The organism is Pseudomonas sp. PDM31, from assembly GCF_019218965.1.
Taxonomy (GTDB): Bacteria; Pseudomonadota; Gammaproteobacteria; order Pseudomonadales; family Pseudomonadaceae; genus Aquipseudomonas.
This window is the reverse complement of record NZ_JAHUWS010000011.1, coordinates 56,229-112,764: the sequence shown is the minus strand read 5'-3', so window position 1 is coordinate 112,764 and position 56,536 is coordinate 56,229. Positions and strand designations below refer to the sequence as shown.

Genomic DNA, 56,536 nt, shown 5'->3' with positions numbered 1-56,536 from the left:
CGGGTATTCGATGCAGGTACTTGATGCGCAGCATGCCGTCATGTTCGATGGCGTAAATCTCGCCATCGATAATCTGGGTCAGCCCACGGTCGATTGCCAGGGTGGAGCCGTCTTCGATTTTCTCGGCCATGCTGTTGCCGATCATCTGCGCGCAGATGGCGTCGATGTGTTTGACTTCCAGGGAGTCGAGGTGGCTGCGGGGCAGGCGGATGGAGTGATCACGATCTTCGATGACGTGGGTTTTGTTGGAACCGGGGGCGGTGACGGCTTCTTTGTAGAAAGGCAATTCGACGTCGGTGGGTTCGACGACCGTGTAGACGCCGCGAATGGTCTGGGCATCGAAGGTATTGCCGCTATCGTCGAGCAGGCGCAGGTGCCGGGCGTCCTTGGGGCCTTCGCCGGTTTTCAGCCAAGCACTGTTGACGGACAGTTTTCTGGCGACTTCTTCCATGCAGTGGGCGGGCACGCCGCGGGTGTACCAGTTATGTACATTTTGCGGTGCCGTGTCCAGGAAGTCGGCAAATCCTGTGGTCGTGATGTTCGCTGCTTCAAGTAGCTCTTTAAAGCGAGGGCCGCTGGTGTTCTTTTTCATAAACACGAGTCTACTGGCGCGGGATAAGGCTTTGAATAAACGCTATGTTCAAAATCAGCGGGAAATTCGAGACCGGATGTAAGACGCTGTTGGGGAAAATTAAACAGGAAATATCGAGATAAGATCGAATTAAACGTGCTGTGTGGTTGGTGCTTTTTCGCGGCCAAAAAAAACCCCGGCTTAACCGGGGTTCTTCTTGTCGCTAGCAGCTAAAAGCTACTGGCTGCACTTAGCCTTTATAGGCCGCAACCGACTTGGTGATCGCTTCGCGGGCGGCGTCTGCGCCGGCCCAGCCTTCGATCTTCACCCATTTGCCTTTTTCGAGATCTTTGTAGTTCGCGAAGAAGTGCTCGATCTGCTGGATCAGCAGTGGCGGCAGGTCGGTGTATTCCTTCACGTCGACGTATAGCTGGGACAGCTTGTCGTGTGGAACTGCGATGACTTTGGCATCGCCGCCGCCGTCGTCGGTCATGTTCAGGATGCCGACCGGGCGAGCGCGGATTACCGAGCCTGGCGCAACCGGGTAAGGGGTCACGACCAGCACGTCGAGGGGGTCACCGTCGTCAGCCAGGGTGTTCGGGATGTAACCGTAGTTGGCCGGGTAGAACATTGGGGTGGCCATGAAACGGTCAACGAACAGGCAATCGCTGTCTTTGTCGATTTCGTATTTGATCGGCGCGTGGTTGGCCGGAATCTCGATCGCGACGTAGATGTCGTTCGGCAGGTCTTTGCCAGCCGGAATCTTGCTGTAGCTCATTGGGCGTTGCCCCCGTTAGTTGACCAGAAACACTTGGCCGGATTGACCAAAAAGTGGCGGCGATTATAGGCATATTCCTACGGCGACGCCATGTACCAGAGGTCGTGTAGACATCAGTGAGCCCGGTAGACCGGATCTTGCGCCAGAAGTTGCCGAAGCCGGCCCAGCGGGTCCTGTCGATAGAACAGTTGCAGCTGTTCATAGACCTGTGGATACGCTTCGTGGAGCAGATCCGGGGCGCTGAAGAAGTATTCGCTGGTGACGGCAAAGAACTCGGCAGGGTTTTCCGCGGCGTAGGGGTCGATGGCGGTTTCTGCGTCGGGGTTGCGCTCCAGTTGCCGGTCGAGGTCGTCGTAGGCCTCTTGCATGACCCTGGCCCAGTCGCTGACCCGCATGTCGGCGTGCAACGGCGGCAGGCCGTTGGCGTCGCCGTTGAGCATGTCGAGTTTGTGCGCCAGTTCGTGAATCACCAGGTTGTAGCCTTCCCAGCCGCCGCTGGCCATCACGCCGGGCCAGGCGAGGATGATCGGACCTTGCTGCCAGGCTTCGCCGCTGTGTTCGCCGTCCCACTCGTGCTCCACACCACTGGCGTCGCGATGACGCTGGGGGCTGAGAAAGTCGTCGGGGTAGAGAATGATCTCGTGGAAACCCTGATACCAGTTGAGGTCGCCCAGATGCAGCAGCGGCAGTTGCGCCTGGGCGGCGAGCAGCAGGCGTTGTTCCTGGTGCAGTTCGACACCGGGCAGGGCGGTCAGGTGTTTGTCTTCGAGAAACAGTACGCAGGCTTCGCGCAGCCAGCGGTCTTCGGCGGCGCTGATGCCATCGAGAAAGCTCAGGTGATGGCGCACCCGTTGCCACATGTCATCGGCAATCGGGTGCCTGGCCAGGATGCGCCGGCGACGCCAGGCGCTGAGGGACCACATGCTGTCAGCGTGATTCGGCTTTGGGATTGGAGCCGCCGAGACGGCTGCGCACGACGCTGATGATCATTGGCAACAGCGACAGCAGGATGATCCCGACCACCAGCAGCGACAGATTCTGCTTGATGAATGGCACGTTGCCGAAGAAGAAGCCGAGGGTCACCAGGCCGCCAACCCACAAGATGGTGCCGAGTACGCTGAAGGCGAAGAATCGTGGGTACGGCATCTTGCCGACGCCGGCGACGAACGGGGCGAAGGTGCGGATGATGGGCAGGAAACGCGCCAGGGTCACGGTTTTGCCGCCGTGCTTGTCATAGAAATCGTGGGTTTGTTGCAGGTAATCGCGGCGGAATATTTTCGAGTCCGGGTTGCTGAACAGCTTTTCCCCGGCTGTTCGTCCGACCAGGTAGTTGGTGCTGTCACCGAGAATCGCCGCCAGCATCAGCAGGCCGCCGAGCAATACCGGGTCCATGCCGCCACCCGCCGCAACGGCGCCGGCAATGAACAGCAGGGAGTCGCCCGGCAGGAAGGGCATGACCACAAGGCCGGTTTCACAGAAGATCACCATGAAAAGAATCGCGTAGATCCAGGTCCCGTAGTTGGTCACGAGCATGTCGAGGTAGACGTCGAGATGCAGGATGAGATCGATCGGGTTGAAATCCATGGAAAGCACCTATGGTGATGGCCCGGCTCAGCAGGCCTGTGCGGATGACTTCGCGTAAGACTACATGCATGCGTAGTTTATTCTTACAAGCCGGAAAAGGTCGGCATTATACGGGCCGTGAGATGAAAAGCGCGTCGAGATTGTAGCGGGGGATGTTTTCGGGGGACGGGCAGGGTGGTGCAAAGATCGTCCGAAGGCTCGGGCCGGTTCGGACGATCTCTTGCGAGGCTATTTACAGTTCGTCGCTGATCGGCAGCACGTAGTTCTTGAACTGGGTATCCACCTTGAATCCGATGGATTCATAGGTTTTCTGCGCGACTTCGTTGTTGCTGCTGGTGGAAACGCGCATGCGCACGGCATTGGTTTCCTTGGCCATTTTTTTTGCGGTGCGGATCAGATTGTCGGCGACCAACTGGCGGCGGGCGTCTTCGGCGACAAAGATGTCGTTGAGAATCCACACGCGTTTGAGCGAAAGCGAAGAAAAGCTGGGGTACAACTGACAGAAGCCCATCAGTTTGTTGTTGTCATCATCGGCCAGGGCCAGGTAGATCACCGATTCCTTGCGGCGCAGGCGTTTTTCGAGGAACGCCCGCGACGAGTCCGGGTACGGCAGGGAACCATAAAACTCGCGATATCTGACGAACAAGGGCACTAGCAGGTCCAGGTGTTCGAGGGTCGCTTGAATAATCCGCATCGTAGGTCTCGTCTTCAAGTGGCTGTCTAACGTCATTTGACGGCAACGGGAAACCTTGGCGGCCGCGGAACGATCGTGCCTGAAACCGCAATACAAACGCAATGTGGAACGGTTCAGGTTTGCGATGAGTCGAGTAGAAAGTTGCCTTTGAGCTCTGTGCCCGGGGCTGATTCCAGCGTTTGCAGTTGCGCTTCGTCCTTCAGATTGACCCCTGAAAGCTGTCGCCGACAGGCTTCGCGCATCAAATAAAGCAAACGATGTGCCGCCACGCCATAGCTCAGCCCTTCAAGCCGGACATTGGAGATGCAGTTGCGCCAGGCATCGGTCAGGCCGACTTTGGGATTGTAAGTGAAATATAATCCCAGGCTGTCTGGCGAGCTGAGGCCGGGGCGCTCGCCGATCAGGATCACGGTCATTTTTGCTCCCAGCAACTCGCCGATTTCGTCGGCGATTGCCACGCGCCCCTGTTCCACCAGCATGACCGGTGCCATGGTCCAGCCATCTGCGGCACTCTGTTCTTCAAGGCGCGCCAGAAACGGCAGGGTGTGGCGATGAACCGCCAATGCCGACAGGCCATCGGCGACCACGATCACCAGATCCACGCCGCCAGGATGGGCGCTAGCGTACTCGCGCAAGCGCTGCGCCGACGCATCGCTGAGTTTTCGCCCCAGATCGGGGCGTTGCAGGTAACTGTTGCGATCGATTGCCGCACTGTGCAACAGCAGGCTTTCGCGGCCCTGTTCGGCCAGCTGCGAGCTGAGGGTCGCATGGTCGAATGGCAGGTGCACGGCATCTCGCGCCTGGGCATGGGCGAACTGGAAGTCCAGCTGGGCGCGGGTTGGCAGGCTGGTACCGGTGCGGCCCAAGGCAATTCTTGCCGGGGTCAGGCGGCGCAATTCCAGCCAAGGGTTGTGCGGATCGTAGGGTGGTTTATCCATATCGGCAGTCATCCCAGTTGTGCCAGGGCCTGACGGAAGGCGGCTGGCAAGTTGCTGCCAAACCTGACCTTGCCGTCCGCCTGGGTGAAGATGCCCGTTTTCGCCAGCCATTGCTCGAACTCCGGCGCCGGCTTGAGGCCAAGGGTCTGGCGGGCGTACAGCGCGTCATGAAACGAGGTGGTCTGGTAGTTGAGCATGATGTCGTCAGAGCCGGGAATGCCCATGATGAAGTTGATCCCGGCCACGCCCAGCAGGGTCAACAGGGTGTCCATGTCATCCTGGTCGGCCTCGGCATGGTTGGTGTAGCAGATGTCACAACCCATGGGCACGCCGAGCAACTTGCCGCAGAAATGGTCTTCGAGGCCGGCGCGGATGATCTGTTTGCCGTTGTAGAGGTATTCCGGGCCGATGAAGCCGACTACGGTGTTGACCAGAAACGGTTTGAAATGCCGTGCCACGGCGTAGGCGCGGGTTTCGCAGGTCTGCTGATCGACACCATGATGGGCATTGGCCGACAGGGCGCTGCCCTGGCCGGTTTCGAAATACATCAGGTTTTGCCCCAGGGTGCCGCGATTGAGGCTCAGGCCGGCGTCATAACCTTCCTGCAACAGGTTCAGGTTGATACCGAAACTGGCGTTGGCCGCTTCAGTGCCGGCGATCGACTGGAACACCAGGTCCAGCGGTACACCGCGATTGACGGCTTCGATCGAGGTGGTGACGTGAGTCAGTACGCAGGCCTGGGTGGGAATTTCGTAGCGCTGGATAATCGCGTCGAGCATTTCCAGCATCGTGCAAATCGACGCGATGCTGTCGGTGGCGGGGTTGATGCCGATCATGGCATCGCCATTGCCGTGCAGCAGGCCATCGAGAATGCTGGCAGCGATCCCGGCCGGTTCGTCGGTGGGATGGTTGGGTTGCAGGCGCGTGGACAATCGGCCACGCAGGCCCAAGGTGCCGCGAAACTTTGTGACCACGCGGATTTTCTGGGCCACCAGCACCAGATCCTGTACGCGCATGATCTTCGACACAGCGGCGGCCATTTCCGGGGTCAGGCCGGGGGCCAGCGCGCGCAGGCTCTGTTCGTCGGCGGCGTCGCTGAGCAACCAGTCGCGGAAATCGCCGACGGTGAGGTGGCTGACGATGGCAAAGGCCTGCTTGTCATGGGTGTCGATGATCAACCGGGTAACTTCATCGTCCTCATAGGGAACCAGCGCTTCATGCAGGAAGTGACTCAGCGGGATGTCGGCCAGGGTCATTTGCGCGGCCACACGCTCGCCATCGTTGAGCGCGGCGACACCGGCCAGAAAGTCCCCGGAGCGTGCCGGGCTGGCTTTGGCCATGACGTCCTTGAGGTCGTCGAAGCGGTAGGTCTGGGCGCCCACGCTATGGGAAAAACTTGCCATTTCAGTCTCCGTTTCAAATGGGACAGTGCGCTGCCCGGGGCCGGCCGTGGCTGAGCATGCCACGCCCGGTGTGGGCAGCGCACTTCAATGCAGCGGACTCAGGCCGTTGCCTTGGTGCCGTCGGGGTGCAGGGTTTCCGGCAGTGGCAGGCCCAGGTACTCGCCCTTGGCAATGATCCCGGCGGCGCGGTCCTCGGCCTCCAGTTGCAAGGCCTTGGGTACCGACAGCCAATACGCCAGGCCCACGGCAATGAAACCTGCACTTATCTTGCCAATCAGCACCGGCACAATGATGGTGGGCTGGAAGTTGGCGGTGAAGGACAGGTGGTCGCCCAGCAGGAAGGCCGCGCACACGCCAAAGGCAATGTTGATCACTTTGTCTTTGGGCGGCATGAAGCGCACCAGGCGGAACATGGCCAGGATATTGGCGATGGTGGCCAGCATGCCGGCACTGCCAACGGCGCTCAGGCCGATCTTGCTGCCCAGGCTTTCCAGCGGTTTGCCAAGGTATTTGCGCAACAGGTAGACCATCGGGAAGGCGCCGGCCAGCATGATGCCGATATAGCCGGCGGTTTCCAGGGCGCGGGTCTGGTCCTCGGCGTCGGCGATGATCGGGTGGAACCCCCAGTTGCCGAACACCAGGGTGAACACGCCGGTGAAGTACTCGACGATGGAGAACACCAGCACCAGCTTGATCGCCGCGTCCAGGGTGCGGCCGAAAATGATGAAGCCTTTGATCATCAGGTCGGGCAAAAAGCGCAGGCCCAGGGCCAGGGCTACGACGAAGATCAGGATCGGCAACAGGTTGGCGAAGATGCTGCCCAGGCCCAGGGCCAATTGATAGGTGGCTTCGCCGTTGGTCGACACCAGTTCCCGGACCAGCGGGTTGCTGAACGCGAGGATGACACTGGCAATCAGCACGCCCAGGGGGATGGTCAGGATGCCCGACATGATGCCCAGGGCCATGTATTTATGGTCACGCTTGTCGAGCATTGCCAGGCCCATCGGGATCGAGAACACAATGGTTGCGCCGCCCATGAACCCGGTGATCAGCGCCATGACCAGGGCTTCTTTGCTGGCCGCCAGGGCCGAGGCCAGGTGATAGCCGCCCATGTCCGAGGCGATGATCATGGTCGCTGCCAGCGCCGGGTCTGCGCCCAGGGAGCTGAAGAACGGGCCGAAGGCTTTTTCGATGACCACGGTCAGGTAGGGGATGGACGCCATGATCCCCGCCGCCGGCACGAAGATGTGCCCTGTGGCGTGGATGCCTTCCATGAATTCTTTACCAAGTCCTTCGTCGCTGTTGTAGATCGCCGCGAAGGCGCCGAGTACGGCGCAGAACATGATGAGATAGAGCACGTAGTTGCCGATCTGATCCAATGCGGACTCCTTTCTTATTGTTGTTTGCAAGCGCGGACGCTGTGTTCACCAAGGGCGCGCGGGCCTTTGCGTTTTTTTGCGTGCAGCCGTGCATCCGGCCGCCGACGGGGGCCGAATGCATTGGACAAAAAATGGGTCTTGCCGGAACAAGCCCCTCCCGGCGACCGAAGTCGCCGGGAGGCTCGATCAGAAGAAGCCCAGCGGATTGATGTCGTAGCTCACCAGCAGGTTTTTGGTCTGCTGATAGTGATCGAGCATCATCTTGTGGGTTTCACGACCGACGCCGGACTTCTTGTAACCGCCGAACGCAGCGTGGGCCGGGTACAGGTGGTAGCAGTTGGTCCACACACGACCGGCCTTGATGGCGCGGCCCATGCGGTAGGCGCGGTTGATGTCGCGGGTCCAGAGACCGGCACCCAGGCCGAACTCGGTGTCGTTGGCGATGGCCAGGGCTTCGGCTTCGTCCTTGAAGGTGGTGATGCTCACTACCGGGCCAAAGATTTCTTCCTGGAACACACGCATTTTGTTGGTGCCCTTGAGCAGGGTCGGCTGGATGTAATACCCGGTCGCCAGGCTGCCCTCGAGTTTTTCCACTTTGCCGCCGGTCAGCAGCTCGGCGCCTTCGCCCTTGGCGATTTCCAGGTACGAAAGGATTTTGTCGAATTGCTGTTCGGACGCCTGGGCGCCGACCATGGTGTCGGTGTCCAGCGGGTCGCCACGTTTGATCGACAGGACTTTTTTCATCACCTCTTTCATGAAGTCGTCGTAGATCGACTCTTGCACCAGGGCGCGAGACGGACAGGTGCAAACTTCGCCCTGGTTGAAGAACGCCAGCACCAGGCCTTCAGCGGCTTTTTCGATGAAGGACGGTTCGGCCTTCATGATGTCTTCGAAGAAGATGTTCGGCGATTTGCCACCCAGCTCCACGGTGGACGGAATGATGTTTTCGGCGGCGCATTTCATGATGTGCGAGCCGACCGGGGTCGAACCGGTGAAGGCGATCTTGGCGATGCGCTTGCTGGTGGCCAGGGCTTCGCCGGCTTCTTTGCCGAAGCCTTGGACGATGTTCAGAACGCCGGGTGGCAGCAGGTCGCCGATCAGTTCGACCAGCACGGTAATGCCCAGCGGGGTCTGCTCGGCAGGCTTGAGTACCACGCAGTTGCCGGCAGCCAGCGCCGGGGCGAGTTTCCAGGCGGCCATCAGGATCGGGAAGTTCCACGGAATGATCTGCCCAACCACGCCCAGTGGCTCATGGATGTGATAGGCCACGGTGTTGCCGTCGATCTCGGCAGCGCTGCCTTCCTGGGCGCGGATGCAGCCGGCGAAGTAGCGGAAGTGGTCGGCAGCCAGCGGAATGTCGGCGTTGAGGGTTTCACGCACAGCCTTGCCGTTGTCCCAGGATTCGGTGATTGCCAGCAGTTCCAGGTTCTGTTCGATGCGGTCGGCGATTTTCAGCAGCACCAGCGAGCGCGCCTGGGCGGACGTGGCGCCCCAGGCATCGGCAGCGGCGTGGGCAGCGTCCAGGGCCTTGTCGATGTCTTCGGCCGTGGAGCGTGGGAATTCGGCAATGGGTTGGCCATTCACTGGCGAGGTATTGGTGAAGTACTGACCTTTGACAGGCGCGACGAACTCGCCGCCGATGTAGTTACCGTATTTGCTCTTGAACGAAACGATAGCGCCTTCAGTACCGGGGTGAGCGTAACGCATGATGACTCTCTCCTTGCTTTTGTGCTTATAGGGAGGTGCGCATGTGCGCTTGTTATAAGCGTAGAGCAAAGGCCGGGCCAGCGCCCTGCAGCTCAGGCAAATCAAGGCTTTGCGCGGTTTTTGTCGGACGGGCGGAGGACCGCTGTGACGCTTTCGGTACAAGCTGGGTGACACTTTGTACCGTTGCTGGTACAGCGAGTGACTGACCAGTCTCGCCAGCATTGCAAAGCCCGCCCGGCTGGAGGATGCTCGGACGTGCGCGTCGCCGAGGACCGGGGAGAACAATAAGAAATGCACGACAACCACTTGAGTCGCCATGCCCAGCAAGTACTGACCGTGACCCAGGGCAAAGCCCACCTGCAAGGTCCTGGCAGCGATCCATCCATCGCCCGGTCCTGGCTGCGTTGCCTTGAGGACTATCACCTCGACCCGGCCCAGACCATGGCGCCGACAGTGCTGGAGCACGGCCGCGTCCTCGAAAGTCGCGAGCGCTTGCAGCAAGTGCTGCACATCGCCGGCAACGAGATGACCAGCCTGCACCAGCAACTCTCGGGCGCTGGCCACGCAGTGTTGCTGACCGACGCACGCGGCGTGATCCTCAACTGCGTCACCGCCCCCGCCGAGCGCAGGATTTTCGAGCGCGCCGGGCTATGGCTCGGCGCCGACTGGAGCGAAGCCTGCGAAGGTACCAACGGCATCGGCACCTGCCTGGTGGAGCGGCAATCGCTGACCATCCATCAGGACGAACATTTTCGCGGTCGGCACACCGGGCTGACCTGCTCGGCCAGCCCGGTGTTCGATCCCCATGGCGAACTGCTGGCGGTACTCGACGTGTCTTCGGCGCGACGCGATGTCTCCCGGCAGAGTCAGTTTCACACCATGGCCTTGGTCAATCTGTCGGCGAAGATGATCGAGAGCTGCTATTTCCTGCGCTGCTTCGATAACCAATGGCTGCTGCGTTTTCATTTACAGGCCGAGTCTGTCGGGCTGTTCAGCGAAGGCTTGCTGGCGTTTGACGGGGAAGGGCGGATCTGCGCGGTCAACCAGAGTGCGCTGAACCTGTTGGGGCATATTCGTGGCGGTTTATTGGGCAAGCCGGTTGAGGCGTTCTTCGATTGTTCACTGGACGAACTGCTCGGCCGAGCGTGCGTGAACGCCAGCGCCAGTTGGCCGTTGCGCACCCGTGACGGGCGCTGCCTGTTCGCAGTGTTGCGCGGGCAAGCCCGCCGCGCGCCCATGCCGCTGGTGCCCGCGCCAGTGGTTGAAGAGCGTGCGCAAATTCCTGGCATCTGCCTGGGTGATGCGACGTTGCAGGCAGATTTTCGCAAGGCTCTGCGCGTGTACGAGCGAGACGTGCCGTTACTGGTCAACGGTGAAACCGGATCGGGCAAAGAAGCGTTCGCCAAAGCGATTCATCACGCCAGTCAACGCGCCGACAAAGCCTTCGTCGCCCTCAATTGTGCGGCGATTCCCGAGAGCCTGATTGAAAGCGAGTTGTTCGGTTATCGCGGTGGCAGCTTCACCGGTGCGCGCAAGGAAGGTATGCGCGGCAAGTTGCAACAGGCCGATGGTGGCACCTTGTTCCTCGATGAAATCGGCGATATGCCGCTGGCCCTGCAGACACGGTTGTTGCGAGTGCTGGAAGACCGGCAGGTCGTGCCGATCGGCGGCGAGCCGGAGTCGGTGAATGTGCGGATCATCAGCGCCACCCACCGTGACCTGCTGGGACGGGTGCAGGACGGTAGTTTTCGCGAAGACTTGTATTACCGCCTCAATGGGCTGGAAGTGGCATTGCCGGCATTGCGTGATCGCACGGACAAATCGCAACTGCTCGACTTCCTGCTGGCCGAAGAGGCCGCTGGGGACAGCGTGCTGATCGACGCGCCGGCGCGGGAAGCCTTGTTGAGTTTTGCCTGGCCTGGCAACGTGCGGCAGTTACGCAATGTGCTGCGAACGTTGGCGGCGTTGTGTGACAACGGGCGTATCGGGCTTGAGGATTTACCGGCGATGATTCGTCAGGCGCGGCCGGCGGCATTGCCGGTTGAGGGGGCGTCCGGGCATCCGCTGGAGGATGCTGAGCGGCTGGCGTTGTTGAGTGCGCTGGAGCATACGCGTTGGCATATGACGCATACGGCGCAGCAGTTGGGGGTGAGCCGTAATACGTTGTATCGCAAGTTGCGTAAGCATGGGATTGCGCGGTAGGCCTCAAAAGCGCCCTGACCCTAACCCTCTCCTGGAGGGGACTGACCGAGTTGTCTGTCAATGATTTCGCGGCCTGATATTTCCAGGTGGACCGAGAATATGAAACCAACCGAGATCAGCTCCCTTCCCCCTCTCCCCATTGGGGTGAGGGGATGGATCTCGAGCAAAACGCAAGACGCCAAAGCCACCATCCCTCGGTCCCCTCACCTAAAGAGTGCGATTTTCCCCTCCCTAAGCTAACCTGCGGCCATGTTTTACGAGGTCGACTATGCACATTCATATTCTGGGTATCTGCGGCACCTTCATGGGTTCGATGGCGGTTCTGGCCAAAGAGCTGGGCCATCACGTGACGGGCTCCGATGCCAACGTCTATCCGCCGATGAGCACTCAGCTGGAGGCCCAGGGCATTGAGCTGACCCAAGGCTACGACCCTGCGCAACTCGATCCGGCGCCGGACCTGGTGGTGATCGGCAACGCCATGTCGCGGGGCAATCCCGCTGTGGAATACGTACTGAACAAAGGCCTGCCTTACGTCTCGGGGCCGCAGTGGCTGGCCGATCACGTGCTGCAAGGGCGCTGGGTACTGGCGGTTGCCGGTACCCACGGCAAGACCACCACCAGCAGCATGCTCGCCTGGGTGCTGGAGTACGCCGGCATGAGCCCGGGCTTTTTGATCGGTGGCGTACCGCAGAATTTCTCGGTGTCGGCCCGATTGGGCGGCACGCCGTTTTTCGTGATTGAAGCCGATGAGTACGACAGTGCGTTCTTCGACAAGCGCTCCAAGTTCGTACACTACCGTCCGCGCACGGCGATCCTGAACAACCTGGAATTCGACCACGCCGATATCTTCCCGGACCTGCCGGCCATCGAGCGCCAGTTCCATCATTTGGTGCGGACCATCCCGAGCGAAGGCCTGGTGATTCATCCGACCACTGAGCCGGCTTTGCAGCGCGTCATCGAGATGGGCTGCTGGACCCCGGTGCAAACCACCGGCGCTGGCGGCCAGTGGCAGGTCAAGCTGCTCAGCGAAGACGGTTCGAAGTTCGAAGTGATGTTCGAAGGCGTCGCCCAAGGTGTGGTCGAGTGGGACATGACCGGTCAGCACAACGTCGCCAACGCACTGGCCACGTTGGCGGCCGCGCGCCATGTCGGTGTGGTGCCGTCCATGGGTATCGCCGCATTGAGCGCGTTCAAGAGCGTGAAGCGGCGGATGGAAAAAGTCGCGGACGTGCGTGGCATTACCATCTATGACGACTTCGCTCACCACCCGACAGCCATCGCCACCACGCTGGACGGTCTGCGCAAACGCATCGGCGATGCTCCGTTGATTGCGATCATCGAACCACGTTCCAACTCCATGAAGCTCGGTGCTCACCGCGATGGCTTGCCGGAAAGCGTGGTCGATGCCGATCAGGTGATCTGGTACGCGCCGGCCAACCTCGGCTGGGATCTGGCGGGCACCGCTGCGTTGTGCACCGTACCGTCGATTGTCAGTGATTCCCTGGAAGGCATCATCGAGCGTGTGAAGAGCCAGGCTCAACCCGGCACTCACGTGGTGATCATGAGCAACGGCGGCTTTGGCGGCCTGCACGGCAAACTCGCCGAGGCGCTCAAATGAACAACGGTCCGGACCGCATCACTCTGGCGATGACCGGCGCTTCGGGCGCCCAGTATGGTCTGCGCCTGCTCGACTGTCTGGTGCGGGAAGATCGAGAAGTGCACTTCCTGATCTCCAAGGCCGCGCAATTGGTGATGGCCACGGAAACCGACGTTACGCTGCCGGCCAAGCCGCAGATGATGCAAGCCTTCCTCACCGAATACACCGGTGCTGCCGCAGGGCAGATTCGCGTCTACGGCAAGGAAGACTGGATGTCGCCGGTGGCCTCGGGTTCCGGCTCGCCGTCGGCGATGGTGGTGGTGCCGTGCTCCACGGGCACCCTGTCTGCCATCGCCACGGGCGCTTGCAACAACCTGATCGAACGCGCCGCCGATGTGACGCTCAAGGAACGACGCCAGCTGATTCTGGTGCCTCGTGAGGCGCCGTATTCGAGCATTCATCTGGAGAACATGCTCAAGTTGTCGAACATGGGCGTGACGATCCTGCCTGCGTCGCCGGGCTTTTATCATCAACCGCAAACCATTGATGATCTGATCGATTTCGTCGTGGCGCGGATTCTCAACCTGTTGAACATTCCTCAGGACATGCTGCCGCGTTGGGGCGAGCATCATCTGACCAGTGATGAATAAGCTGCTGGCGATTGTGCTGGCGCTGCAACTGGCTGGTTGCGCCACGGCACGCACCCTCGATGCGGCCAAGCCGGGGGCGCCGGTGGTGTACTCGGGAACTCGTCTGGATTGGTATGCGATCCAAGGGGGTTGTTGCGCCATGGACCGATTCGGTGCCGAAGCACCGAGTTATCCCGGCGTCGACCTGCCGGCCAGTGCGTTGCTCGACACGCTGCTGTTGCCGTTGTCATTGCTGACCGTGCTTGGAGTAGGTTTTCAGGCGACCGGGGGATTGTAGGAGGAAGCGCTTTTGTGGCGAGGGGGCTTGCCCCCGTAGGGCTGCGAAGCAGCCCCCAACAAGGTCATCTCCGTTTTACAGATACACCACACGCACAGGATTTGCGCGCAGCCGTACGAGGGCAAGCCCCTTCGCCACAGGTCCGCTATTTACCTAATTTGCGTAGTTCATCGGATTCAATAACCCGCACGCCATCCTGTTCTTCCAGGGCCAGGCGCCACATCGCGCGGGCCAGTTGGCAGGCTTCGATGCCATGGTATTTACCGGGGATCAGCCGTGACAGCGGGCCGGCGAGTTTTTCGCCCAGGCGCGGTTCGGTGCGTTCGCCCAGCAGCAGCGAAGGGCGGCAGATGGTCAGCTGCGGCCAGTCCTGCGCGCGCAATGCCAGTTCCATCTCACCTTTGACCCGATTGTAGAAAATCGACGATTTCGGATCAGCCCCCAAGGCGCTGATCACGATCAGGTGTCGTGCGCCCATTTCCCGGGCGCGTTTGGCAAACGCCACCACCATGTCCAGATCCACCGCGCGAAATGCCTGTTCGGAGCCCGCCTGCTTGATGGTGGTACCCAGGCAGCAATAGGCGATATCGACGCGCCCGTTCAGCTGCGGAAGAAACACCATGGGGTCGCCGATAGGGTTTTCCAGGTGCGGGTGCGTGGCCAATGGCCGGCGAGAAGGCGCCAGCACGCGGGTGATCGTTGGTTCGTTCAGCAAGCGATCCAGCAAGTGTTCACCGGTCAAGCCGGTGGCTCCGGCAAGCAGCACGTGTTGAGGCGTCAAGTACATAGTGTTTCTCCCTTGATACTGTTCAGCTTAGTTGCTGTTTGTATCCTTGCTGTCGTTAGAGACACTTTGTAATGCCTTTCGTGCCTGTTGCTTGCGTAACAACTGCCAGTGCGAGAGGACGGTTTTCGGTGCCCAGAGCTGCGGCTCGGAGGCCTCGAAACCGTCCGCCAGTTCACGCTCGGCCACGGTAGCCTTGGCCAGCTTGAAGGCTTGCTCCAGATCATCGGTCTGGTTCAGGGCCTGGGCAAACAGGGCGTCGCCAAAGTAGGTGAAGTTGGCTTCTTCCGAGCAACCGAAGGACACCCGATCAGCCCGGGACGCCGTGATGATCAGCGTGCGTTCATCCTTGAGGGCGGGGATGAAACCGCCGGAGTAGCAGGCGGAAATCACGATGACCTTGTCACGGTTTTTCAGCGGGGCCAGGACGGCAGCCATTTCGTCGGCCGGCAGATCCGCCAGCTCCATGCGTGGTTGTTCGAGTACCAGTTCGTGTTCAGCGGTGCCGTGGCTGGTCAGGTAGATGAAAACCAGATCCTCCGGGCCACTGCGTTCGGCCAGCGTCACAGCGGCGCGGCGCAGGTTTTCCCGGGTGGCCATCGGGCGGTCGCCGAGGTGGTCGCGATGGTTCACCAGGCGGATCTGGCCATAGGCGCCGAAGCGCGAGGTGAGCATGTTGGCGACGTAATCAGACTCGCGCAGGAACACGCTCTGCTTGCCGTCACCGCCCAGGGTCAGCGAATAGAGTTCCACTGCCGGGGTCGAGGCCGGCACGCTGGCCAGTGCTTCTTCGAGCAGGCGTCCCTGGGCCAGCAGGCCGAGTTCCAGTGTGTCAGGCAGCAATTTGCCGTCGGCGTCCCGCACGCGCTGGCCGTTGATCCAGGTGCCGCTCATGACGGTGCCGTCGGTCAGTACCAGGGTGCCGCGACCCTGATAGCTGTCGTTGTCGAACTGCCCGGTGTAGAAGCTGCCGTCGGCCAGGTTCAAGCGACCCTGGCCGGTAAATCGCCAGTCGTTGAAATGGCCGATGTAATGGCTGCCGTCGGCACCGATCAGCTCACCCTTGCCATTGAGCGAACCTTCCTTGAACTGACCCAGCCAGACGTCGCCGTCGGCGTTCTCGTAGCGTCCCTTGCCGTGCAGTTGATTGTTCTTGAAGCCGCCGACATAGATGTCGCCATCGGCGCTGTTGAATGTACCGTTACCTTCCAGCTGACCGTCGACGAAATGCCCGGTGAATTGATTGCCGCTGCCGTCGCCACGCTGGCCTTCGCCGTTGGGTTTGCCGCGGGTGAACTGGCCCTCATAACTACTGCCGTCTTCGAGTTCGAGGCGACCGAGACCGGAGTACTGATCGGCCTTGAATTCGCCGCGGTAGGTCATGCCGTTTTCTTTGAGGGTGCCTTCACCGTCGCGCCGCCCGGACTTGAATCCGCCGCTGTAACTGCTGGCGCTGGTGGTCAGGCTGCCTTGGCCGTCAAACAGGCCCTGATTGAATTGCCCGCGATAAACCTCGCCGTTACTGCCGTGCCATTCGCCCCGGCCATGCCACTGGCCCTTGTCGAATTCGCCGGCGTACCAGCTACCGTTCGGATAGTCGATGCGGCCCTGGCCTTGCAGCATTCCATTGACCAGTTCGCCGCGATAGCGTCCGCCGTCCGGCAGGCGGGCATCGGGAGGCAATGGCGATTCGCCGTCCCCGCAAGCGGTGAGCATCAGGGTCAAGGCAAGGAGTGCAAGTGGGCGCATAGCGGGTTCCGGGCAATTAGGCGACCGAGTATGCCGCAGCCATGTGCCCATATATAGGGCCGGGAGCAGGGAGAGGGCGCGAAACAGCGTGAGCTGTTTCGCATCCGGGAGGTTTTACACGAAGCAAAGCGACAGAGGTTCGGCGACGTATGCCGGTTTGTCCGAGCCTTCGATTTCCAGGGTGGCGGTAGCCTTGAGTAGCCACTGGCCGGGTTTTTTCTCGATGACTTCGGTCAGCTCGACCTTGAGCCGCACCTTCGAATTGACCTTGACCGGTTGAATGAAGCGCACGCTGTCCAGGCCGTAATTGATCACCATCTTCAAGCCTTCAGGCATGACGAGGATGTCTTCCATCAGTTTCGGAATCAGCGACAGCGACAGGAAGCCGTGGGCAATGGTGCAGCCAAACGGCGTTTGAGCAGCTTTGACCGGGTCGACGTGGATGAACTGAAAATCCCCTGTGGCTTCGGCGAACAGGTTGATGCGCTCCTGATCGATGGTGAGCCATTCGGAACTTCCAAGTTCCTTGCCGATATAGTCATTTAGCTCCGCAACTGGAACATAGGGCATTGAGACACTCCTTGGATTCTTCACTTTTATAATTGTTGAGGGGGGGATTTCGACCTCCCGGCTTACTGCCTTAGATCAACATGGCAAAAGGCCCCGGTCAACTGCCGATGCGTTTGGCGAATGCCGATCCATAGCGCAGGCGTGCTTATAATGCGTGTGCCAATGCGGGTGATGGATTTTTGCGGGAGATCAACGATGTTGTTACGGGGCCTGACATGGCTGGTGCTGTTCCAATTGCTCGGCACGGCGATCAATCATTTGTTTTTGCCGGTGCTACCGGGTCCGATTGTCGGTCTGCTGTTGCTGCTGGTGTACCTCATCAGTCGAGGCCAGGTCGGTGAGCCGTTGAACCTGGCAGCCGGCAGCCTGCTGCGCTATCTGCCATTGCTGCTGGTACCGCCGGCGGTGGGTGTGATGGTTTACGCCAAGGACATTGCCGCCGACTTCTGGGCCATCGTCGGTGCGCTGGTTCTGTCGCTGCTGCTGTCCATGGCCTTTGCCGGTGTGCTGATGCAACGCATGGTCAAACGTCATACGCACCCTGAGGACGGCCAATGATCCTGGACTGGCACGGCGCCTGGACGTCGGTAATTCATCATCCACTGTTCGGCATCGGCATTACCCTTGGCGCCTATCAACTGGTGTTGGCAGCCTACGAAAAAACCCGCTGGATCTTTTTGCAGCCTGTGCTGGTCTCCATGTTGTTGGTGATCGGCGTGCTGGTGAGTTGTGGCCTGACATACGCCGAGTACCGCAAGAGCACCGAAATTCTCAGTATCCTGCTCGGCCCGGCCACTGTCGCGCTGGCGGTACCGCTGTACCTCAACCTGCGACGGATTCGGCAGTTGTTCTGGCCGATATTTACTACGCTGGTGATAGGCGGCGTGGTGGCCACCGCAATGGGCGTACTGCTCGGCTGGTGGTTCGGGGCCGAACACATGATCCTGATGACCATGGCACCGAAGTCCGTGACCTCGCCAATCGCCATGCTGGTGGCTGAGCAGATCGGTGGCGTCGCGGCGCTGGCGGCTGTGTTTGTGCTGATAACCGGTGTGATCGGCGCGATCTTCGGCCCGAGCCTGTTGACCCGGCTCGGCGTGCACAGTCCCGAAGCCCGGGGCATGGCCCTGGGTATGACCGCCCACGCCGTGGGCACCTCGGTGGCGTTGCAGGAAAGTGAAGAGTGCGGTGCCTTCGCCGCGCTGGCGATGAGTCTGATGGGCGTGGCCACGGCGGTGTTGCTGCCGCTGGCGGTATCGATGGTGGTGTAAAGGAAATGTCTATGAGTCTGCCGCTTTTTCCACTGAACACGGTGCTGTTTCCGGGCTGCATCCTCGACTTGCAGATTTTCGAGGCGCGCTACCTGGACATGATCGGCCGCTGCATGAAGCAGGGCGGCGGCTTTGGCGTGGTATGCATCCTTGATGGCGAGGAAGTTGGCCTTGCTCCCGAGGGGTATGCGCTGGTGGGCTGTGAAGCGCTGATCACCGATTTCAAGCAGCAGGATAATGGCCTGTTGGGTATCCGCGTGCAGGGCGCGCGGCGTTTCAATGTGCTGCGCAGCGAAGTCCAGCGCGATCAATTGACCGTCGCCGAGGTCGAGTGGCTGGAAGACGAGCCGGAGCAACCGTTGCAGGACGAGGATGCCGACCTGGTCGCCTTGCTCAAGGCCCTGGCGGAGCATCCGATGGTCGAGGCCCTGAACATGGGTACTGAAGCGACCGGTCAGCAATCGCTGGCCAATCAGCTGGCCTACCTGTTGCCGTTTGCCGAAGTGGACAAGATTGATCTGCTGCAACTCGATGATCCGCAGCAGCGACTGGATGCCATTCAGGCGCTGCTGGATGAATTACAGGGTGAGTTGTTTGCCTGACAGGCCTGGTTACTGATAGGCATACCGCAACAGCGTATGGGGCAAATGCCGCAATACGAAGAACCCGAACAACGCTACCAGTGCCGGCAGTACCAGCCACCAGACCCTGGTTGGCATAGCGGTAAGCGGCGCCTGGCGCTGGGTCAACCAGAGGCTGGCCGCGCAGATGCAAGCGGCCAGCATCGCACCTGCCAATACATCCGTCGGCCAGTGAACGCCGAGGTAGACCCGGGAAAGGGCAATCGCCAGCGCCGGCAAGCAAGCCACCAGCAACCAGGTCAGGCGCATCCGTGGTGGTTGTCCGCGACCCGCCAGTACGGCCAGGGTCAGGAATAGTGCGAACGCTCCCGATGCATGGCCACTGGGCATGCTGTAACTGGTCAGCGGATCGCTGAGCACTTCCGGGCGCACGCGGGCGAAGAAAAACTTGGTCCCGGTATTGGCCAGCGATGTGCAGAGCAGGGTGGCGCAGGCGAAAATCGCATGCCGCCACTGCCGGGTAATAAGCAGCAGCGCTACCAGCAACCCACTGAACATCAGCATGTAGTGGAACTCGCCGATCAAGGTGAAAACCACGGCCACTTCATCCAGCGCCGGGCTGCGGTGTTCCTGCACCAGGGTCATCACCCCCTGATCAAGGGCGCTGAGGTGCGGATAGCCGATAAACAGACCGGCAAGGATCAGCAAACTCATGCCGGCAATGAACAGCGTGGCTCGGCGGTGTTGGCGCAGGCTGCTGGTTGCACTGATCCCGACCATGGCCGCAATGCTGGCGGCAACGACCCCGGCCTGCAGCCAGAAACCCTCGGGCAATGGCAGGCGAATCGCCGCGCCGGTAGCCCAGCCAGGCATCAGATAAGCCACTGACCAACCCGCGCCGGCCAGCAGGCTGACGGCGAAGAATCGTGGAAAGGGCATATCGCACATGCCGGCGACCATCGGCAGCATTGGCCGCAGGGGCCCGATGAAGCGCCCGACCAACAGGCTGGCTATGCCGTAGCGCTGGAAATAGGCTTCGGCACCCGCGATCCATTCCGGGTGGTGGCGCAAGCCAGGCAGGCGCCGGATGTTCTGATGGAAGTGGCGCCCGAGGAAATACGAAACCACATCGCCCAGCACGCCGGCGAGAAAGCCCAGCAGCAAGGTTTCACTCAGTGACAGCGCACCGCTGCCGGCCAGCACCGCCACGGCGAACAGCAAAACCGTGCCGGGCACGATCAGCCCGGCAATCGCCAGGCATTCGACAAAGGCCACGATGAACACTGCCGCCGCCAGCCATTGCGGGTTGACCGCCAACCATCCGGTCACGCTATCGAGCCATGGGCCCATATTCAAAACTCCAGTTTATAAGTGCCTCCCCCTGTAGGAGCGAGCTTGCTCGCGATGATCGTTAACGATGACGCGCACTGCCTGCAACAAAGCGTCGCCTTCAGATTCATCGCGAGCAAGCTCGCTCCTACAGGGGGATGTTCATAGCAGTATGTAATCGTGACCTTCGATTTGCCCGCGACGCAGCGGGTTGCGCGTACAGTAGGGCGCATACGCTGCGTCGACGAAGCGGTACATCAAATGTTCGTCACGCCCGTGGGGAATGCCCAGGCGCGTGGTCTGAATAATGTGCGTCGGTACCGGTCCCACATCTTCCACCAGCAGAACTTCATGGTCAAAACGCTTGGCATCCCACACCGGTACTTTCAGTCCCAGGGCCTTGCACAGCAATGTCTGCCCGGAGCAGAGCTTTTGCGAAGGGCGAGGACGGCCCTGGGTATCGGGGTTGTTCAGCATCATTTGCGCCAGGCTGGCCGGCCCGCTGATCTCATCGACCCACGGATAAGCCGATTTGATCAGCACCGCGTTGCCGGGCCCCTGGGCGCTGAAGTTCAGCGAATCGCCGCCACGGGCGTAGTACATATAGATGTGGCCGCCATCCAGAAATAAAGCCTTACGCTTTTCCGTGTAGCCAAGTGAGGCGTGACTGCCTTTCTCGCTGCAGTAATAAGCTTCGGTTTCGATTATTCGAGCGCTGAGCCACAGGTCGCCGATTCGGTGGCGGATGACCTTGCCCAATAATTCCCGGGCCAGGACCTGGGCGTCCCGATCGAAAAAGGCGTCTCCAAGTGCCTTGGGCTGGGTCATTGCGTTCGCGCGAACAGTCAGATCGGACATGATAAGCGGCGTAATAAGGGCTGAATGAGTCGTGATGATAACAATTTGCAGCTTAATCGAGCCTGAATGCAGGCAAATCACCCTCCATTTCGACCATCCGCCCGTCACCGCTGTTAGTCAGGAGACGCGGCAGCTATAATCTGCCGCTTTACTCTTTGCCACGACCTTGGAAAAGGCCACGCCAGACCATGACTGAGTCCGTTCTTGACTACATGACCCGCCTGGGTCGCGCTGCCCGTGAAGCTTCCCGCGTGATCGGCCGTGCCAGCACCGCGCAAAAGAACCGCGCCCTGCAGGCTGCCGCCAATGCGCTGGACGCCGCTCGCGCCGAGCTGACCGCTGCCAATGAACAGGATCTGGCGGCTGGCCGTGCCAATGGGCTGGAGCCAGCGCTGCTGGAACGCCTGGCACTGACTCCGGCACGGATCGACGGCATGATCGTCGGGCTGCGTCAGGTTGCTGCCTTGCCGGACCCGGTGGGCGCTATCCGTGACATGAGCTACCGGCCGTCGGGTATCCAGGTGGGCAAGATGCGCGTGCCTTTGGGCGTGATCGGTATCATCTACGAGTCGCGGCCGAACGTGACCATCGATGCCGCCAGCCTGTGCCTGAAGTCTGGCAACGCGACTATCCTGCGTGGCGGGTCCGAGGCGATTCATTCCAATCGTGCCATCGCCGCCTGCATCCAGCGCGGCCTGGCCGAGGCCGATCTGCCGGCCGCGGTGGTGCAAGTGGTCGAAACCACGGATCGCGCTGCCGTCGGCGCGTTGATCACCATGCCCGAATACGTGGATGTCATCGTGCCCCGTGGCGGTCGTGGCCTTATCGAGCGCGTCAGTCGCGACGCCAGGGTGCCGGTGATCAAGCATTTGGACGGTATTTGCCACGTTTACGTCAGTGAGCACGCCGACCTGGCCAAGGCCCAACGCATCGCGTTCAACGCCAAGACTTACCGCTATGGCATCTGCGGCGCCATGGAAACACTGCTGGTCGATCAAACCGTTGCGAAAGATTTCCTGCCAGCTATGGCCGCCCAGTTCCGCGAAAAAGGCGTCGAGCTGCGCGGTTGTGAGCGCACCCGGGCGATCATCGAAGCGCTGCCGGCCACCGAAGAAGACTGGAGCACCGAATACCTGGCGGCGATCCTGTCGATCCGTGTGGTGGACGGACTGGACCAGGCCATCGAGCACATCAATCATTACGGTTCCCATCACACCGATTCGATCGTCAGCGAACACCAGGGCGACACCCGGCGTTTTGTGGCTGAAGTCGACTCCGCGTCGGTGATGATCAATACCCCGACATGCTTCGCCGATGGCTTCGAATACGGTTTGGGTGCCGAGATCGGCATTTCTACTGATAAGCTGCACGCCCGAGGCCCGGTGGGTCTTGAGGGGCTGACCTGCGAGAAGTACATCGTGGTCGGTGATGGCCAGTTGCGCGGACAGGAGCCGGTCTGACTTGGGCGACTTCGACCCGTCAGCCCCGGTCACTGCCCCAGAACCTGTGCCTCGCCGCATTGGCGTACTGGGCGGAACCTTTGACCCGGTGCACATCGGCCATTTGCGCGGTGCGCTGGAAGTCGCCGAGACACTGGCGCTCGATGAGCTGCGCCTGACACCCAGTGCCAGGCCACCCCATCGGGATACGCCACAGGTGTCGGCGAAAGACCGTCTGGCGATGGTCGAGTGCGCGGTGGCCGGTGTGGCACCGTTGGTGGTGGACGCCCGTGAATTGCAGCGGGACAAACCGTCCTACACCATTGATACCCTGGAACTGATGCGGGCCGAGTTGGCCGCGCACGACCAGGTTTTTCTGCTTCTGGGCTGGGACGCTTTTTGCGGCCTGCCCACTTGGCACCGCTGGGAAGAGTTGCTCCAGCATTGCCACATCCTGGTGTTGCAACGCCCGGATGCCGACAGCGAGCCGCCGGATGCCTTGCGCAACCTGCTGGCAGCGCGCTCGGTGAGCGACCCGCTGGCCCTCAAAGGGCCGAGCGGACAGATTGCATTCGTCTGGCAGACGCCGCTCGCGGTATCCGCCACCCAGATCCGTCAACTGCTGGCCAGCGGTAAGTCGGTACGTTTCCTGGTGCCCGACGCGGTCCTGGCCTACATCGATGCGCACGGACTTTACCGTGCGTCGAACTGAATAGGAGTGCTTCAAGGCACGTGGCAACAACGTGTATCGAAGCGCCCGAACATACGAGCAAAACGAGTTTTATATGACAGACAAAGACCAAACCAAAGTTAAGCGCAAAGGCACGTTCAAGAGCGCCCCGCTGCCAGTAGAGGCTCACACTGGCGTGATTCTGGCCGGCGCAGAGCTGGTCAAGGTTGCCGTAGCTGCCCTGGAAGACGTCAAGGCCCAGGACATCCAGGTGATCGACGTTCGCGACAAGCAGAGCATCACTGACTACATGATCATCGCTACCGGTACCTCCAACCGCCAGATCGGCGCGATGCTGGACAAGGTCCGCGAGGCGGTCAAGGCTCAAGGCGTCAAGCCGCTGGGTGAAGAAGGCAAGGGCGACAGCGACTGGGTCCTGCTGGACATGGACGATGTCATCGTACACATGATGACCGCGTCGGCTCGCCAGTTCTACGACCTGGAGCGCCTGTGGGCCGGTGCCGAGCAGAGCCGTTCGGCCAGCGCTGCTCACCACAGCCCGGAAAACACCCATGAGCACTTCACCAAGCTCAACAAAGACCAGCAATAAGGGACCGCTGTGCGACTGCGACTGATCGCCGTCGGTTCACGCATGCCCAAATGGGTGGAAGAAGGCTGGCACGAATATGCCAAGCGTCTTCCGTCCGAGCTGGCGCTGGAACTGGTGGAAATACCGCTCAATACCCGGGGCAAGAACGCCGACGTGGCCCGCTTCATCCGCCAGGAAGGCGAAGCCATGCTGGCCAAGGTCGGGCCGAACGAGCGGATCGTTACCCTCGAAGTCCACGGCAAGCCCTGGAGCACCGAGCAACTGGCGGTCGAACTCGATCGCTGGCGGCTGGACTCGCGTACGGTCAATTTCATGGTCGGCGGCCCCGAGGGGCTGGCGCCGGAAGTTTGTGCCCGGGCTGATCAACGCTGGTCGTTGTCGCCGCTGACCTTGCCGCACCCGCTGGTGCGGATCTTGATCGGCGAACAGTTGTACCGTGCCTGGACCGTGCTGTCCGGTCACCCTTACCACAAGTAGTTCTGCCCTCATGTCCCAGCCGATCCGCATCAAGGACCACGAAAAAGACGCCCGTCTGGTGCGTGGCCGCGTCGTGTTCGGGGCCATCGCAGTGGTGCTGCTGATTGGCGTGCTGATTGCCCGGTTGTATTTCCTCCAGGTGATCCAGTACGACTATCACTCGACCTTGTCGGAAAACAACCGCGTCCATGTGCAGCCGATTCCGCCGACCCGCGGGTTGATTTTCGACCGCAATGGCGTAGTGATCGCCGACAATCGGCCCAGTTTCAGCCTGAGCATGACCCGCGAGCGTTCTGGCGAGTGGCAGAAGGTGCTCGATGTGATCGTCGAAGTGCTGGAGCTGACGCCCGAGGATCGGGCGATTTTCGAGAAGCGCATGCGCCAGGGGCGACGGCCGTTCGAGCCGGTGCCGATCCTGTTTGAATTGACCGAAGAGCAGATCGCCCGTATTGCCGTGAACCAGTTCCGCCTGCCCGGTGTGGAAGTGGTCGCGCAACTGGTCCGTCATTATCCGCAGGGCGCGCACTTTGCCCACTCGGTGGGTTACATGGGGCGGATCAACGAGAAAGAGCTCAAGACCCTGGACCCGGTGAGTTACAGCGGCACCCATCAAATTGGCAAAACCGGCATCGAGCGCTTCTACGAGGCGGAGTTGCACGGTCAGGTGGGTTACGAGGAAGTCGAGACCAACGCTCGGGGCCGTGTATTGCGGGTACTCAAGCGTACCGAGCCGATCTCCGGCAAGGACATCGTCCTGAGCCTGGATATCAAATTGCAGGAAGCCGCTGAAGCTGCGCTCGGTGGTCGTCGAGGTGCGGTGGTGGCCCTGGACCCGAAAACCGGCGAGGTCCTGGCGATGGTCAGTCAGCCGAGCTTCGATCCGAACCTGTTCGTGACGGGAATCAGCTCAAAGGCCTATTCCGAACTGCGCGACTCCATTGACCGGCCTCTGTTCAACCGCGTGCTGCGTGGTCTGTACCCGCCGGGTTCGACCATCAAGCCGGCGGTAGCGATCGCGGGGCTGGATGCGGGCGTGGTGACCGCGTCTTCCCGGGTGTTCGATCCGGGTTATTACATGCTGCCCAACTACGATCACAAATACCGTAACTGGAACCGTACCGGCGACGGCTTTGTCGACCTGGATACGGCAATCATGCGCTCCAACGATACCTACTTCTATGACCTGGCCCACAAGCTGGGGATCGATCGTTTGTCGGCGTATATGAGCAAATTCGGCATTGGCCAGAAGGTATCCCTGGACATGTTCGAAGAATCGCCGGGGCTTATGCCGACCCGGGAATGGAAGCGCGCGACCCGTCGGCAAGCCTGGTTCCCGGGTGAAACATTGATTCTGGGGATCGGTCAGGGCTACATGCAGTCGACGCCATTGCAATTGGCCCAGGCCACGGCACTGGTGGCCAACAAAGGCGTATGGAACCGTCCGCACCTGGCCAGGACCATCGAAGGCCAGAAGCCGGTGGATGAGCACCCGATGCCGGACATCATCCTGCGTGACCCGTCCGACTGGACCAAGGTCAACCATGGCATGCAGCAAGTGATGCACGGTGCCCGTGGCACTGCGCGCAAAGCCGCGATCGGTGCGCAATACCGGATCGCCGGCAAGAGCGGTACGGCCCAGGTGGTCGCGATCAAGCAGGGAGAAAAGTACGACCGTTCCAAGGTCCAGGAACGCCATCGCGACCACGCCTTGTTCGTTGGCTTCGCGCCGGCCGACGACCCGAAAATCGTAGTGTCGGTGATGGTCGAGAACGGTGAGTCCGGCTCCGGCGTCGCCGCGCCGGTCGTTCGTCAAATCATGGACGCCTGGCTGCTGGGCCCGGACGGCCGGTTGAAGCCCGAATACGCCGACCCTATCAGTGCAGAGGCTACCGCCCGTGATGAATAATTTTGATCGCATGCTCTCCAGCGAGGATGTGATGCGTCGTCGAGCGACGTTATTGCAACGCCTGCACATCGATGGCCCGTTGTTGATCCTGCTGCTGACACTGGCCGCCGGTAGCCTGTTCGTGCTGTATTCGGCCAGCGGCAAGAGCTGGGATCTGCTCGCCAAACAAGCCACTTCATTCGGCATCGGCCTGGTGTCGATGATCGTCATCGCCCAGTTCGAGCCGCGCTTCATGGCCCGCTGGGTGCCGGTCGGCTATGTGGTCGGTGTGCTGTTGCTGGTGGTGGTGGACGTAATGGGTCACAACGCCATGGGTGCTACGCGCTGGATCAACATTCCCGGCGTCATTCGCTTCCAGCCTTCGGAGTTCATGAAGATCCTGATGCCGGCGACTATCGCCTGGTACCTGTCCAAGCGCACCTTGCCGCCGCAGCTCAAGCACGTGGGCATCAGTCTCATGCTGATTGGTATCCCGTTCATTCTGATCGTGCGGCAACCGGACTTGGGCACTTCGCTGCTGATTCTGGCCGGTGGGGCGTTCGTGCTGTTCATGGGTGGCCTGCGCTGGCGCTGGATCCTCAGCGTGCTCGCCGCTGCCGTGCCTGTGGCGATAGCCATGTGGTTCTTCATCATGCACGACTATCAGAAGCAGCGAATCCTGACGTTCCTCGACCCCGAGAGCGATCCGCTCGGCACCGGCTGGAACATCATTCAGTCCAAGGCGGCCATCGGTTCTGGCGGTGTGTTCGGCAAAGGCTGGCTGCTGGGTACCCAGTCGCATCTGGATTTCCTGCCGGAAAGCCACACCGACTTCATCATCGCGGTGATGGGTGAAGAATTCGGCCTGGTGGGTATCTGCGCGCTGCTGCTGATTTACCTGTTGCTGATTGGGCGCGGCCTGGTGATTACGGCCCAGGCCCAGACATTGTTCGGCAAGTTGCTCGCGGGCAGCCTGACGATGACGTTTTTTGTTTATGTTTTCGTCAACATCGGTATGGTCAGTGGCCTGTTGCCGGTGGTGGGGGTGCCGTTGCCGTTCATTAGCTACGGAGGAACTTCGCTGGTGACGCTGCTGTCAGCGTTTGGGGTTTTGATGTCGATCCATACCCATCGTAAGTGGATCGCGCAGGTTTGAATAAGGTGAAGATTTCAATGCAAGCAATGCGTGGCTGGGTGACTCGATACGCGCCATGGGTCAGCCTGGTAAGCATCCTTGGCACAACGCAGTCAGCAATGGCCGGCGAATATGAAGGTTCACCCCAGGTGGCCGAATTCGTAGGTGAAATGACCCGCGACTACGGCTTCGCCGGTGAGCAACTGATGGGAGTGTTCCGCGAAGCCGAGCGCAAGCAGTCGATTCTGGATGCGATCTCCCGGCCTGCGGAGCGGGTCAAGCAGTGGAACGAGTATCGCCCGATGTTCATCACCGACGCGCGGATCGCCCGTGGTGTGGACTTCTGGCGTCAGCATGAGGCGGTACTGGCCCGTGCCGAGCAGGAATACGGCGTGCCGGCGCAGGTTATTGTGTCGATCATCGGCGTTGAGACCTTTTTCGGCCGCAATACCGGGAATTTCCGGGTGATCGATGCCCTGTCGACCCTGGGTTTCGACTATCCTCCCCGTGCCGAATTTTTCCGCAAGGAATTGCGTGAATTCCTGTTGCTGGCCCGGGAAGAACAGGTTGATCCATTGACGCTAAAAGGTTCTTACGCCGGTGCGATGGGGCTGCCGCAATTCATGCCGAGTAGCTTTCGCGCTTATGCCGTGGACTTCGACGGCGATGGCCACATCAATATCTGGACCAATCCGGACGATGCCATCGGCAGCGTTGCCAGTTATTTCAAGCGTCACGGTTGGGTTGCCGGCGAACCGGTGGTCAGTCGCGCCGATGTACGCGGCGAGCAGGTGGACGAAGGTTTGACCACCGGTATCGAACCGACGAAAACCGTCGGGGAGTTGCGGGCTCTGGGGTGGTCAAGTCATGATGCGCTGCGCGATGATATGCCGGTTACCGCTTTCCGCCTGGAAGGCGACAATGGCCCCGAGTACTGGATGGGCCTGAAGAACTTCTACGCGATCACGCGTTATAACCGCAGCGTGATGTACGCCATGGCCGTACATCAACTGTCTGAACAGCTGGTCCAAGCACGGGGCGTCAAGTAATGCGGGCATTGCCTATGGATAAACCCCTGAAGCTGATGGCTTTCGCCGCATTGGCGGTGCTGGTAGCCAGTTGCTCGACCAGTCGTGCACCGGCTCCTCAGAAACCCGCCCCCACCGCCGCCGTGCGCACCACGCCGGGGCTGGACATCAACCGTGCCCACAAGGATGGCGCACCCTGGTGGGATGTCGATGTTTCGCGCATCCCTGATGCGACGCCAACTCTGCACACCGGGCCCTATAAGGCCAACCCGTATACCGTGCTGGGCAAGACATATTTCCCGCAGCAGGAGTCCAAGACCTACGTTGCTTCAGGCACGGCCTCCTGGTACGGCACCAAGTTTCACGGTCAGAACACCGCCAACGGCGAAGTGTATGACCTGTACGGCATGAGCGCCGCGCACAAGACATTGCCACTGCCGAGTTACGTTCGGGTAACCAACCTGGACAACAACAAAAGCGTGATCCTGCGGGTCAACGACCGAGGTCCGTTCTATTCGGACCGGATCATCGACTTGTCCTACGCCGCCGCCAAAAAGCTCGGCTATGCCGAAACCGGTACCGCGCGAGTCAAGGTCGAAGGCATCGACCCGCAGGCCTGGTGGGCTGCCAAGGGCCGGCCGGCGCCGCTGATGCTCAACGAGCCAAAAGTCGCGCAAAATAGCGCCCCGGTGATTACGCCTTCGACCGGCACCGTTGAGCAATGGACGCCGCCGCCACAGCAACACGCTGCCGCCGTGGTGCCGGTGCAGCTTGATACCAAAAAAACCGCTTCTGCAGCGTCTGGCCAGTATCTGCAGGTGGGCGCGTTCGCCAACCCGGATGCTGCAGAACTCCTGAGATCGAAGCTCAGCGGGATGGTGAGCGCTCCGGTGTTCATCAGCTCGATCGTGCGCAATCAGCAAACCCTGCATCGGGTACGCTTGGGGCCGATCGGATCGCCGGGTGAAATCCAGCAAGTGCAAAACAGTGTGCGCCTGGCCAACCTCGGTTCGCCGAGCGTAGTGACAGAGTAAAATACGTAGGACTTGATTGACGGTTCACTCGCAGTTGGGGGTGAACCAGGTTGTTGGCTCGTCGAGAACAAAAGCCCGGCAAGGGTGACTGGAGTGAGCAACTAAACACGCGATGACTCGTTAGAAAGTCATTTGATTAGTTTTGCCTGCGGGCAAGTTTCCATTAGCGATTTCGAGAGACGGATGAACATCACCACCTTTGCCAAACGCCTGTTCCTGCTAGTCCCGCTGCTCCTCTCACCTGCCGCGTTCGCGGCCGAGATGATGCCGTCGCCACCGCAACTGGCCGCCAAGGCCTACGTGCTCATGGATGCCAGCAGCGGCAATGTGCTGGTCGAGAACAACGGTGACCAGCGACTGCCGCCGGCCAGCCTGACCAAACTGATGACCGCCTACATCGCGACCCTGGAAATTCGTCGTGGCCAGATGGGCGAAAATGATCCGGTGACCGTCAGCGAAAACGCTTGGCGTACCGGTGGTTCGCGGATGTTCATCAAGGTCGGCTCGCAGGTGACTGTCAGCGACCTGCTGCACGGCATCATCATTCAGTCGGGCAACGATGCCAGCGTGGCGCTGTCCGAGCACATCGCCGGCAGTGAAGATGCCTTCGCCGACCTGATGAATAAAACCGGCGCCGAACTGGGCCTGACCAACACTCACTTCATGAACCCGACTGGTCTGCCGAACCCTGAGCACTACTCGTCGGCTCATGACATGGCTGTGCTGGCTCGCGCGATCATCCACGAAGACCCGGCTCACTACGCGATCTACTCGCAGAAGGAGTTCTTCTGGAACGGTATCAAGCAGCCGAACCGCAACTTGCTGCTGTGGCGCGACAAGACCGTCGACGGTCTGAAAACCGGTCACACCGACGAAGCCGGCTACTGCATGGTGTCCTCGGCTGTTCGTGATGGCATGCGCCTGATCGCCGTGGTGTTCGGCACCAACAGCGACGTGGCTCGCGCCGCCGAGACCCAGAAGCTGCTGACTTACGGTTTCCGTTTCTTCGAAACCCAGACCTTCTATCAGAAGGGCACCGAGTTGGCTCAGGCTCCTGTCTGGAAAGGCTCCACCAACCAGGTCAAGGCTGGCCTGGCTCAAGACCTGACCATGACCCTGCCAAAAGGCCAGCTGAAAAAGCTCGCTGCCAGCATGACCATGAACCCGCAACTGATCGCGCCAATCGCCAAGGGCGACGTGATCGGTAAAGTCGAAGTGAAACTGGACGACAAGGTGGTGCATAGCGCCGATCTGATCGCTCTGGACGCTGTCGAGGAAGGTGGTATCTTCCGCCGCATGTGGGATAGCATCCGTCTATTCTTCTACGGCTTGTTCAACTGAATTTAGTGTGCACCCGCATGGCCCCGCGCTGATCCGGCGCGGGGGCATGCCCGTCGCCACGGCTTACGCTTACGAGGCCGTTACGCCATGACCGATACCGAAGTAAAGGCGCCAAAGATCGAATTCCCTGCCACTGATTACCCGGTTAAGGTGATCAGCGATACTGGCGTGGGCAACAAGGACAGGATCATCGACATCGTCAGGAAACACGCCACCATCAACGATGAGCGTGTTGACGAGCGCCAGAGCAGCAACGGCAAATACACCACCATTCAGTTGCACATTGTCGCGACCGACCAGGACCAGCTGTACAACATCAACAGCGAACTGCGGGCCACCGGTTTCGTGCACATGGTGCTGTGATGTCCGGCACGCTGGGCTTTCGCGAGCTCGGCCAGATGGCTTACGAGCCGGTCTGGCATGCCATGCAACGCTTCACCAACGAGCGCGGCAACGACGCCCCTGACGAAATCTGGCTGGTCGAGCACCCTGCGGTGTTCACCCAGGGCCAGGCGGGCAAGGCCGAACATCTGTTGCTTCCCGGTGATATTCCGGTGGTGCAGGTCGACCGTGGTGGTCAGGTGACTTACCACGGGCCGGGTCAGTTGGTGGCTTACCTGCTGCTCGATGTGCGCAAATTGGGTTTTGGCGTGCGCGATCTGGTCAGCCGGATGGAGCAATGCCTGATCGAGCTGCTGGCCAGTTACGGCGTGACCGCCGCGGCCAAGCCCGATGCGCCAGGCGTCTACGTCGACGGGGCGAAAATCGCTTCACTGGGTCTGCGGATCCGCCACGGCTGTTCCTTTCATGGCCTGGCCCTGAACGTGGACATGAACCTGGAACCGTTTCGACGGATTAATCCCTGCGGCTACGCCGGGCTGGCGATGACCCAGCTGAGCGATCACGCAGGATCGATTGAATTTGCCGAGGTAAGTGCCCGGCTGCGTGCGCAGCTCGTCAAACACCTCGACTATGCTGAGCAGACGACCCTAACGGGCGGAATCGACTGATATGACTACTGATGCAGTGCAAACCATGATCCCGACGCAGGATGTCACCGAGCGTCCGGCCCCGCGTGCCAAGGTTGAAGCCGGCGTAAAGCTGCGCGGCGCCGAAAAGGTTGCACGCATCCCGGTGAAGATCATTCCGACCACCGAACTGCCGAAGAAACCCGACTGGATTCGCGTGCGCATCCCGGTGTCTCCGGAAGTCGACCGCATCAAGGCCCTGTTGCGTAAACACAAGCTGCACAGCGTTTGCGAAGAGGCCTCTTGCCCGAACCTGGGCGAGTGCTTCTCCGGTGGCACCGCAACCTTCATGATCATGGGTGACATCTGCACCCGTCGTTGCCCGTTCTGCGACGTCGGCCACGGCCGGCCGAAGCCACTGGACGTCAACGAGCCGGAAAGCCTGGCCATCGCCATCGCCGACCTGAAACTCAAGTACGTGGTGATCACCTCGGTGGACCGCGACGACCTGCGTGACGGCGGCGCCCAGCACTTTGCCGACTGCATCCGTGAAATCCGCAAGCTGTCGCCGAACGTGCAGCTCGAGACCCTGGTTCCGGACTACCGTGGCCGCATGGACATCGCGCTGCAAATCACCGCCGCCGAGCCGCCGGATGTGTTCAACCACAACCTGGAAACCGTGCCGCGCCTGTACAAGGCTGCGCGCCCGGGTTCGGACTACCAGTGGTCGCTGACCCTGCTGCAACGCTTCAAGCAGATGATGCCGCACATTCCGACCAAGTCCGGCCTGATGCTGGGTCTGGGCGAAACCGACGAAGAAGTCATCGAAGTCATGAAGCGCATGCGCGAGCACGACATCGACATGTTGACCCTGGGCCAGTATCTGCAACCGTCCCGCAGTCACTTGCCGGTTCAGCGCTTCGTGCACCCGGACACCTTCGCCTGGTTCGCCGAGGAAGGTTACAAAATGGGCTTCAAGAACGTCGCCTCCGGTCCGCTGGTGCGTTCCTCGTACCACGCCGACGAACAGGCGAAGCTGGTCAAGGCCGAGCTGCTCGGCGCCTGATTGGGTGATTCACCGGAAAATGCCCGCATGGCTCCACAGCTCTGCGGGCATTTTTTTGCCTGTCTTACAGCGATGGCCGCTTTTTCCTGCAACCTGCGGGACGATTGACCCTCTTCTGTTTGTTCCCGTTCCTGACTACTGTGTGCTGAAGTTTTCACGCAGGGAGATTCACGGATGACCGCTCGACCGAACCACACCCTTTGGCCCCATGTTCCTGTCCCCGCCTTGCCGTCAGAAGGGCTGATTGGCGTTATTGCGCCTGCAGGACCCGCAGCGCTGGACACCGACAAAGCCGTGCAATGGATGCGTGCTCGTGGCTATTCACTGAAAGTGTTTCCCGGCGTATACGAGAAGGATGGCTACCTGGCCGGCAGCGACGAGGTGCGGCTCAATGATCTGCACGCCGCCTTCGCCGACTGTGAGGTGGATGCGATCATCTGCCTGCGTGGCGGATACGGGACGCCTCGTTTGCTTGATCGCATTGATTTTCAGCTGCTGCGCGATAATGCCAAGCCATTCGTCGGCTACAGCGATATCACCGCACTGCATCTGGCGATCAGCCGCTATGCCGGTTTTGTAACCTTCCATGGTCCGCTGCTCAATGCGGACTTGTTGGGAGATAAGCAAAAGCCCACCGAGTCCTCGTTTTTCAACATGCTGCGCGGTCAAATGAAGGCGGGCAGCGTACTGGCGCACCCGGTGGCCTACCCATTGACCATGATCGAGCCAGGCATCGCTCACGGGCGCTTGCTCGGCGGCAATCTGGCCATGATCGCCGCGACCATGGGCACACCTTACGAGATGGACGCCGAGGGTGTCATTCTGTTGATCGAGGACATCAACGAGCCGCTGTATCGCATCGACCGGTTACTCACTCAACTGCGGCTGGCTGGCACGTTGCACAAGTTGCGCGGTGTGCTGGTCGGGGATGTAGCGGGAGTGGAGATGGCAGCGCTGGACAGGTTGCTCAAGCAGACCTTCGAGCCATTTAAGATTCCGGTGCTGTCCGGGTGGCGCAGTGGGCACTGCGATCCGAACCTGACGTTGCCAATGGGGGCGTTGGTCAGGCTGGATGCCGGGAGCAAGGAACTGGTACTGGAGCAGGATGTGGTGGTCAGGCGCTAGACTTTCATCGCCTGTCAGTCAGTCTTCGCGAGCAAGCCCGCTCCCACATTCCACTCTGTTCGTATGCAAGAACGCGGTTCAATGTGGGAGCGGGCTTGCTCGCGAAGGCAGTTCCGGCCATTCGGCTAGTTAACGGTTACGCAACCCTTCCAGCAACTTGTGCGTCGGATACCCATCCGCTGGCCAGCCAAACGACTGCTGGGCGCTGCGGATGGCCTTGCGGGTGTTGGCGCCGATGATGCCGTCGGCAGTGCCGGCGTCGTAGTTTTGCGCGCTCAGCAGGTTTTGCAGTTCGATCCGCTCGGTACGGCTCAGCGGCAGGTCATCTTTGGGCCAGCTGCCCTGGATCTGGCCTGCGCCGTTGAAGCGCTCGGACAGCAGGCTTACGCCCAAAGCGTAGGATGACGAGTTGTTGTACTTGAGAATCGCCCGGAAGTTGTCGAGCACCAGGAACGCCGGGCCACGATAACCGGCTGGCAGCAGCAGCGCTGCGGACAGCTGTTCCGAGCCTGCCGGTGGCTGGGCTCCATTGGGCAGGGTCACGCCCAGCTGACGCCATTCGGCGACGCTCTTGCGAATCGTGCCATCGGCCAGCATGTAGTTGAAGCCCCCCGGCAATTGCACTTCGAAGCCCCATGGCTGGCCTCGCTGCCAGCCCGAGCTTTGCAGGTAATGCGCGGTCGAAGCCAGTGCGTCGGCGGAACTGCCCCAGATGTCGCGGCGACCGTCGCCATCGAAGTCCACGGCGTGGGTGTTGTAGGTGGTCGGGATAAACTGGGTCTGGCCCATGGCGCCCGCCCACGAACCGAGCATTTTCTCCGGTTGGATATCACCTTGCTGCAGGATTTGCAGGGCAGCGATCAATTGCGCGTGAGCGAAGTCGGGACGGCGGCCCTCGTAGGCCAGGGTCGCCAAGGAGTTGATCACCGACTGGCTGCCCTGGAACTGACCAAAGTTACTTTCCATTCCCCACACCGCGACCAAGGCCTGCCGATCGACGCCGTAGCGCTGCTCGATGCTTTGCAGGACATCGGCATACTGATTGACCAACGCCTGGCCTTTGCGAACCCGCAGTGGCGACAGGGCGCCGTCGAGGTATTCCCATACCGGTTTTGCGAATTCCGGTTGGCTGCGATCGGCACGGATCACACTGGGGTCGAAGCTGACATTGGCGAAAGCGCGATCAAACAGATCGGCGCGGATACCCGCGGCCAAGGCATCTTTGCGAAAACCCGCCTGCCATTCGGCAAAGGTCTGGGTTGGCTGTATGTCGAGGTTCTCACCTGTTGGAACCACAGGTGGAACAACCGCCGGTGCGGTAGCGACGGGAAGTGTCTGAAGCGGCTGAGCGTCGGCTGCGGTCGGTTTTTCCGCGCAGGCGACAAGCAAAATGAGGCTGGAGGCTGCAATCAATTGGCGCAGGTGCCAACGACGGGGAAGACAAAAGGGCATGCACGGGTCCAGGGAAAACGGATCAGGTACAGACCTTAACATGTAGAAGGGGTGCTGCGCTTCAAGCAGCCAGAAAGTAAGAAGCCTCCCAGCTATCAGACTGGAAGGCTTCGCGGCGGTAGCTGCCTTTGCCCTTGGCGGTTCGTTCCTGACGGCTGCGGAACAGGGGCTGGGCGATGATGGATTTGGCCTTGTTGGGGCCGTGTCTGGACGGCTTTTTGCTCATGATCGGATCTCTCGATTGAGTGATTTTTGCGCGGGGAAATAATCTGCTGAAGTTGGGGTTCTGTCTAGTCCCCACATTGTGTAGGACCTTTCCGTCTTCTGGGGCTTTTGTGGCGAGGGGGCTTGTCGGACCGCCGCACCGCCCCGTTCGGCTGCGAAGCAGTCGTAAAACCGGCGCCCGCGGGATTTCTGGACAAACGCTGTTGCAGATTTCAGGGCCGCTTCGCGCCCCAACGGGGTGATGCGGCATTCCGACAAGCCCCCTCGCCACAAAAAACTCACTCGGCGGGCAGCGACAGTCTCTGGCCGGCCATCAACAACGACAACCGACTGAGGCTCATCCACGGCGACCCGGCAGCCTGGCCCTTGATTTGCGCGTCGATGCGCTGAGCTTCCAGCAGCAACTGCGCCCAGCGTTGTGCCGAGTAGCGTTGCAGGGCCTTGCTCATCAACGGTTTGCGCTTGTCCCAGACAGGCGGTTTGGCCTGGCTGAATGCCTTGTCCAACGGCGTGCCCTGGCTGTATTGCAGGGAAATATTGGCCAGCAGACGCAGTTCACGGGCCAGGGCCCAGAGAATCACCGGCGGTTCAACGCCTTCACCGCGTAATCCTTCGAGCATGCGCAAGGCATGGGCCGCTTCGCCGTTGAGCACCGCATCGGTCAGGCCAAAGACATCGAAGCGTGCACTGTCGGCCACCGCAGCCTGCACGGTTTCAACAGTGATCTGTCCGCCTTCGGCCATCAGCTTGAGCTTTTCGATTTCCTGGGCGGCTGCCAGCAGGTTGCCCTCGACTCGAGCCGCGATCAGTTCAACGGCGTCCTGGCTGGCGCTAAGCCCTGCCTGGGACAGGCGTTGACGAATCCAGCTCGGCAGCTGGCTGACATCCACCGGCCAGATTTGCACAAACTGGGTCTGCTGACCCTCGACCAGCGCTTTGCCCCACTTGGTCTTCTGCGCACTGCCATCGAGTTTCGGCAGGCTGATCAACAGCAGCGTGTCTTCGGCCGGGCGCGAGCAGTACTCGATGAGCGCGGCAGCACCTTTGTCACCGGGTTTGCCGGAAGGCAGACGCAGTTCCAACAGGCGCTTTTCGGCAAACAGCGACATGCTGGCGCCGGCTTGCAGCAGCGTACCCCAGTCGAAACTGGCGTCGGCGGCAAATACCTGGCGCTCATCGAAACCCTGTTGGCGCGCGGCTGTGCGAACAGCATCGGCGGCCTCCTGGCACAACAACGGGTCATCGCCGCTGATGATGTAGACAGGCGCAAGGGTACCTTGCAGGTGTTTGGCGAGTTGGGCGGGAGCGAGCTTCATAAGAGAGGGCGAACGGGGCGCCTGAGCGCCCCGTAAGTCTTACTGCTGCGGCAGTTCGACAGGCGACTGACGCGGGGTGTTCGCTTCAGCCTTCTGTGCCGCTTCCAGTGCCGCGGCGTCAGCCTTGGCCTTGGCGTCGGCGGTCTGCTGCAACTGATCGAGCTGGGCCGGGGTCAGTTGTTGCAGACGCAGCATCATGCGCTGAACCAGCTCGCGACGGGTTTCTACTCGCGCTGTATCTGCTTCCTGGTCGGAGCCCACGAGGTTGTTGCCGTCGTGCATGAAGATTTTCTGCACTTCAAGCTTGTCGCTCAGCAGTGGCTGGTTGCCCTGGCCACGGATGTCGTAGCTCAGCACCGTAGTCACTTGATACTCACCAGCGCGGCCGGCACCGGCGTAGCTGAGGATGCGCTGGCTTTCCTGTTCATTGGTCAGCACCAACTTGTAAGGTGCGCCGGTGTAAACCTTGACCCCGCTGCTTTGCAGAACCTGACGCAGTTGGGTAACGGTTTGGCCGTAGGCGTCACGGGCGCTCACGTCGAGTTCCTTGATCGCCAGCTCGTTGGTGCCGGTGCCGCGCAGCTGAAAACCACAGGCGCTCAACAGGACCGCAAGGCCCATCACCAGCAGATTGCGTTTGATCATCTTGTTGCTCCCCTTGAAACCATGTGGGCCGACCAGGCGGCCCGAAAGGTTTTACTCGGCGCCAGGCGTACCTGGCGCCTGTTCCAATTAGCTGGCGACGATATTGACCAGTTTCCCGGGCACTACGATCACTTTACGAATGGTCAGACCGTCAACGAAACGCAGCACGTTCTCATTGGCGCGGGCGGCCGCTTCGACTTCTTCGCGGCTGGCGCTGGCCGGCATTTCGATGTGGCCGCGCAGCTTGCCGTTGACCTGGATGACCAACTGCAGGCTGTCCTGCACCAGAGCGCTTTCGTCCAGCACCGGCCAACCAGCATCGATCACCGGGTCGGCATGACCCAGTTGATTCCACAACTCGTGGCTGATGTGCGGGGTGATCGGGGCCAGCAGCAGCGTCACTGTTTGCAGACCTTCATGAACCAGTGCGCGATCCTGTTCGGTGCCTTGCGGGGCTTTTTCCAGCACGTTCATCAGCGTCATCACCTGGGCGATGGCGGTGTTGAATTTGTGGTTCTGGCCGACGTCATGGCTGGCTTGCTTGATGGCCTGGTGGATCGAACGGCGAATGACTTTCTGCTCGTCGTTCAGGCTGGCGATGTCCAGTTTGCCCGGCAGGCCCTGAATGACGTGGGCTTGAGCCAGACGCCAGACGCGCTTGAGGAAGCGGTGCGAACCCTCTACGCCGGAGTCGGACCATTCCGCGCTCATATCTGGCGGCGAGGCGAACATCATGAACAGGCGGCAGGTGTCTGCGCCGAACTGGTCGATCATCGACTGTGGGTCGACGCCGTTGTTCTTCGACTTGGCCATCTTCTCGGTGCCACCGATTTCCACCGGCAGGCCGTCTGCGATCAGCTTGGCGCTGATGACCTTGGCCTTGCTGTCGCGTTCGAGTTCAACGTCCGCCGGGTTGAACCAGGTGTAGGCACCGTTGGCTTCGCGACGATAGTAAGTCTCGGCGATCACCATGCCCTGGGTCAGCAGGTTCTTGAACGGCTCGTTGGAGCTCACCAGGCCTTCGTCACGCATCAGCTTGTGGAAGAAGCGCGCGTAGAGCAGGTGGAGAATCGCGTGTTCAATACCGCCGATGTACTGATCCACCGGCAGCCAGTGGTCGGCAGCGGATTTTTCTACCAGACCGCCTTCAAAGTGCGGTGAGGCGTAACGGGCGTAGTACCACGAGGACTCGACGAAAGTGTCCATGGTGTCGGTTTCGCGCTTGGCAGGCTGGCCGCATTTCGGGCAGCTGCACTCGTAGAACTCGGGCATGCGTGCCAGCGGTGAACCGGCGCCATCGGGTACGACGTCTTCCGGCAGTACGACCGGCAGTTGATCTTCCGGTACCGGCACGTCACCGCACGCAGTGCAGTGGATGATCGGGATCGGGCAGCCCCAGTAGCGCTGACGGCTGATGCCCCAGTCGCGCAGGCGGAATTGGGTGCGCGAGGCACCAAGGTTTTTCTTGATCAGCGCCACTTCGATGGCATCGAAGGCGCCAGCGAAGTCGAGCCCGTCGAATTCACCGGAGTTGATCAGGGTGCCGTGCTCACCGTAGGCGTCCTGCCAAGGTGCCGGGTTGGTGTCGCCAGAGCTTGTGCGCACCACGGACTTGATCGGCAGGTTGTACTTGGTGGCGAATTCGAAGTCACGCTCGTCGTGTGCCGGAACAGCCATGACCGCGCCGTCGCCGTAATGCATCAACACGTAGTTGGCGACCCACACCGGCAGTTTTTCACCGGTCAGCGGGTGCTCGACGAACAACGAAGTCGGCAAGCCTTTTTTCTCTTGAGTGGCGACGTCGGCTTCGGCGACGCTGCCGCCCTTGCATTCAGCGATGAACGCTTGCAGCTCAGGGTTGTTCTGTGCGGCCAGAGTGGCCAATGGGTGCTCGGCGGCCACGGCGACATAAGTCGCTCCCATGAGGGTGTCCGGACGGGTGGTGAAGACTTTCAGTGCACCGGCTTCGCCGATGGAGTCGACGTTGTACGGGAACTGCACTTCCATGCCGCGGGATTTGCCGATCCAGTTGCGCTGCATGGTCTTGACCTGTTCAGGCCAGCCAGTCAGTTCGTCGAGGCTATCGAGCAGCTCATCCGCATAGGCGGTGATCTTGAAGTAGTACATCGGGATTTCGCGCTTTTCGATCAGCGCGCCGGAACGCCAGCCGCGACCGTCGATCACCTGTTCGTTGGCCAGAACGGTCTGATCGACCGGGTCCCAGTTCACGGTGCCGCTTTTCTTGTAAATCACGCCTTTTTCGAACAGGCGAGTGAACAGCCATTGTTCCCAGCGGTAGTAATCGGGCTTGCAGGTGGTCACCTCACGGGACCAGTCCACCGCCAGGCCCAGGCTGCGCAGCTGGGATTTCATGTAGGCGATGTTTTCGTAGGTCCACTTGGCGGGCGCTACGTTGTTCTTCATCGCGGCGTTTTCCGCCGGCATGCCGAAGGCGTCCCAACCCATGGGTTGCAGTACGTTCTTGCCCTGCATGCGCTGATAGCGGGAGATCACGTCGCCGATGGTGTAGTTGCGCACGTGCCCCATGTGTAGCTTGCCGCTGGGGTAAGGGAACATGGACAGGCAGTAGTAGGTCTCCTTGCCTGGCTGTTCACTGACTTCAAAGGACTTTTGCTCGTCCCAGAACGACTGGGCGGCGGCTTCGATTTCACGGGGCTGATATTGTTCGTGCATGGCTACTTTTGAACTGAATAGGGGTGGCCTAATCCTCTTCAATGCAACGCTGGACGTTGAAGGCGCCGGATTGGCGTTTTCGATGTCCAGCCGAGCTGGAAGTGGAGTTACAGGAAGCGCCGTAGCATACATGACCGCGCTCTACCGAGGGAAACCCTGATTGTTGCCGCGCATCCGGCAAAAATGACTGCAAGGTCCGTTTGTCGCGGCGTTCAGCCGGTTTGTTCATGGAAGCTAAGCTCTAACTGGGGAGTAGGTCTTATCTTCCAATGAGGTGAGGGATGGTTGAGTCACAACGAAAAGCTACTAAGCCGGAGCTGTACGAAAGACTGATTGATCGTCTGGGCATGGCCCTGGAAGCGGCGAAAACTGCTGGACGGCTGCGTGACGTACGCCCTCTGGAACTGGAACTGCGTGGCCTGAGCCCCGCAGAGTTTGCACTGGTCAAGGCGTATCTGGATCGCAGTGAACGTGAGACACACGGATACCTGTCAGAAGCGATAAAGCAACTCGATACACCACGTTCGGCCAAGATCATCTGGCTCAAGGACAAAGTCCCCGGCAGAGACGCGGTAAAGGTCCGGTCTTTGCAGTTCAAATAGGCAAAGAGCCATGCACCATGATTTTTTCCAAGCATAGTCTTTGCGTATCGATTGTTGTATTGCGTCAACCCACTTAGGCTTCGGGCATCTCAGGGAGATGCTCGATGCCGTTTCGTTATTTCGTTAAACAACTTCTTCTGCCACCCGGCATTCTCTTGCTGCTGCTTTTGCTCGCCTGGTGGCTGCGCCGCTCAAGGCCGCGGCTTGCGGGTGCGTGCTTTGCCCTCGGCCTGGGCGGGCTCTGGCTGATGAGCCTGCCGGTCGTAGTGCAATGGAGTGCCAGCCAGCTTGAACGTGAGCCCCCTCTGGCTCGCGACGAATGGGCAACCCTGGGACAGCGCGCCGACGCCATCGTGGTGCTCGGTTCCGGGCGCGAGCGGGGCGATGTGGCCTGGGGCGCCGACCAGCCCACGGGAATCGGCCTGGAGCGTCAGCGCTACGCGGCGCGGCTGGCCAAGGCGTCTGGTTTACCGGTGCTGACCAGTGGCGGGTTGCATTTCGGCACGCCGCCCAGCGAGGCGCAGTTGATGGCCGATTCCTTGCGCGATGATTTCGGTGTGATGGTGCGTTGGCAGGAAGGGGGCAGCCGGACCACCTGGGAGAATGCGCAACTCACGGCGCAGGTATTGTTACCCGAAGGCATCAAGCGTGTGGTGGTGGTCACTCATGCGGCGCACATGCCTCGCGCGGTCTGGAGTTTCCACAAGGCAGGATTTGAGGTGGTGCCCGCCCCGGTCGGTTTCCTTGGCGGCGACAACGCCCTGCCGTTGGGCGGCTGGATGCCGGAGTACAAGTCGATCTGGCAGAGCGGGCAGTTGATGAATGAGGCGGTGGGGCAAGTCGGGTATTCGATTTTTTATCGCTGAACCCTGTGGCGAGGGGGCAAGCCCTCTCGCCACAAAAGGCCGCCAGTCTCAGACGGTTTTCGCCATCCGGTTCGCCACCAGCGCCCAGCCAAACAACAGCACACAAAGGGTGATCAACGGCCATGAACGCCACTGCAGATAAGGCGTCAGGTTGTGCATCGGCACCACTTCACCGTACAGGATGCCTCGCTCGAACTGCGGGATCTGGGCGGTGATCTGGCCGAATGGATTGATCAGCCCGGTTACACCGTTGTTGGTCGCGCGGATCATCCATCGACCGGCTTCCAGCGCGCGCATCTGCGCCATTTGCAAGTGTTGCAGCGGGCCTATGGAGGTGCCGAACCAGGTGTCGTTGCTGATGGTCAGCAGCAGATCGCTACGGGCGGCCAGGCTGGCGGCAAACTCCGGATAGACCACTTCGTAGCAAATGTACGGCGCGATCTGATAACCCTTGGCTTGCAGCAAAGGCTGGTCGGCCGGGCCTCGGGCGAAGTCCGACATCGGCAAATCGAAGAATGCGATCAGGCCTCGCAGCACATCCTGCAGTGGCACGTATTCGCCAAACGGCACCAGTTTCTGCTTGAGGTAAGTACCATCGCCTTCACCCGTCACGGTAATGCCGTTGTAAAAACGCTTTTCCTGGTGGACCATTTGGCGGATCGGCACGCCGGTAATCAGCGCCGAATTACGCTCGGCTGCAAAATTGCCCATCATGTTCAGGTAGCCCTCGGCGGACTCCTTGAGCACCGGCACCGCCGTTTCCGGCCAGATCAGCAGGTCGACGGGTTTGGAGCTGAAACTCATGTCGCGATAAAGCGCCAACTGCGCGTTGAGCTGCGCCGGGTCCCACTTCAGGCTCTGTTCGACATTGCCCTGGATCGCCGCGACACTCAGTGGTGCCCCGGCCGGGCTGGTCCAGGCATGATGCTTTAGGGCGAAACCCGCCACCCAGGGGCCGACCAACAGCAAAGCGCCCGCTGCAATGAAGCCTTTGCGGCCAGTGCGAACCAGGCGCAGGGCGTTGTAGAGCAATGCTGCGGTCAGGGCCAGGGTGAAGGAAATCAGCCACATCCCGCCCACCGGCGCGAGGCCGGTCAGCGGGCCGTCGAGCTGACTGTAACCCGAGTAGAGCCACGGAAAGCCGGTGAGAAACCAGCCGCGAAAGGCTTCCTGTCCAACCCACAATGCAGCAAACGCCAGGGCATCGGCCAGTGGAGCCTCGTTGCGACGCAACCAGCGCGCCCACAACCAGGCGGGCAGGGCGAAGAACCAGGCAATCGCCGCCGTGAAGAGCAGCATGAGGAAGCCGGCCAGCAGCATTGACGCGCCACCGAAGTGGTGGATGCTGTAGTAGATCCAGCTGGTACCGGCACCAAAAAGTCCGAAGCCGAAGCACCAGCCTCGACCAAGGGCCTGGCGTGGACTGAGCTCACGCAGGCCGGCGTAGAACAATCCGACCGCCAGTAATGCCAGCGGCCAGATATCGAACGGCGCAAGCGCCAGGGTGGTGATTGCACCGGCCGCCACGGCCAGCAGGTTACCGGGCCAGCCGGGGCGGGTTGTCCAGCGCATTTCAATCCTTAGCGAGCAATGGGTGTCAGACGCAGCAGGTGAATCCTTCGGCTGTCGGCATTCAGGATGCGGAAGCGGTACTGGCCGATTTCGGTGATTTCGTTGCGTTTTGGCAGGTGCCCGAACGCACTCATCACCAGGCCGCCGACGGTGTCGAACTCGTCGTCGGAAAATTCGCTGTCGAAAAACTCGTTGAAGTTCTCGATCGGCGTCAGTGCCTTGATCAGGAAGTCTCCGCTTGGCAGCGGCTTGATGTAGCTGTCTTCCTCGACGTCGTGTTCGTCTTCAATATCACCGACGATCTGTTCCAGGACGTCTTCAATCGTCACCAGACCCGCCACACCGCCGTATTCGTCGATGACGATGGCCATGTGATTGTGGTTGGCGCGGAACTCGCGCAGCAGCACGTTCAGGCGCTTGGACTCCGGCACGAACGTGGCCGGACGCAGCAGGTCCTTGATGTTGAAGCTGTCGCCATTTTCCTTGAGGATCAATGGCAGCAAGTCCTTGGCCAGCAGCACGCCCATCACGTCATCGTGGCTTTCGCCGATCACCGGGTAGCGGGAGTGGGCCGAGTCGACCACGGCTGGGAGGAATTCGCGGGGTGTCTGGGTCGCCTTGATGCTGACCATTTGCGAACGCGGCACCATGATGTCGCGTACCTGCAGGTCGGCTACCTGGATGGCGCCTTCGACGATGGCCAGCGCTTCGCTGTCCAGCAGTTTGTTCTGGTGTGCGTCGCGCAGCAGCTCCAGCAGCTCCTGGCGGTTCTTCGGCTCGTGGGCAAAAGCCTGGGTGAGCTTACCCAGCCATGACTTCTGCCCGTTGCTCGATCGATCTTCGCTCATAGCGATTACTCTGAATCCTTTGTTGTTTCGGTAGGGGAAATATCAGTTTCGTCGTCCGCGTACGGATCGGGATAGCCCAGCTCTGCAAGCAACGTTCGTTCCAGTGCTTCCATTTCTTCGGCTTCTTCGTCGTCTATATGGTCGTAACCAAGCAGATGCAAGCAGCCGTGAATCACCAGGTGTGCCCAATGGGCCTTGAGTTCCTTGCCTTGCTCGGCGGCTTCGCGCTCGACCACCGCCACGCAGATCACCAGATCGCCCAGCAACGGGATGTCGAGAAACTCGTCGGGAACATCCGCCGGGAACGACAAGACGTTGGTGGCGTAATCTTTCTGCCGCCAAGTGTGGTTCAGCTCGCGGCCTTCGGCTTCGTCGACCAAACGAATGGTCATTTCCGAGTCGGCGCTACGCTGGCGCAGGGCCAGTTCACACCATTGGCGGAACTCGGCTTCGCTGGGCGCGCGCGCTTCGGTGGCGATTTGCAGGTCTAGCTCAAGCATCGCGGCGGCTATCCTTGGCGGCTGCATCATCGGCCGCTTTGGTTTCGAAGCGCTCGTAGGCTTCGACGATGCGCTGCACCAATGGGTGGCGCACGACGTCCTTGGGCTGGAAATGGGTGAAGCTGATGCCCGGGACATCCTTGAGCACTTCTATCACGTGATGCAGGCCGGACTTGGTGCCGCGAGGCAGGTCGACCTGGGTGATGTCGCCGGTAATGACTGCCGTGGAGCCGAAGCCGATCCGGGTCAGGAACATTTTCATCTGTTCGACCGTGGTGTTCTGGCTTTCGTCGAGGATGATGAAGCTGTTGTTCAGGGTGCGCCCGCGCATGTAGGCCAGCGGCGCGACTTCGATCACCTGGCGCTCGATCAGCTTGGCGACGTATTCGAAGCCGAGCATTTCGTAGAGTGCGTCGTAGAGCGGACGCAGGTACGGGTCGATCTTCTGCGACAGGTCGCCGGGCAGGAAGCCGAGTTTTTCACCGGCTTCGACCGCAGGACGAACCAGCAGGATGCGGCGGATCTGCTCGCGTTCCAGCGCATCGACCGCACAGGCGACAGCCAGGTAGGTCTTGCCGGTACCGGCCGGACCAATGCCGAAGTTGATGTCGTTACCGAGGATTTCCTTGACGTAGCGCAGTTGATTCAAGCCGCGGGGGCGAATCATGCCTTTCTTGGTGCGCAGGGCTACGGAGGGTTCGGCGGGGGAGTGGTTGTCCAGCTCCTCGATGGCCGATTCCTGCAGGAACAGGTGGACCATGTCCGGCGACAGCTCGGTACCCTTGGTTTCCCGGTACAGGCGGCGCAGGAGGTTTTCCGCGGAGGAGGTGTGTTTGGGCTCGCCGATCAGTTCGAACTGGTTTCCGCGATTGCGGATCTCGATGCTCAGGCGCTGTTCGATCAAGCGCAGGTGCTCGTCGAATTGCCCGCACAGATTGGCAAAGCGGCGAGCCTCAAAGGGCTCGAGGATGAAACGATGTGGTTCTATGGGTGCGTTCAAGGTCGTATTTAGCCGCCCTGGGGCAATTGAGATGAAATCAAGGATAACGCCAGTGGCGTGGGTGCGAAAGCTCTTAAATAAGATGCACGAATTCGCTACTTGACTGTGGCGGGGGGGCTTGCCCCCGTTCGGCTGCGATGCAGTCGCAAAGTATAGGGAGCGCTGCGCAATCCAGCGGGGGCAAGCCCCCTCGCCACAAAAGCCCGGCTCCCACAGTGTTACTGGATCAGCGAACCCCGCAGCGAGTGCGGTTGCGCGGCATCGATGTGCACATCGGCGAACTGGCCGATCAGGGTCGGATTGTCGCAGCGGAAGTTGACGATCCGGTTATTCTCGGTGCGACCCTGCAACTCGCCGGGGTCTTTTTTCGAGTAATCGGTCACCAGGATGCGCTGGACCGAGCCGACCATTTGTCGGCTGATCTCGAAACCTTGCTGGTTCAGGCGATGTTGCAGGGCGTTCAGCCGTTCTTTTTTCAGTTCTTCCGGCGTGTCATCGGCCAGATCGGCTGCCGGAGTACCCGGGCGCTGGCTGTAGACGAACGAGTAGGAGAAGTCGAAACCGACGTCCTCGATCAGCTTCATGGTCTGTTCGAAGTCTTTCTCGGTCTCGCCCGGGAAACCGACGATGAAGTCCGAGCTGATGCAGATGCCCGGCACGGCGGCCCGTAACTTGCGCAGCTTGGATTTGTACTCCAGCGCTGTGTGGTTGCGCTTCATCGCTGCCAGGATGCGGTCCGAGCCCGATTGCACCGGCAGGTGCAGGTGTTTGACCAACTCCGGTACCTCGGCGTGGGCCTGGATCAGGCTGTCGGAGAACTCCAGCGGGTGCGAAGTGGTGTAGCGGATGCGATCGATGCCGTCGACAGCGGCCACCACGCGGATCAGTTCGGCCAGATCAGCCAGGCGCCCGTCATGGGTAAGGCCGCGATAGCCGTTGACGTTCTGCCCCAGCAAGGTCACTTCGCGCACACCGTTCTCGGCGAGGTGAATGATCTCGGCGATCACGTCGTCGAACGGCCGGCTGACTTCTTCGCCGCGGGTGTAGGGCACCACGCAGAACGTGCAGTACTTGCTGCAGCCTTCCATCACCGACACATACGCGCTTGGGCCGTCGATACGCGGCTCGGGCAAATGGTCGAATTTTTCGATTTCCGGGAACGAGACGTCGACCTGCGGCAGCCGGGTGCTGCGCGCAGCGTCGATCATTTCCGGCAGGCGGTGCAAGGTCTGCGGGCCGAACACCACGTCGACGTACGGGGCGCGGTCGCGGATGGCGGCGCCTTCCTGACTGGCCACGCACCCGCCGACGGCGATCACCATTTCAGGGTTGGCCAATTTCAGCTCGCGCCAGCGGCCGAGCTGGGAGTACACCCGGTCCTGGGCGCGTTCGCGGATCGAGCAGGTGTTGAGCAGGATCACGTCGGCGTCTTCAGCGCGAGCGGTGACTTCCAGGGCCTGATGTTCGCCCAGCAGATCGACCATGCGCGAGCTGTCGTACTCGTTCATCTGGCAACCGTGGGTTTCGATGTAAAGCTTCTTGGCCATGGAATAGAGTCATCACGTGATTCAAAGAACCGCGCATTATAGGGAACATGTTCCAAGGTTCCTACCGCTGTGCGTCCGGCGGCTATGCTATAGTTCGCGCCCTCATTTTTATCCCCCGATGTGTTGCTCGCCCACCATGACCAAACGTGAAGCTCCAATCTACAAGGTGATTTTTCTTAACCAGGGCCAGGTGTACGAAATGTATGCCAAGCAGATCTATCAAAGTGATCTGTGGGGCTTCCTGGAAGTGGAAGAATTCGTCTTTGGCGAGCGCACGCAAGTGGTCGTCGATCCGAGCGAAGAAAAGCTCAAGGCTCAGTTCGAGGGCGTTGTGCGCAGTTTCGTGCCGATGCATTCGATCGTGCGCATCGACGAAGTCGAGCGCCTGGGTACGCCTAAGATCAGTGAAGCCCGCGGCGCGGTCGGCAATGTGATGCCGTTTCCGATGCCGATGCCTGAGAAGTAGGGCATTTGTGGTAAGGGGGCTTTTGTGGTGAGTGGGGTGCGGCGGTCCGACAAGCCCCCTCGCCACAGTGCAGCCCCTCACCACAAAATCATTTGTGACAATTAAGGCAGCGGCGCAAACGGCGTGCGCCCATCGGCACTCTGCAATTCCATCAAATATTTACGGAATATTTGCCCCAGCACCTGGGTAGCGATTTCCAGTTCTTCGCGCGGCATCTTTTCCGTGACTTCGTCGGCGGTGTCCAGCGCATCTTCAGCGCCATTGACCGCCGCCATTTTCAGCAAGATATAGGCTTGAACGTTGTTGGCCGGTACGCCTTCGCCGTGGAAGAACATGGTGCCAAGTTTGAATTGCGCCTGGGCGTGGCCCTGCAGCGAGGCCTTTTCGAAATAGCTCAGGGCTTGATTGAGGTCGCGCGGCGCGTTTTTGCCGTCGTAGTAGAACTCGCCCAACTCGTATTGCGCCTGGGCATCCCCTTCATCCGACGCTTTCTGGCAGGCGGCGAGTGCCTGGGCCAGGTCCTGCGGCTGGGTATTGAGGGTGCAGCGACCCATCGCTGGGATTAACAACGAGTTGCCGCCTGCTTGTGCGTGCGCGAGCAGGGGCTGAAGGAGCAACAGGCAGCCCAGTGAAAGGGCGCGGCCGGTGCGGTTCATGGGAATCGACTTACCTCTGAAGGGCGCGCGGACCCATCGAGGGGATCCAATAAGCGCGCATTATGAAATAAGCAGGGGCAACCTTACAAAGTCTTTACTCGTTTTTCTGCTGCGTGGGAAATATATCGCCCACTTTGCGGGGAATTATGGGCGGGGGGAGTCAGATAAAGCGCAGGAATGCAGGTGAAAAGCTGACGCTGGCAGTGACCAGCGTCAGCGCAGCACCCTTACTTCAATGCAGCGAAGGCGCGCTCGGCGGCATCCAGGGTCAGTTTCAACTCGGCTTCGCCATGGGCGATCGAGGTGAAGCCGGCTTCGAACGCGCTCGGTGCCAGGTAAACGCCACCTTCCAGCATCAGGTGGAAGAAACGGCCGAACAGGGCGGCGTCGCTGGCCATGACGTCATCGAACGTCACGATGTCGTCGGCACCGCTGAAATACAGACCGAACATGCCACCGGCCTGGGTGGTCACGAACGGAATGCCGGCTGCATCGGCGCGTTGTTGCAGGCCGTCCAGCAGGCGAGTGGTGTAGTCGGTCAGCTCGGCGTGGAAGCCCGGACGGCTGATCAGGCGCAGGGTGGTCAGGCCGGCGGCCATTGCCAGCGGGTTACCCGACAGTGTACCGGCCTGGTAGACCGGGCCCAGCGGTGCGATGCGCGACATGATTTCGCGCTTGCCGCCGAAGCAGCCGACCGGCATGCCGCCGCCGATGATCTTGCCGAAGGTGGTCAGGTCCGGCTTCACGCCGTAGTGCGCCTGGGCGCCGCCGAGGGCGACACGGAAACCGGTCATGACTTCGTCGAAAATCAGCACCACGCCGTGTTTGTCGCACAGCGTCCGCAGGCCTTCGAGGAAGCCCGGAGCCGGTGGTACGCAGTTCATGTTGCCGGCCACGGGTTCAACGATGATGCAGGCCACGTCCTGGCCAACTTCGGCGAGCATGGCTTCAACTGCGTCGATGTCGTTGAACGGCAGGGTCAGGGTGTGTTTGGCGAACGCTGCCGGCACACCGGCCGAGCTCGGCACGCCTTGGGTCAGGGCGCCGGAACCGGCCTTGACCAGCAGGCTGTCGGAGTGACCGTGGTAGCAGCCTTCGAACTTGATGATGCTGTCGCGACCGGTGAAGCCGCGGGCCAGGCGGATGGCGCTCATGGTTGCTTCGGTACCGGAGCTGACCATGCGCACCATTTCCATCGACGGCACGAGCGAGCAGACCAGATCGGCCATCTGGGTTTCCATCTCGGTCGGTGCGCCGTATGACAGCCCGTGCTCCAGTTGCTTGCGCACCGCGTCCAGCACGTCCGGATGGCTGTGACCGAGGATCATCGGCCCCCAGGAACCAACGTAGTCCACATAGCGTTTGTTGTCTTCGTCGGTGACGTAGGCGCCTTCAGCGTGCTTGAAGAACAACGGCGTGCCGCCAACGCTCTTGAACGCGCGCACCGGCGAGTTCACGCCACCGGGGATGTGTTTCTGGGCATTGGCAAACAGGGTTTCGGAACGAGACATGATCGGGCTCTCAAATCGGATTTTAAGCTACTTAAATAGAAAGCAGTTCGTTGAAGGCGCGGGCGCGGCGGGTCACTTCAGCCGTGCTCTGTGCACCAAACAGGCCATGCACCACCGCCAGCAGATCAACGCCATGGGCCACCAGCGGCGCGGCGTTATCAAGGGTGATACCGCCGATCGCGCAGATCGGCAGGTGCAATTGCTTGCGGGCCTGGTCGAGTAGTTCGAGGCTGCAAGTGGGTGCGCCGGGCTTGGTGCTGGAATTGAAGAAGCGGCCAAAGGCGACGTAACTGGCGCCTTCTTTTATGGCTTGCTCAGCCAGTTCGATTTGCGCATGACAGGTCGAGCCGATGATCGCTTTGGAACCGAGCAGTGCGCGGGTCGGCGACAGTGGGCCGTCGGTCTGGCCAAGATGCACGCCGACGTTCAGGCGCGCGGCCAACTCCGCGTCGTCATTGATGATCAACTGGGTCTTGTATCGATCGCACAGATCGCGCAAGGCTTCGGCCTCGCGCAGGCGGCGGGCCTCATCGCTGCTCTTGTCGCGGTACTGCAGCAAGGTGACGCCACCTTCCAGTGCCGCCTCCACGTACGAAAGAAGTTTACCGGCCAGCAACTGGCTGTCGGTAATGGCGTACAGGCCACGTAGTTTCATCGGACTAGCCTCATGGCATTACGAACAGAAGTCCAGTGGCAGGCGGCGTGGCACGAATTGGCCTTTGCCCAGCTGCTCGGCATCGCGCAGGGTGCGCCACGTGTAGTTAAGTGCAGTCTGTACGGCGCTGGCGAGGTTTTCACCCTGGGCCAGACGACCGGCCAGGGCGCTGGCCAGGGTGCAACCGGAGCCATGATAGCTGCCGGGCAGGCGCTGGCAGGTAAAGGTTTCGCGCAGGCCATCACGGCTGTACAGGCGATTGTGGATTTCGGTTTCGTCGCCGTGACCGCCGGTGATCAGCAGGTGTTTGACGTATGGCAGGAGTTTTTCTGCGCACTCGTCCGCAGTGCCCTCAGGCAGTTCGGCGAGGATGCGGGCTTCAGGGAGGTTGGGGGTGGCAATGATCGACAGGGGCAGCAGACGTTCACGCATGGCGTAGCCCACTTCGTCCTTGCCCAGTCGCCCGCCGCCGCCGGCGCGCAGTACCGGGTCACAGACCACTGGCAAATGCGGGTGAGCCGAAAGCAGTTCGACAACGGTGTCGACCATTTCCAGGGAACCGAGCATGCCCAGTTTGACCGCAGCGACTTCGGAGTCGTTGAGCACGGCATTGGCCTGGGCCAGCACCCACTCACGGTCGAGGACGCGGAAGTCAGTGACATTGACGGTGTCTTGCACGGTCAGGGCGGTCACGGCCGGAGCCGCATGGCATCCCTGAGCGAGCAGGGCTTCGATATCTGCCTGCAAGCCGGCGCCACCACTTGGGTCGTGGCCGGAGAGACAGAGGACAACGGGGCGAGAGCTGTAGATATTCATGGTGCGCGAGCTTACCACCAAACATGTTTTTCGGGTGTGTGCACGCATTGGCATAGCGATCTTTTGATCATTGCCATCAAGGCAGTGGTTTTGGATCGCTGATTAGTGCTGAAGTGCCCGTTCTAGAGCCTTTTCAATATAATTTTCGATGGTGCTTAAAGGCCATCAACGGCTATGCTAAAGTGGATCCAAACCAATAACAGGTGATACCGGTTTTACGTCTACTCAAAGGGAATGGGGGGCTTCCTGAAAAGACCGGACAGTCCACGCTGGGGCTTAAATGCGCTATCTGCTGATGTTGCTGTTGTGTTTGCCCCTTTTGGCGAACGCCGTCGAGTTCGATGAGTTTACTCGCAGCCTTCCCTTGGGCCGAACCCTGCAAGTGCTGGAGGACGCGGGTGGTCAGGCGACCATCGCGGATGTACTTGCGCAAGCGGCAGCCGGCAACTTCAAGCCTCACCACAAAGACACGCTCAACGCCGGGTATTCACGTTCTGTGTTCTGGCTGAAAATTGACCTGCACTACCGTCCGGGCAACCCGGCAGCGCAACGGACCTGGCTGCTGGAACTGGCCTATCCGCCTCTGGACCGCCTCGATCTTTATTTACCCGATTCGGCCGGCGACTATCATCTGGTCCGGCAGACCGGCGATGCCTTGCCATTTGCCAGTCGTGAGATTCGTCAGAACAATTACCTGTTCGACCTGGCGTTCAAGCCAGATCAGCGCGAAACCCTCTATCTGCGTCTGCAAAGTGAAGGCTCGATCCAGGCGCCCGTGACGTTGTGGTCGAGCACCGCCTACCTCGAAGAACAACCCGTGCGCCTCTATGTACTTGGGTTGATATACGGCGTGTTGCTGGGAATGCTGGTCTACAACCTGTTCATCTACCTCAGTGTGCGCGACACCAGTTACCTCTACTACATCTTCTACATCGCCTCGTTCGGTCTGTATCAGCTGTCGGTGAACGGGGCGGCGGTGCAGTATTTCTGGCCCGACAACCCTTGGTGGGCTAATGCCGCGACGCCATTTTTCATTGGCTGCGCGGGTCTGTTCGGCAGTCAGTTCGCCCGCAGTTTTTTGCAGATGGCTACCCACAGCCGCTGGGTCGATCGCTTATTGCTGGCGCTGGTCGTTTTCAGTGCGCTGGTGGTCGGCCTGTCATTGATGGCCAGTTATGCCCTGGCGTTACGGCTGGCCACGGCGCTGGCGCTGACGTTCACCGTAGTGATTTTTGCCGCCGGCATCTTTGCCTGGCTGCGCGGCTTGCGCGTAGCGCGGTACTTCATCATCGCCTGGTCGGCGTTTCTGCTCGGTGGCGTCGTCAATACGCTGATGGTGCTGGGTTACCTGCCCAACGTGTTCCTGACCATGTATTCCAGCCAGATCGGTTCGGCGATCGAGGTGGCTTTGCTGTCCCTGGCCCTGGCCGATCGCATCAACGCAATGCGCGAGCAGCAAGCACAGACCCTGCTCGATGCCAGCCAGAAACTTGAAGTGCTCAACCAGCAACTGGAGCGCAGCAACCAGCTCAAGGACGAATTTCTCGCCACCCTGACCCATGAACTGCGTACGCCGATGAACGGCGTAATCGGTTCTCTGGAGCTGATGCAGACCGTAGAAATGGACCCGGAGCTGGAGCAATACCAGCAGACGGCCTCGGGGTCGGCGCGGGACATGATGCGCATGGTCAATGGCATTCTCACCCTCACCGAATTGCAGGCCGGCAAGCTCAAGGCCTCGGCGGATGCCTTCAGTTTGCGTGGTATGGTCGAGTCGTTGCGAGGGCAGTTCGAAGGTAATGCGACAGCCAAATCCCTGGATTTCAAGGTCGATATCGCCTCGGGTGTGCCGGACCGCCTGCATGGTGACAAGGCGAAGATCTCGCAATGCCTGGAGTGCCTGCTGGATAACGCAATCAAATTCACCCGCATTGGAGGCCTGGCCTTGCGGGTGACCGCGAAGGCGAACCAGCCTGACCGATTGGCATTGACCTTTGCGGTGATCGACACCGGCATCGGTTTTACCGATCTTGGGGAGGCCACCATGTATCAGCGCTTCTTCCAGCTCGACGGTTCGATGACTCGCGAATATGGCGGACTTGGGGTCGGGCTGGCGATCTGCCGGCAGTTGGTTGAATTGCTTGGTGGGCGTCTGACTCACCGTTCCGAGCCCGGGCGCGGCAGCCGCTTCCAGCTCGACGTCGAAGTTGAACTGGAAGCAGCCGGGCGTTCTGTGGCACCCCTGATGCCCCGGGATTTTCCACTCCTGCGCTTGCCACAGGAATGCGCCGTACTGCTGGTGGATGACAACAGCATCAGCCAACTGGTGATGCGCGGCATGCTGCTCAAGCTCGGCTTTCGCGTGCGCACCGCCGACAGCGATACCGTCGCCCTCGAACTGCTGCAGCAAGAAGCCTTTGATGCCGTGCTGGTGGACTGCCAGTTGCCGAAAACGCAAGGAATGTCGGTCTGTTGTCAGATCCGCGCCTTGCCGGGTTGCGCACAATTGCCGTTGTTCCTGGTCGCCCTCGGTGTCGATCGGGAACGCTGTCCGACCGGTGCATTGATCGATCACTTGAGTAAACCGGTGAAATTCGAAGACTTGCAGGCGGCGCTTTATCGTCGGGTGCTCTGCCCACAGCATGGCGAAAGCGCCGGCAGTTAGGCAGATATGACACTTTGTTCGACCATGGGGCAGTGCTTAACTGAAGTCCCTTGGCTGACCAAAGGAGCCCTGTCATGAACCTGCATCAGTTCGCCGAAACCCACGAAGTCACCAACCAGCCACCGTCGCTGGATGGCGCCAACCTGTACCGCATCGACCTGCCGTTGCAGGAGTGGTCGCGGCGGTTCGGTGCCGGTTGGGCCGAGTCGCGAATCGACGCCTATGGTGCATTGGCCGGCGGGCCGTTGATGGAGGCCGGGTTCCTGGCCAACCAGAATAAGCCGGAGTTCAGCAGCCATGACCGTTACGGTCATCGTATTGACCTGGTGGAGTTTCATCCCGCCTATCACCAACTGATGCGCACGGCAGTCGAGCATCGCCTGACTTCGTTGCCCTGGGCGCACCCACAGGATGGCGCCCATGTCGCGCGCGCGTCCATGACTTACTTGCACAGTCAGGCCGAAGCCGGCAGTGGCTGCCCGTTGACCATGACATTTGCCAGCGTACCGGCGCTGCGCCTGCAAGCGGATCTGGCGCAGCAGTGGTTGCCGAAAATCCTCGCTACCGAATATGACCCGCGCAACGTCGGCATGGCCCACAAGGCCGGGGTCACCATTGGCATGGCCATGACCGAGAAGCAGGGCGGCACCGATGTGCGGGCCAACACCACCAAGGCTTACCCGGTGGGGGGCCGTGGTCCTGGTCAGGCTTATGAACTGGTGGGGCACAAGTGGTTTTGTTCGGCCCCCATGTGCGATGCCTTCCTGACCCTGGCGCAGACGGACAAGGGCCTGACCTGCTTCCTGTTGCCGCGCCATCGCCCGGACGATACGCGCAATCAGTTTTACATCCAGCGTCTGAAGAACAAGCTGGGCAACTGCTCGAATGCTTCCAGTGAAGTGGAGTTCCGTGGGGCACTGGCCTGGATGGTCGGCGAGGAGGGCCGCGGGGTTCCGACAATCATAGAAATGGTCGCCATGACCCGTTTCGATTGCATGGTCGGTTCCAGTTCGTTGATGCGCCAGGCGCTGACCCAGGCCAGCCATCACTGCGCCCATCGCTCGGTCGGCGGCAAATTGCTCAGCGAACAACCCTTGATGCAGAACGTGCTGGCGGATCTGGCCCTGGAAAGCGAAGCGGCCCTGGCCTTGAGCCTGCGCATGGGCCGGGCGCTGGATCATCTGGATGACTCGCAGGAAGCGAAATTCGCCCGCCTGGTGACGGCGGTGGGCAAGTACTGGATATGCAAGCGTGCGCCGGGGATGATCAACGAAGCCGCCGAATGCATGGGTGGTGCGGGCTATGTCGAGGACAGCATTCTGCCGCGCCTGTATCGCGAGGCACCGGTGAACTCGACATGGGAAGGTTCCGGCAACGTGCAATGCCTTGATGTGTTGCGGGCGCTGTCGAAAGAGCCGGGTGTGCTCGATGCATTGTTCAGCGAGCTGGGTGACGGTCATGGCGACAAGCGTCTGGCCGCACACATCCGCCAGTTACAGGAGGCCTTCAAGGATACCAGCGACATTCAGTACCGTGCCCGGCAGCTGACTGAAGATATTGCCCTGGGGTTGCAGGCCAAGCTGTTGCTGGAAGCCGGGAATGCGGCGGTCAGTGATGCGTTTATTGCCAGTCGTCTGGATGGCGGTGGCCGAGTGTACGGCGCATTGCCACGCGGGCTGGACGTAGAAGCCATTGTCGCCCGCTCGACACCTAATGTGTGATCGACCCTGATCCTCTGTGGGAGCGGGCTCGCTCGCGAAGGCAGTATTTCAGCCGGCATCCCATTGGCTGGCACGACGCCTTCGCGAGCAAGCCCGCTCCCACAGTGAACTTTGGTGTTTGCAGTATTTTTGTAGCAGCACGCAACTGTTCCCGTGAAGCGACGATGCAGGCAAGATGAAGCTCTGCAAGTCAGAACACAGGATGCTGATCGTGACCGAAGCTTTTATTGTCGTTCAAACCGCCGAGCAAGCCGTGGACCGGCTCGCACTCTTGCACAGTCGTGCGACTACTGCGCTGAATCAGGCGCTCAAGCGTTACCTCAAGGATCGTGTCGAGCCTGATGCCGAACAGCGTGCGATGTTCCGGTATCCCGAGTTGCGCCTGACTTACCATTGCCAGGGCGAAGTCCCGCAGACCACCCGGGCCTACGCCAAGGTGCAATTGCCGGGCACCTACAGCGTCACCGTCACCCATCCGGCGGCTTTCCGTAAATACCTGCTGGAGCAACTGGTTCCGTTGATGCATGACTTCACCGTGACGGTCGAGGTGGGTGTCAGTCAGCAGAATATTCCTTACCCATACGTCGTCGAGCAGGGCGATGAGCTGGCCGGTTCCGGCGTCACCGCTGCGGTGCTGGCGCGGGTGTTCCCCAGTACCGACCTGTCGGCGGCAACCGATGGCATTGCCGACGGACTCTACGATTGGGAAAACACCGACCCACTGCCCCTGGCACTGTTCGATGCCGCACGGGTGGATTTCTCCCTGCGTCGACTGGTGCATTACACCGGCAGTGACTGGCGGCATGTGCAGCCGTGGATTCTGCTGACCAACTATCACCGTTACGTCGACCAGTTCATCGTCCATGGCCTGGAGCAGCTGCGCAACGACCCGCGTTTCGTGCGCATGGTGCTGCCGGGCAACGTGATCATCGAAAAGACCATGGATCACGGGGAAGCCTCGGCAATTGCCGCCGGCGTGGTCTGGCACCGCTACCAGATGCCGGCGTATCACCTGATCGCCAGCGATGGCCATGGCGTGACCCTGGTGAACATCGGCGTCGGCCCGTCCAACGCCAAGA

54 protein-coding genes (2 of these 54 only partly in view) are annotated in these 56,536 nt (G+C 60.6%); 26 read left to right on the top strand and 28 right to left on the bottom strand.

Going from position 1 to position 56,536, the window contains the following annotated elements; genetic code table 11:
* From KW839_RS21355 to KW839_RS21315, 9 genes are all read right to left on the bottom strand, one after another.
* Positions 1 to 592 carry the 5' portion of a S24 family peptidase gene (locus KW839_RS21355; RefSeq protein ID WP_060543238.1) on the bottom strand. 155 nt of this gene lie to the left of the window's left edge, so only the first 592 of its 747 coding nucleotides appear in the window; it begins with the start codon at positions 590 to 592; its stop codon lies beyond the left edge, outside the window.
* A 229-nt stretch (positions 593 to 821) separates the two neighbouring features.
* Positions 822 to 1,349, bottom strand: coding sequence for an inorganic diphosphatase (ppa, locus tag KW839_RS21350; RefSeq protein ID WP_003205933.1), 528 nt, complete (start codon positions 1,347 to 1,349; stop codon positions 822 to 824).
* A gap of 113 nt (positions 1,350 to 1,462) precedes the next feature.
* Positions 1,463 to 2,272, bottom strand: a complete 810-nt coding sequence (locus KW839_RS21345; RefSeq protein ID WP_218425431.1) for a zinc-dependent peptidase — start codon at positions 2,270 to 2,272, stop codon at positions 1,463 to 1,465.
* Between the two features lie 4 nt (positions 2,273 to 2,276).
* Complete coding sequence (locus tag KW839_RS21340; RefSeq protein ID WP_218425430.1) at positions 2,277 to 2,933, bottom strand: DedA family protein; 657 nt, start codon at positions 2,931 to 2,933, stop codon at positions 2,277 to 2,279.
* A 232-nt stretch (positions 2,934 to 3,165) separates the two neighbouring features.
* Positions 3,166 to 3,627, bottom strand: coding sequence for an N-acetyltransferase (locus KW839_RS21335; protein WP_060543241.1), 462 nt, complete (start codon positions 3,625 to 3,627; stop codon positions 3,166 to 3,168).
* A gap of 113 nt (positions 3,628 to 3,740) precedes the next feature.
* The gene (eutC, locus tag KW839_RS21330) at positions 3,741 to 4,565 is read right to left on the bottom strand and encodes an ethanolamine ammonia-lyase subunit EutC (RefSeq protein WP_218425429.1); all 825 of its coding nucleotides are present in this window, start codon (positions 4,563 to 4,565) and stop codon (positions 3,741 to 3,743) included.
* 8 nt (positions 4,566 to 4,573) lie between these two features.
* Entirely contained in the window at positions 4,574 to 5,968 is a 1,395-nt protein-coding gene (locus KW839_RS21325; RefSeq protein WP_218425428.1) for an ethanolamine ammonia-lyase subunit EutB, read from the bottom strand.
* A 98-nt stretch (positions 5,969 to 6,066) separates the two neighbouring features.
* The gene (gene eutH, locus KW839_RS21320) at positions 6,067 to 7,347 is read right to left on the bottom strand and encodes an ethanolamine utilization protein EutH (protein WP_218425427.1); all 1,281 of its coding nucleotides are present in this window, start codon (positions 7,345 to 7,347) and stop codon (positions 6,067 to 6,069) included.
* Positions 7,348 to 7,533: 186 nt separating this feature from the next.
* Positions 7,534 to 9,054: an aldehyde dehydrogenase family protein gene (locus KW839_RS21315; protein ID WP_218425426.1), complete on the bottom strand. Its 1,521-nt coding sequence runs from the start codon at positions 9,052 to 9,054 to the stop codon at positions 7,534 to 7,536.
* 291 nt (positions 9,055 to 9,345) lie between these two features.
* Here KW839_RS21315 and KW839_RS21310 point away from each other — a divergent pair, with 291 nt between their 5' ends.
* The 4 genes from KW839_RS21310 to KW839_RS21295 all read left to right on the top strand — a co-directional run bounded on the left by KW839_RS21310 (position 9,346) and on the right by KW839_RS21295 (position 13,780).
* Positions 9,346 to 11,256 carry a sigma-54-dependent Fis family transcriptional regulator gene (locus tag KW839_RS21310; protein WP_218425425.1) on the top strand — a complete coding sequence of 637 codons (1,911 nt, stop codon included), beginning with the start codon at positions 9,346 to 9,348 and terminating at the stop codon, positions 11,254 to 11,256.
* A gap of 268 nt (positions 11,257 to 11,524) precedes the next feature.
* Positions 11,525 to 12,874 carry a UDP-N-acetylmuramate:L-alanyl-gamma-D-glutamyl-meso-diaminopimelate ligase gene (gene mpl, locus KW839_RS21305; RefSeq protein WP_060543246.1) on the top strand — a complete coding sequence of 450 codons (1,350 nt, stop codon included), beginning with the start codon at positions 11,525 to 11,527 and terminating at the stop codon, positions 12,872 to 12,874.
* Entirely contained in the window at positions 12,871 to 13,503 is a 633-nt protein-coding gene (gene ubiX / locus KW839_RS21300) for a flavin prenyltransferase UbiX (RefSeq protein WP_218425424.1), read from the top strand. The genes mpl and ubiX overlap by 4 nt, the downstream gene beginning before the upstream one ends.
* A complete protein-coding gene (locus tag KW839_RS21295) occupies positions 13,496 to 13,780 on the top strand; it encodes a YceK/YidQ family lipoprotein (RefSeq protein ID WP_060543248.1) in 285 nt (94 codons plus the stop codon). Before ubiX ends, KW839_RS21295 begins: the two co-directional genes overlap by 8 nt.
* A 145-nt stretch (positions 13,781 to 13,925) precedes the next feature.
* Here the strand turns inward: KW839_RS21295 and KW839_RS21290 are convergent, their stop codons facing one another.
* The 3 genes from KW839_RS21290 to KW839_RS21280 form a co-directional block, all read right to left on the bottom strand.
* The gene (locus KW839_RS21290; RefSeq protein WP_060543249.1) at positions 13,926 to 14,567 is read right to left on the bottom strand and encodes an oxidoreductase; all 642 of its coding nucleotides are present in this window, start codon (positions 14,565 to 14,567) and stop codon (positions 13,926 to 13,928) included.
* A gap of 27 nt (positions 14,568 to 14,594) precedes the next feature.
* The gene (locus KW839_RS21285) at positions 14,595 to 16,313 is read right to left on the bottom strand and encodes a C13 family peptidase (protein WP_218425423.1); all 1,719 of its coding nucleotides are present in this window, start codon (positions 16,311 to 16,313) and stop codon (positions 14,595 to 14,597) included.
* Positions 16,314 to 16,427: 114 nt separating this feature from the next.
* Positions 16,428 to 16,883 carry a MaoC family dehydratase gene (locus tag KW839_RS21280; RefSeq protein WP_060543251.1) on the bottom strand — a complete coding sequence of 152 codons (456 nt, stop codon included), beginning with the start codon at positions 16,881 to 16,883 and terminating at the stop codon, positions 16,428 to 16,430.
* Between the two features lie 195 nt (positions 16,884 to 17,078).
* On the opposite strand from KW839_RS21280, the gene KW839_RS21275 reads away from it, so the two are divergent.
* Genes KW839_RS21275 through KW839_RS21265 form a run of 3 tightly spaced genes read left to right on the top strand, consistent with a single transcriptional unit; the run spans position 17,079 to position 18,756 of the window.
* Complete coding sequence (locus KW839_RS21275) at positions 17,079 to 17,441, top strand: CidA/LrgA family protein (protein ID WP_060543252.1); 363 nt, start codon at positions 17,079 to 17,081, stop codon at positions 17,439 to 17,441.
* Between the two features lie 2 nt (positions 17,442 to 17,443).
* Positions 17,444 to 18,154 carry an LrgB family protein gene (locus tag KW839_RS21270; protein WP_177336992.1) on the top strand — a complete coding sequence of 237 codons (711 nt, stop codon included), beginning with the start codon at positions 17,444 to 17,446 and terminating at the stop codon, positions 18,152 to 18,154.
* Positions 18,155 to 18,165: 11 nt separating this feature from the next.
* The gene (locus tag KW839_RS21265) at positions 18,166 to 18,756 is read left to right on the top strand and encodes an LON peptidase substrate-binding domain-containing protein (protein WP_060543254.1); all 591 of its coding nucleotides are present in this window, start codon (positions 18,166 to 18,168) and stop codon (positions 18,754 to 18,756) included.
* Positions 18,757 to 18,765: 9 nt separating this feature from the next.
* Here KW839_RS21265 and KW839_RS21260 read toward each other — a convergent pair whose 3' ends face one another.
* Both KW839_RS21260 and KW839_RS21255 read right to left on the bottom strand, forming a co-directional pair.
* Positions 18,766 to 20,085 (bottom strand): bifunctional DedA family/phosphatase PAP2 family protein, encoded by a 1,320-nt coding sequence (locus tag KW839_RS21260; RefSeq protein ID WP_060543255.1) that lies wholly within the window; start codon positions 20,083 to 20,085, stop codon positions 18,766 to 18,768.
* Between the two features lie 141 nt (positions 20,086 to 20,226).
* A complete protein-coding gene (locus KW839_RS21255; protein WP_218425422.1) occupies positions 20,227 to 20,922 on the bottom strand; it encodes a DNA-3-methyladenine glycosylase in 696 nt (231 codons plus the stop codon).
* Positions 20,923 to 21,110: 188 nt separating this feature from the next.
* Between KW839_RS21255 and KW839_RS21250 the strand changes: the two genes are divergently transcribed.
* From KW839_RS21250 to KW839_RS21190, 13 genes are all read left to right on the top strand, one after another.
* Positions 21,111 to 22,382 carry a glutamate-5-semialdehyde dehydrogenase gene (locus tag KW839_RS21250; RefSeq protein ID WP_218425421.1) on the top strand — a complete coding sequence of 424 codons (1,272 nt, stop codon included), beginning with the start codon at positions 21,111 to 21,113 and terminating at the stop codon, positions 22,380 to 22,382.
* Positions 22,383 to 22,428: 46 nt separating this feature from the next.
* The gene (gene nadD / locus KW839_RS21245) at positions 22,429 to 23,073 is read left to right on the top strand and encodes a nicotinate-nucleotide adenylyltransferase (RefSeq protein ID WP_162237411.1); all 645 of its coding nucleotides are present in this window, start codon (positions 22,429 to 22,431) and stop codon (positions 23,071 to 23,073) included.
* 73 nt (positions 23,074 to 23,146) lie between these two features.
* Positions 23,147 to 23,641, top strand: a complete 495-nt coding sequence (gene rsfS / locus KW839_RS21240) for a ribosome silencing factor (RefSeq protein WP_060543259.1) — start codon at positions 23,147 to 23,149, stop codon at positions 23,639 to 23,641.
* Between the two features lie 9 nt (positions 23,642 to 23,650).
* Positions 23,651 to 24,118, top strand: coding sequence for a 23S rRNA (pseudouridine(1915)-N(3))-methyltransferase RlmH (gene rlmH, locus KW839_RS21235; protein WP_003185785.1), 468 nt, complete (start codon positions 23,651 to 23,653; stop codon positions 24,116 to 24,118).
* Positions 24,119 to 24,128: 10 nt separating this feature from the next.
* Positions 24,129 to 26,024, top strand: coding sequence for a penicillin-binding protein 2 (gene mrdA, locus KW839_RS21230; protein WP_060543260.1), 1,896 nt, complete (start codon positions 24,129 to 24,131; stop codon positions 26,022 to 26,024).
* Positions 26,025 to 26,055: 31 nt separating this feature from the next.
* On the top strand, positions 26,056 to 27,159 hold the full coding sequence (gene rodA, locus KW839_RS21225; RefSeq protein ID WP_060543395.1) for a rod shape-determining protein RodA: 1,104 nt from the start codon (positions 26,056 to 26,058) through the stop codon (positions 27,157 to 27,159).
* 17 nt (positions 27,160 to 27,176) lie between these two features.
* On the top strand, positions 27,177 to 28,187 hold the full coding sequence (gene mltB, locus KW839_RS21220) for a lytic murein transglycosylase B (RefSeq protein ID WP_060543261.1): 1,011 nt from the start codon (positions 27,177 to 27,179) through the stop codon (positions 28,185 to 28,187).
* Positions 28,187 to 29,200 (top strand): septal ring lytic transglycosylase RlpA family protein, encoded by a 1,014-nt coding sequence (locus tag KW839_RS21215; protein WP_060543262.1) that lies wholly within the window; start codon positions 28,187 to 28,189, stop codon positions 29,198 to 29,200. The genes mltB and KW839_RS21215 overlap by 1 nt, the downstream gene beginning before the upstream one ends.
* A 183-nt stretch (positions 29,201 to 29,383) precedes the next feature.
* The gene (locus KW839_RS21210) at positions 29,384 to 30,541 is read left to right on the top strand and encodes a D-alanyl-D-alanine carboxypeptidase family protein (protein ID WP_218425420.1); all 1,158 of its coding nucleotides are present in this window, start codon (positions 29,384 to 29,386) and stop codon (positions 30,539 to 30,541) included.
* A gap of 87 nt (positions 30,542 to 30,628) precedes the next feature.
* Complete coding sequence (locus tag KW839_RS21205; RefSeq protein WP_060543264.1) at positions 30,629 to 30,904, top strand: DUF493 domain-containing protein; 276 nt, start codon at positions 30,629 to 30,631, stop codon at positions 30,902 to 30,904.
* The gene (gene lipB / locus KW839_RS21200; RefSeq protein WP_060543265.1) at positions 30,904 to 31,551 is read left to right on the top strand and encodes a lipoyl(octanoyl) transferase LipB; all 648 of its coding nucleotides are present in this window, start codon (positions 30,904 to 30,906) and stop codon (positions 31,549 to 31,551) included. The genes KW839_RS21205 and lipB overlap by 1 nt, the downstream gene beginning before the upstream one ends.
* Position 31,552: 1 nt before the next feature.
* Positions 31,553 to 32,575, top strand: a complete 1,023-nt coding sequence (gene lipA, locus KW839_RS21195) for a lipoyl synthase (protein WP_060543266.1) — start codon at positions 31,553 to 31,555, stop codon at positions 32,573 to 32,575.
* Between the two features lie 174 nt (positions 32,576 to 32,749).
* A complete protein-coding gene (locus KW839_RS21190) occupies positions 32,750 to 33,700 on the top strand; it encodes an LD-carboxypeptidase (protein WP_218425419.1) in 951 nt (316 codons plus the stop codon).
* Between the two features lie 129 nt (positions 33,701 to 33,829).
* Here the strand turns inward: KW839_RS21190 and KW839_RS21185 are convergent, their stop codons facing one another.
* From KW839_RS21185 to leuS, 5 genes are all read right to left on the bottom strand, one after another.
* Positions 33,830 to 35,152, bottom strand: coding sequence for a lytic murein transglycosylase (locus tag KW839_RS21185; protein ID WP_060543268.1), 1,323 nt, complete (start codon positions 35,150 to 35,152; stop codon positions 33,830 to 33,832).
* A 61-nt stretch (positions 35,153 to 35,213) separates the two neighbouring features.
* A complete protein-coding gene (gene arfA, locus KW839_RS21180; RefSeq protein ID WP_060543269.1) occupies positions 35,214 to 35,378 on the bottom strand; it encodes an alternative ribosome rescue factor ArfA in 165 nt (54 codons plus the stop codon).
* 277 nt (positions 35,379 to 35,655) lie between these two features.
* Complete coding sequence (gene holA / locus KW839_RS21175) at positions 35,656 to 36,693, bottom strand: DNA polymerase III subunit delta (protein ID WP_060543270.1); 1,038 nt, start codon at positions 36,691 to 36,693, stop codon at positions 35,656 to 35,658.
* A 39-nt stretch (positions 36,694 to 36,732) separates the two neighbouring features.
* Positions 36,733 to 37,338 (bottom strand): LPS assembly lipoprotein LptE, encoded by a 606-nt coding sequence (gene lptE, locus KW839_RS21170; RefSeq protein ID WP_218425418.1) that lies wholly within the window; start codon positions 37,336 to 37,338, stop codon positions 36,733 to 36,735.
* A gap of 87 nt (positions 37,339 to 37,425) precedes the next feature.
* Entirely contained in the window at positions 37,426 to 40,032 is a 2,607-nt protein-coding gene (leuS, locus tag KW839_RS21165) for a leucine--tRNA ligase (RefSeq protein ID WP_060543272.1), read from the bottom strand.
* Positions 40,033 to 40,313: 281 nt separating this feature from the next.
* On the opposite strand from leuS, the gene KW839_RS21160 reads away from it, so the two are divergent.
* Complete coding sequence (locus KW839_RS21160; protein WP_060543273.1) at positions 40,314 to 40,634, top strand: hypothetical protein; 321 nt, start codon at positions 40,314 to 40,316, stop codon at positions 40,632 to 40,634.
* Positions 40,635 to 40,738: 104 nt separating this feature from the next.
* Positions 40,739 to 41,500 carry a YdcF family protein gene (locus KW839_RS21155; RefSeq protein WP_218425417.1) on the top strand — a complete coding sequence of 254 codons (762 nt, stop codon included), beginning with the start codon at positions 40,739 to 40,741 and terminating at the stop codon, positions 41,498 to 41,500.
* A gap of 48 nt (positions 41,501 to 41,548) precedes the next feature.
* On the opposite strand, the gene lnt is transcribed toward KW839_RS21155, so the two are convergent.
* From lnt to miaB, 5 genes are all read right to left on the bottom strand, one after another.
* Positions 41,549 to 43,072, bottom strand: coding sequence for an apolipoprotein N-acyltransferase (gene lnt / locus KW839_RS21150; protein ID WP_218425416.1), 1,524 nt, complete (start codon positions 43,070 to 43,072; stop codon positions 41,549 to 41,551).
* Between the two features lie 8 nt (positions 43,073 to 43,080).
* A complete protein-coding gene (locus tag KW839_RS21145) occupies positions 43,081 to 43,920 on the bottom strand; it encodes an HlyC/CorC family transporter (protein ID WP_060543276.1) in 840 nt (279 codons plus the stop codon).
* A gap of 5 nt (positions 43,921 to 43,925) precedes the next feature.
* A complete protein-coding gene (ybeY, locus tag KW839_RS21140; RefSeq protein ID WP_060543277.1) occupies positions 43,926 to 44,420 on the bottom strand; it encodes an rRNA maturation RNase YbeY in 495 nt (164 codons plus the stop codon).
* A complete protein-coding gene (locus KW839_RS21135; RefSeq protein WP_060543278.1) occupies positions 44,413 to 45,420 on the bottom strand; it encodes a PhoH family protein in 1,008 nt (335 codons plus the stop codon). Before KW839_RS21135 ends, ybeY begins: the two co-directional genes overlap by 8 nt.
* A 218-nt stretch (positions 45,421 to 45,638) precedes the next feature.
* Positions 45,639 to 46,967: a tRNA (N6-isopentenyl adenosine(37)-C2)-methylthiotransferase MiaB gene (miaB, locus tag KW839_RS21130; protein ID WP_060543279.1), complete on the bottom strand. Its 1,329-nt coding sequence runs from the start codon at positions 46,965 to 46,967 to the stop codon at positions 45,639 to 45,641.
* Between the two features lie 136 nt (positions 46,968 to 47,103).
* Here miaB and KW839_RS21125 point away from each other — a divergent pair, with 136 nt between their 5' ends.
* Positions 47,104 to 47,433, top strand: coding sequence for a DUF1820 family protein (locus KW839_RS21125; RefSeq protein WP_007894425.1), 330 nt, complete (start codon positions 47,104 to 47,106; stop codon positions 47,431 to 47,433).
* A 101-nt stretch (positions 47,434 to 47,534) separates the two neighbouring features.
* Here KW839_RS21125 and KW839_RS21120 read toward each other — a convergent pair whose 3' ends face one another.
* From KW839_RS21120 to KW839_RS21105, 4 genes are all read right to left on the bottom strand, one after another.
* On the bottom strand, positions 47,535 to 48,089 hold the full coding sequence (locus KW839_RS21120; RefSeq protein WP_218425415.1) for a tetratricopeptide repeat protein: 555 nt from the start codon (positions 48,087 to 48,089) through the stop codon (positions 47,535 to 47,537).
* Between the two features lie 227 nt (positions 48,090 to 48,316).
* A complete protein-coding gene (gene hemL, locus KW839_RS21115; RefSeq protein WP_060543281.1) occupies positions 48,317 to 49,600 on the bottom strand; it encodes a glutamate-1-semialdehyde 2,1-aminomutase in 1,284 nt (427 codons plus the stop codon).
* A 31-nt stretch (positions 49,601 to 49,631) separates the two neighbouring features.
* A complete protein-coding gene (gene thiE / locus KW839_RS21110) occupies positions 49,632 to 50,255 on the bottom strand; it encodes a thiamine phosphate synthase (RefSeq protein WP_218425414.1) in 624 nt (207 codons plus the stop codon).
* An 18-nt stretch (positions 50,256 to 50,273) separates the two neighbouring features.
* Positions 50,274 to 51,071: a hydroxymethylpyrimidine/phosphomethylpyrimidine kinase gene (locus tag KW839_RS21105; protein ID WP_060543396.1), complete on the bottom strand. Its 798-nt coding sequence runs from the start codon at positions 51,069 to 51,071 to the stop codon at positions 50,274 to 50,276.
* Positions 51,072 to 51,351: 280 nt separating this feature from the next.
* Between KW839_RS21105 and KW839_RS21100 the strand changes: the two genes are divergently transcribed.
* The 3 genes from KW839_RS21100 to amn all read left to right on the top strand — a co-directional run.
* Positions 51,352 to 53,736, top strand: a complete 2,385-nt coding sequence (locus KW839_RS21100; protein ID WP_218425413.1) for a hybrid sensor histidine kinase/response regulator — start codon at positions 51,352 to 51,354, stop codon at positions 53,734 to 53,736.
* Positions 53,737 to 53,810: 74 nt separating this feature from the next.
* Positions 53,811 to 55,457, top strand: a complete 1,647-nt coding sequence (locus KW839_RS21095; RefSeq protein ID WP_218425412.1) for an acyl-CoA dehydrogenase family protein — start codon at positions 53,811 to 53,813, stop codon at positions 55,455 to 55,457.
* Between the two features lie 175 nt (positions 55,458 to 55,632).
* Positions 55,633 to 56,536: the 5' portion of an AMP nucleosidase gene (gene amn, locus KW839_RS21090; protein WP_218425411.1), read on the top strand. It continues 596 nt past the right edge of the window; the window shows 904 of its 1,500 coding nt (coding positions 1–904); its start codon is at positions 55,633 to 55,635; its stop codon lies beyond the right edge, outside the window.

Bases quoted from the DNA above. Each gene is read 5' to 3' on its own strand.
- KW839_RS21265 (WP_060543254.1), top strand. From the start codon at position 18,166: ATGAGTCTGCCGCTTTTTCCACTGAACACGGTGCTGTTTCCGGGCTGC.
- KW839_RS21310 (WP_218425425.1), top strand. From the start codon at position 9,346: ATGCACGACAACCACTTGAGTCGCCATGCCCAGCAAGTACTGACCGTG.
- KW839_RS21295 (WP_060543248.1), top strand. From the start codon at position 13,496: ATGAATAAGCTGCTGGCGATTGTGCTGGCGCTGCAACTGGCTGGTTGC.
- rsfS (WP_060543259.1), top strand. From the start codon at position 23,147: ATGACAGACAAAGACCAAACCAAAGTTAAGCGCAAAGGCACGTTCAAG.
- KW839_RS21275 (WP_060543252.1), top strand. From the start codon at position 17,079: ATGTTGTTACGGGGCCTGACATGGCTGGTGCTGTTCCAATTGCTCGGC.
- hemL (WP_060543281.1), bottom strand. From the start codon at position 49,600: ATGTCTCGTTCCGAAACCCTGTTTGCCAATGCCCAGAAACACATCCCC.
- KW839_RS21120 (WP_218425415.1), bottom strand. From the start codon at position 48,089: ATGAACCGCACCGGCCGCGCCCTTTCACTGGGCTGCCTGTTGCTCCTT.
- KW839_RS21095 (WP_218425412.1), top strand. From the start codon at position 53,811: ATGAACCTGCATCAGTTCGCCGAAACCCACGAAGTCACCAACCAGCCA.
- KW839_RS21185 (WP_060543268.1), bottom strand. From the start codon at position 35,152: ATGCCCTTTTGTCTTCCCCGTCGTTGGCACCTGCGCCAATTGATTGCA.
- KW839_RS21325 (WP_218425428.1), bottom strand. From the start codon at position 5,968: ATGGCAAGTTTTTCCCATAGCGTGGGCGCCCAGACCTACCGCTTCGAC.
- KW839_RS21250 (WP_218425421.1), top strand. From the start codon at position 21,111: ATGACTGAGTCCGTTCTTGACTACATGACCCGCCTGGGTCGCGCTGCC.
- lptE (WP_218425418.1), bottom strand. From the start codon at position 37,338: ATGATCAAACGCAATCTGCTGGTGATGGGCCTTGCGGTCCTGTTGAGC.
- eutC (WP_218425429.1), bottom strand. From the start codon at position 4,565: ATGGATAAACCACCCTACGATCCGCACAACCCTTGGCTGGAATTGCGC.
- ubiX (WP_218425424.1), top strand. From the start codon at position 12,871: ATGAACAACGGTCCGGACCGCATCACTCTGGCGATGACCGGCGCTTCG.
- KW839_RS21190 (WP_218425419.1), top strand. From the start codon at position 32,750: ATGACCGCTCGACCGAACCACACCCTTTGGCCCCATGTTCCTGTCCCC.
- thiE (WP_218425414.1), bottom strand. From the start codon at position 50,255: ATGAAACTACGTGGCCTGTACGCCATTACCGACAGCCAGTTGCTGGCC.
- KW839_RS21160 (WP_060543273.1), top strand. From the start codon at position 40,314: ATGGTTGAGTCACAACGAAAAGCTACTAAGCCGGAGCTGTACGAAAGA.
- KW839_RS21335 (WP_060543241.1), bottom strand. From the start codon at position 3,627: ATGCGGATTATTCAAGCGACCCTCGAACACCTGGACCTGCTAGTGCCC.
- KW839_RS21315 (WP_218425426.1), bottom strand. From the start codon at position 9,054: ATGCGTTACGCTCACCCCGGTACTGAAGGCGCTATCGTTTCGTTCAAG.
- KW839_RS21145 (WP_060543276.1), bottom strand. From the start codon at position 43,920: ATGAGCGAAGATCGATCGAGCAACGGGCAGAAGTCATGGCTGGGTAAG.
- KW839_RS21210 (WP_218425420.1), top strand. From the start codon at position 29,384: ATGAACATCACCACCTTTGCCAAACGCCTGTTCCTGCTAGTCCCGCTG.
- lnt (WP_218425416.1), bottom strand. From the start codon at position 43,072: ATGCGCTGGACAACCCGCCCCGGCTGGCCCGGTAACCTGCTGGCCGTG.
- KW839_RS21255 (WP_218425422.1), bottom strand. From the start codon at position 20,922: ATGTCCGATCTGACTGTTCGCGCGAACGCAATGACCCAGCCCAAGGCA.
- miaB (WP_060543279.1), bottom strand. From the start codon at position 46,967: ATGGCCAAGAAGCTTTACATCGAAACCCACGGTTGCCAGATGAACGAG.
- rodA (WP_060543395.1), top strand. From the start codon at position 26,056: ATGCGTCGTCGAGCGACGTTATTGCAACGCCTGCACATCGATGGCCCG.
- mpl (WP_060543246.1), top strand. From the start codon at position 11,525: ATGCACATTCATATTCTGGGTATCTGCGGCACCTTCATGGGTTCGATG.
- KW839_RS21345 (WP_218425431.1), bottom strand. From the start codon at position 2,272: ATGTGGTCCCTCAGCGCCTGGCGTCGCCGGCGCATCCTGGCCAGGCAC.
- mrdA (WP_060543260.1), top strand. From the start codon at position 24,129: ATGTCCCAGCCGATCCGCATCAAGGACCACGAAAAAGACGCCCGTCTG.
- KW839_RS21280 (WP_060543251.1), bottom strand. From the start codon at position 16,883: ATGCCCTATGTTCCAGTTGCGGAGCTAAATGACTATATCGGCAAGGAA.
- KW839_RS21290 (WP_060543249.1), bottom strand. From the start codon at position 14,567: ATGTACTTGACGCCTCAACACGTGCTGCTTGCCGGAGCCACCGGCTTG.
- leuS (WP_060543272.1), bottom strand. From the start codon at position 40,032: ATGCACGAACAATATCAGCCCCGTGAAATCGAAGCCGCCGCCCAGTCG.
- KW839_RS21105 (WP_060543396.1), bottom strand. From the start codon at position 51,071: ATGAATATCTACAGCTCTCGCCCCGTTGTCCTCTGTCTCTCCGGCCAC.
- ybeY (WP_060543277.1), bottom strand. From the start codon at position 44,420: ATGCTTGAGCTAGACCTGCAAATCGCCACCGAAGCGCGCGCGCCCAGC.
- holA (WP_060543270.1), bottom strand. From the start codon at position 36,693: ATGAAGCTCGCTCCCGCCCAACTCGCCAAACACCTGCAAGGTACCCTT.
- lipB (WP_060543265.1), top strand. From the start codon at position 30,904: ATGTCCGGCACGCTGGGCTTTCGCGAGCTCGGCCAGATGGCTTACGAG.
- KW839_RS21260 (WP_060543255.1), bottom strand. From the start codon at position 20,085: ATGGGCCCATGGCTCGATAGCGTGACCGGATGGTTGGCGGTCAACCCG.
- KW839_RS21205 (WP_060543264.1), top strand. From the start codon at position 30,629: ATGACCGATACCGAAGTAAAGGCGCCAAAGATCGAATTCCCTGCCACT.
- mltB (WP_060543261.1), top strand. From the start codon at position 27,177: ATGCAAGCAATGCGTGGCTGGGTGACTCGATACGCGCCATGGGTCAGC.
- KW839_RS21285 (WP_218425423.1), bottom strand. From the start codon at position 16,313: ATGCGCCCACTTGCACTCCTTGCCTTGACCCTGATGCTCACCGCTTGC.
- KW839_RS21155 (WP_218425417.1), top strand. From the start codon at position 40,739: ATGCCGTTTCGTTATTTCGTTAAACAACTTCTTCTGCCACCCGGCATT.
- KW839_RS21125 (WP_007894425.1), top strand. From the start codon at position 47,104: ATGACCAAACGTGAAGCTCCAATCTACAAGGTGATTTTTCTTAACCAG.
- KW839_RS21100 (WP_218425413.1), top strand. From the start codon at position 51,352: ATGCGCTATCTGCTGATGTTGCTGTTGTGTTTGCCCCTTTTGGCGAAC.
- ppa (WP_003205933.1), bottom strand. From the start codon at position 1,349: ATGAGCTACAGCAAGATTCCGGCTGGCAAAGACCTGCCGAACGACATC.
- arfA (WP_060543269.1), bottom strand. From the start codon at position 35,378: ATGAGCAAAAAGCCGTCCAGACACGGCCCCAACAAGGCCAAATCCATC.
- KW839_RS21340 (WP_218425430.1), bottom strand. From the start codon at position 2,933: ATGGATTTCAACCCGATCGATCTCATCCTGCATCTCGACGTCTACCTC.
- KW839_RS21215 (WP_060543262.1), top strand. From the start codon at position 28,187: ATGCGGGCATTGCCTATGGATAAACCCCTGAAGCTGATGGCTTTCGCC.
- lipA (WP_060543266.1), top strand. From the start codon at position 31,553: ATGACTACTGATGCAGTGCAAACCATGATCCCGACGCAGGATGTCACC.